We start from the raw sequence: 56,835 nt of genomic DNA on the forward strand, positions 1-56,835 counted from the left end.
GAACCAGCGCGCCAACGCCGGTCCTGATCAGAGCTGATGGAATTTCAGATCATTCCCGGGAAGGTGCGCCCACTCACGCCGCCTCGCCGAGAACCATCCACAGGTTCTGATCATTGCTCCAGGCGACGCGAGCTTTGACTACACGCGACTCCCGGACTCGGACGCCGAGTATGGCCGCGAGGAGACCGTGGACGAGAAAGGCTTCTACATCGTCCCGTCCGAGCTGTTCCAGAACGTGCGGGAGCGTGCTCTGCACGACGCGAACCTGAACGAGACGCTCGCTCGCGTGTTCAAGAACATTGAGGGCTCCGCGCTTGGCACGGATGCCGAGGATGACCTTAAGGGCCTGTTCGACGACCTAGACGTGAATAGCTCCAAGCTCGGCCCTACGGTCGCGAAGCGCAACGAAAAGCTCGTCAAGCTGCTCGACGCTATCGGCGATCTGCCGCTGGGAAACTTCGAGGACAACTCGATCGACCTGTTCGGCGACGCCTACGAGTACCTCATGCAGATGTACGCGTCGAGCGCTGGGAAGTCCGGTGGTGAGTACTACACGCCGCAAGAGGTCTCCGAACTGCTCGCCCGCATCACTGTGGTCGGTAAGACCCAAGTGAACAAAGTGTACGACCCGGCCGTCGGCTCGGGGTCGCTGCTGCTGAAGTTCGCTAAGGTGCTCGGCAAGGAGAACGTGCGCCAAGGCTTCTACGGTCAGGAGATTAACCTGACGACGTACAACCTCGCCAGGATCAACATGTTCCTCCACGACGTGAACTACGAGAAGTTCAACCTTGCGCATGGCGATACACTCATTGACCCTGCGCACTGGGACGACGAGCCGTTCGAGGCGATCGTCTCCAACCCGCCGTACTCGATTCGGTGGGATGGAGACGCGAACCCGCTGCTGATCAACGATCCTAGGTTCGCGCCGGCTGGCGTGCTCGCGCCGAAGTCGAAGGCTGACCTCGCGTTCACGATGCACATGCTCTCGTGGCTCGCCGTCAACGGCACCGCGGCGATCGTCGAGTTTCCCGGGGTGCTATACCGCGGGGGAGCAGAGCAGAAGATCCGGAAATACCTCATCGACAACAACTACGTTGATGCCGTCATCCAGCTCCCACCGGATCTGTTCTTCGGCACCACGATCGCGACCTGCATTATCGTGCTCAAGAAATCCAAGAATGACAACGCGGTGCTCTTCATTGACGCCTCTGCCGAGTTCAAGCGCAGTGGCAACAAGAACAAGCTAAAGGAGACCAATCAGAAGCACATCCTCGATACCTTCACGCTGCGTGAAGGTATCGACCACGTTGCTAAGCTGGTGCCGAACGAAGACATTGCGGCGAACGGTTACAACATCGCTGTGTCCTCTTACATTGAGCAGGAGGACACCCGAGAGGTCATCAATATTGCGGAGCTGAACGCGGAGATCGCGCGGATCGTCGATCGTCAGGCTGAGCTGCGAGTGTCGATCGACGAGATCGTTGCTGATCTGGAAGGGAGTAGAGATGCGTCTCTCTGAGCTTCTCAACAACGCTCCAGACACCACCAGTGCGCAAGTTGAGAACTTTCTTGGATATCGGAAGATAGCTTGGGGCAAGCGGAAGCCGATAAGCGTCGGTAGGGTTGTCAGGAATCACTACTGTTTGTCGTGCGGAGACACCAGGAGCTTCGTTTCGGGCGAGGCTCTCTCATGTCTGATCTCTGCTGAGTCGGTATTAAGCATCGATGTTGCACTTCGTTGCTCCGGATGTGAATCAGGTACTGAAGCCTGGTTCCTAGTGGGATGTGGGGACGATCTGTACTCGCAGGCCCCTGAGGTCAACTTACAGCGATTTACGGAGAATCGGCGCGATGTCGCAGCCAACCAAGGCTTGCGAGTTGAACAAATCGATGACCTGTTCGAGCGGGCGCAGATTGCGTTTGACGACAGCCTTGGGGCAGGTGCCATGGTCTACTTGCGGAAGATATTCGAGGCCGTGACATCACAAGCAGCGGATGCGGTCGGGCTCTCGACGCGACGCAGTAACGGCAAGAGAAGGGACTTCCGCTCGTTACTCGCGGAAGTTGACGCCACAAGCCACATCATCCCCTCAGAATTTTCAGAAGACGGTTACACGCTGTTCAGCGAACTCAGTGAGGTCATACACGGAGATTCCGACGAGTTGCGGGCGCTTGAGAAATACGATCCTTGCCGCAGGCTCATTCTTGGAATTGTGAATAATGTCCGTAACCGCGAAGAGCTCGCCGAAGCTATCACGTCTCTCGGATGGCCCTCAAAGGTAGGGCAACCAACTGAAGGGAGAGCGTCATGAGTCGCATCGACGAGTTGATTGCGGAAATGTCTCCGAATAACGTTCTTCACGTCGCGCTCTCGGAAGTCGCGAGTTACTCAACCACGCGGGTCGATGCCTCTGAGCTCGACGAGACTTCGTTCGTGGGTGTGGACAACCTTGTCGCGGATAAGGGTGGACGAGTGGATGCTAGCTATCTGCCGAACACAGTGCGTCTGACTGGCTACGAGCCCGGAGACATCTTGCTAGGCAACATTCGCCCCTATCTCAAGAAGGTTTGGCTTGCAACAAATGCTGGCGGATGTAGTGGCGACGTGCTCGCTATACGTATTAAAAAGATTGCGCAGCAATCCTTCGCGCCCGAATTTCTCTATTACCTGCTATCTTCAGACGGATTCTTCGCGTACAACATGCAGCATGCTAAGGGCGCGAAAATGCCACGTGGCAATAAGGCTGCGATCCTGAACTATCGAATTCCCGTTCCTCCTCTCGAGGTGCAGCAGGAGATCGTGCGGGTATTGGATCAGTTCACTCAGCTGGAAGCGGAGCTGGAAGCGGAGCTGGAAGCCCGCCGCGCTCAGTACGACCACTACTTCAGGCGTTTGCTTTCGTTCGCGCCAGGCGAGGCCGAAGAATATGTGCTTGGCGATATTGGTCGTGTGGCCATGTGCAAGCGCATTTTTAAGAACGAGACAAGCGACACTGGTGAGGTTCCGTTCTTCAAGATCGGGACGTTTGGTGGTGAGCCTGATGCGTTCATTTCCCGTGGACTATTCGACAGTTATCGTGCGAAGTACTCATTCCCGAGACCCGGGGATGTTCTCATCTCGGCCGCGGGAACCATCGGTCGTGCTGTGACCTACAACGGTGAATCCGCCTACTTCCAGGACTCGAACATCGTGTGGCTCGATCACGATGAGTCGATCGTCTCGAACGCATATCTGAAGCACTGGTACCGGGTGGTCCCGTGGGCAACAGATGGGGGGACGATCAAGCGTCTCTACAACGCCAACCTGCTTCGAGCAACGATTCTTGTACCACCCCGCCCTGTGCAGGCACGCATCGTTGAGACGTTGGACAAGTTTGACGCTCTAGTGAACAACATCAGCGTCGGTCTTCCTGCCGAGCTTGCCGCGCGTCGTAAGCAGTTCGAGTATTACCGCGACCGGCTGCTGACTTTCGAGGAGGTCACAACATGAGTGACGCGACTCCACGGAAGTTTGATCCGATCGTGGTTTCCTCCGAGAGCACGGTCGTTGCTGAGTACATCCCAGACACCGCGACGGCGGCGTCGTATCAATCGGAGGCGGAGCTTGAGCGTGAGCTGATCCGGCTGTTGCAATCGCAGGCGTACGAGTTCCTGCCGATTTCGAGCGAAGCGCAACTCGTCGCAAACCTCCGCACCCAGCTTGAAGCCCTGAATTCTTTGATGTTTTCCGATTCTGAGTGGGAGCAGTTCTTCTCGGAGCGAATCGCCGGCGCGAACGACGGCATCATAGAGAAGACCGTGCGGATCCAGGAGGATCATGTTCAGCTTTTGAAGCGTGATGACGGTTCGGTGAAGAACATCGTGCTGATCGACAAGCGGAACATTCACAACAACCGCCTGCATGTGATCAACCAGTACGAGGTCGGCCGAGGCGACGGCGGCTCCGCCCGCTCAAACCGGTACGACGTGACGGTGCTGGTGAACGGTCTGCCGATGGTGCACATCGAGCTCAAGCGTCGAGGGGTGGACATCCGCGAGGCGTTCAACCAGATCGACCGGTACCAGCGCGACAGCTTCTGGGCAGGCACCGGTCTCTTCGAGTATGTGCAGCTGTTCGTGATCTCGAACGGCACGCTGACAAAGTACTACTCGAACACGACGCGCCGGCAGCACCTGAGCGAAACCTCGGGCGCGAAACGGGTTCGGAAGACTAGTAACTCGTTCGAGTTCACCTCGTGGTGGGCTGACGCGCAGAACAAGCCGATCGCCAACCTGACGGCGTTCGCGAAGACGTTCTTCGCCAAGCACTCGCTGCTGAACGTGCTGACGAAGTATTGCGTGCTCACAGCCGACCGAATGCTGCTGGTGATGCGCCCGTACCAGATCGTCGCGACGGAGCGGATCCTGCAGAGGATCGATGTCTCGATCAACTACAAAACTCTCGGCAGCGTCGCCGCGGGTGGGTATGTGTGGCACACGACCGGGTCGGGCAAGACGTTGACATCGTTCAAGGCCGCTCAGCTCGCGTCGAAGCTGCCGAGCGTAGACAAAGTCCTCTTCGTCGTAGACCGCAAAGACCTCGATTATCAGACGATGCGCGAGTACGACCGGTTCGAGAAGGGCGCTGCCAACTCCAACACCTCGACGGCAGTGTTGAAGAAGCAGCTCGAAGATCCAGGTGCGCGGATCATTATCACGACGATCCAGAAACTCTCCACATTCATCGGGGCGAACAAGGGTCACGGGATCTACGACGGCCACGTGGTGATCGTCTTTGACGAGTGTCATCGTTCGCAGTTCGGCGACATGCACGCTTCGATCACGAAGGCGTTCAAGCGGTTCAACCTCTTCGGCTTCACTGGCACACCAATCTTCGCGGCGAACTCCGGAAGTGGCGGGAATCCGCAGCTGAGAACTACCGAACAGGCCTTCGGGGAGAAGATGCATACGTACACGATCGTGGACGCGATCACCGATAAGAACGTCCTGCCTTTCCGTATCGACTACGTCAATACCGTCAAGGTCGGCAACGTGGTCGACATGCAGGTTTCCGCGATCGATACTGAGAAGGCGCTGGTCTCTCCTGAGCGGATCAGTCAGGTCGTGGGCTACACGCTCGATCATTTCGACCAGAAGACGAAGCGTGTCGAGCATTACACGCTCGGTGAGCGGCGCGTGCGGGGATTCAACGCACTGTTCGCGACCGCATCGATCGAGGCGGCCCGTATCTACTACAACCACTTTCAGATTGAGCAGGAAGATCTGCCGTCTGACAAACGGTTGAAGGTTGGCTTGATCTATTCGTACGGTGCGAACGATGCCATGCAGGATGGCGCGCTCGATGAGGAAGAGTTCGACCCCGGCGCGCTGAGCGTTGATGCGCGATCGTTCCTGGAAGATGCGATCCAGGACTACAACGACATGTTCGGGACCTCGTTCGACACGTCAGCCGACCGATTCCAGAACTACTACAAGGACCTCTCCCTCAGGCTCAAGCAGCGAGAGATCGATCTGGTCATCGTCGTGAACATGTTCCTGACTGGGTTTGACGCGACCACACTGAACACCCTATTCGTTGATAAGAATCTGCGCGCGCACGGGCTGATCCAGGCGTACTCCCGTACCAACCGGATTCTGAACTCGGTGAAGACATATGGCAACATTGTCAGCTTCCGTGATCTCGAAGAGGAGACCAACGACGCGATAGCCCTTTTCGGGAACAAGGACGCGCGGGGCGTCGTCCTGCTGAAGCCGTACGGCGAGTACTACGACGATTACGCCGATAAAGTCTCGGAGTTGCTGACCACGTTCTCCCTTGGTCAGCCGATCCTCGGTGAGTCCGCGCAGAAGGATTTCATCAAGCTATTTGGCGCGATCCTGCGCCTGCAGAACATCCTGACCTCGTTCGATGAGTTCACCGGTCACGAGATCCTGACGGATCGCCAAGGGCAGGACTACCGCAGCGTGTACCTCGACCTCTATGCGGACTTCCGCAAGGATAAGAACGCTGACAAGGAGCAGATCAACGACGACGTCGTCTTCGAGATTGAACTGATCAGGCAGGTCGAGATCAACGTCGACTACATCCTGATGCTCGTCCAGAAGTATCGCGACGAACATGGCGACGGCGATGACAAAGAGGTCCGTGCAGAGATCGCTCGCGCCGTCGATGCCAGCCCGACGCTGCGCAACAAAAAGGATCTCATTGAGGACTTCGTTGACGCTCTCTCCGTCGACGGCGAGCTAGACGAGGAGTGGCGGAACTTCATCGCATCCAAGCGCGAAGCTGAGCTCGAGGCGCTCATCGTCGAGGAAAACCTCCGGCCCGACGCCACCCGGGTGTTCGTCGAGAAGGCGTTCCATGACGGGCAGGTCCGGGCCGGAGGGACGGCGATAACGAAGGTGCTGCCGCCGGTCTCTCGGTTTTCTGCTGGCGGGGGCCGTAGTGAGAAGAAGCGACGAGTGATCGAGAAGCTCGGTGCGTTCTTCGAGCGGTTCTTCGGCCTTGGCGTAGGGCCAGGGGAGTAGCCTGCCATATGGTTGCTGAAAGCACGGACGTTTTGCCTAAGGTGATTCTGTGCGGGCACTGGTGCTGAAGGAAGCCCATTCGGCCCCGTCCATCGTTTCTGGCCCGCCCGCCTCTCGACATCGACAGCGATCCGACCGAGGGCCGCTTTCCATGGAACGGAGTCGTCAATCACCGCCGCACTCCTTCTGCAGCGTCCTTCGTCTCGTTACGCATCAGCACGGTCGTACCTTGGCGTATCCGTGGAAACCTCGTAGAAGGTGTATCGGGATCACGGCTTCGAGTCCTCGTCCCTAGCGTCTTCGCTCCAGTAAACGGCGGCAACCCGCCCAGTCTCGCGCAGACCTACGAAGCAATGCCACTAGAGATTGCTCCGTGCTGGAATGTGGTGGAGTTCCGCTTCAACGCCTAAGCCGGCTTCCGGTCGTCACCCCACTGGCATCTCGCTGAGCGACCGACTTGTCATAAACCGCTGCGGTCTCCCCGACAACGGATCGGTGAATTCGAGTTCCCTCGCGAGCAATTGGAGTGGGAGGGAATGATCGTCTGGGGCGTCGGGAAGTAGGTCGGGGTATCGCCGGTCGCCCAGAATCCCGGCGCCGAGAGCCGCCAAATGCACCCGCAACTGGTGCATTCGTCCGGAGCGCGGACGTAGAACCGTGTGCAGCACGGCACGTCCGGAGGCGCTCACGCCCGTCCCTCGCGCCTCGATCATGGTCTCGGAGTTGGGTTCACGGCTGTCGTCGACGACGACTCGCAACTCGCCGCGTCGAGCTTCGATGTGGTTGCGGTAAACGAGAGGGACGTCGAGCGCTGGTGGATCCCGGCCCCGCCGGGTCGGTCGCGCCGACACCGCCTCGTAGACCTTCGTGACCTGACGCTTCTCGAACAGTGACTGGTACGCGCCGCGCGTCGCGGGGCGGGCCGAGAACATCACCACTCCTGCGGTGCCGCGGTCGAGTCGATGGATCGGGGTCAGATCTGGGTTGTCGAGACGAACCCGCAGGCGGATGAGCGCCGACTCACGCAGGTATCGCCCGCTCGGAGTGGTCGGGAGAAAATGTGGCTTGTCGATGACGACGAGATCGTCGTCGCTGTGCAGGATCTCCTCGTGGAACGGCACCGGGTCCTCCGCCGGCAACTCACGGTAGTACCAGACGAACCGGTGCGCGCTGAGTTCTGTGTTCAGGCAGATCGAGTGGCCGTCGGTATCCACGAACTCGCCGTCGTCGAACCGCCGATACAGGTTCTCGGCGTCCAGATGGTCGAACTTGGCTACGACGTACTCGGCGATCGTCGCCCACGGCCCCGAGAGCGGGATGCGTAGGCGCGTCGGGCCAACCCCGTTCTTGACGGGCAGCGGTGGGGACATGGACACGCAGGTCATCATCCCATCGACTACTGGTCAGCGGTGATTCGGTGTGGCCTCGACGGGGACGTCCCCGCGGGGACGCGGAAACCGAACTCACAGCGGTGGTCGGTGTAGATCGTCTACTCGAAAATCAGTAGCGCGGAAGAGATGCGGGCCCGTATGGTTCGGCAGAGAAAGATCGCAGTCGAAAAGCACTGCGGGCCATACCTTCTGTAGCTCAATTGGTGAGAGCACCCGACTGTGACTCGGGCGACGGCGGATCGTAACCGCCCAGAGGGACCAGCTCAGATACGGTTGAGGTCGGGCCTCTAGGCGCAGAGGCCGGCGGCCCTTTGCCTGCACAGTTGTCGAACGAGCCTGAGCCGGTATTCCCTGAATCGCCGGACCGCATTCCAGTCACCCGCCATTTCCGCGTCGGCAAGTAGGTATTCGCAGTTGTCCAACTGATCCTTCAAAGACATCATCAGAATTCACCTCCGATCACCCGAGCAAGTACCTGTCCAGGATGCGGCCGACGGGACCCCGGGGACATCGGCCGTAGTACCTGTTCAGGTACCTGCTTCGGTGCGCGGTGGAGGCTACTTCTTGACCGCAGGTGCAGGTAGTGGCATGCCTCGCTCGGCCAGAACGGCTCGGAGACGATCGGGGTAGTCGGTGATGATCCCGTCGACACCGAGGTCGATCAGGGCGTGCATGGTGGCGGGATCATCGACGGTCCACGGGATGACCTTCATGCCACGCGCATGTGCGCTCGCGATCATGTCGGCTGTCGGATAGAGGGTGAAACCGGGATCCCCGACCTTTCCGCCCTGCGGAGTTCCTTGGACGGGGGAGTAGGCGGAGGCACCAAAGGTTGCTACCGCCGCGATGCCGTCGCCACCGAAATCATCGATGTCCAGACCGCCGAGCCACGGTGACGCTCCGTCCTTGCCTACCTGGAGAAAGTCGCCGTTTGTGAGCGCAACGACGGGGACACTCGGCGCGAGTTGACGGGTGAGCATGAGCGAGCCCCAGTCGAAGCTCTGAATGGTGACGCTGTCCAACAATCCGGCTGCCCGGATCGTATCGAGGACTACAGAGACGAACTGCTCACGCGGGGCGGTCTCGTGAGGCGCTCCCGCTTCCACCTTGGTCTCGATGTTGAGCTTGATTCCGGGTGCGTTGTACGACTTCACCAGGGCAAGCACTTCTTCGAGCGTCTGCATTTTCGCTCCCGGAACATTCTGCTGTTCAGGGTATCCGGCAAGGGGGAGAGTGCCGCAGTCCATGGTCTTGATCTGCTGCAGGCTCAGCGTGTTGACGAATTTGCCGACGTACGGGAACTCCGGGTCACCCGCAGTTGCGGGCTCGGTGTCGAGGCATTTCTTGTTCGAGATCTTACGATCGTGCGTGACGACAGCGATCCCGTCCTCGGTGATCTGGGTATCGAGTTCCAGTGTGCTGACGCCCATTTCGAGGGCATTCGCGAACGCGGCCAGGCTGCTTTCCGTGTACAGGCCGAGCCCGCCGCGGTGGGCTTGGACGTCGAACGTCGAAACCGGCTGGGGTGCTGAACTACCGAACGAACCGGACCAGTCGAGACTGCCGGTTGGCGATGCGCCGGCCGGGGCCGCCAGGGCGGTGAGGGGGAGTGCGACGGTCACGGCGGCACACGACAATATTCTGCTCAGTTGCATGAAAGGAACGTAGAGGCGTCGAATGGCTCCCCGGGGTTCGTTAGGTAAACTAACGGTAAAGGTCAGGCCGCGTGAATGCGCTGCCCGACGCCGCTCGCGTGGACCTTCATCCACGACGCCAGAAGCTCACACCCGGTCAGTCCGCTCTCGTCGAGAGGTTCGATCGCGTAGCTGATGTGTCTACCGCCGCGAGGGTTCTTGAGCTGAAATCGGTTCAGGTTCAACTTCGTCGGCAGGTAGCCAAGTACTTCGAGGAACGCGGTGCGAATACGTCGTAGATCGGTACGCCACTGTTTCGGACTGAAACGAGTCTTCTGCGCATTCTGGAAAGCATTGCTACGAAGTAGTTCCCAAACCTTTCCTGCCCACACGCGTGCCTGCGAGAAGGACATCCAGCGCGTCAAGTCTGCGATGTCGCGAATGTAGCTGTCGTCGCTGGCATTACAGATCATGTCCTGCGGGTGCCCGATCCACTTGACCGGAATCCACGGCTGGATCTCGGGTCCGTCGCCGGCAACTCCGTGTCCCTCACAACCTTCGATCACGCCTGCCGGTTGTTGAGGATCGGAGATCAGTCCGACTCCGATGATGTTGGCGCGGTTCAGCGTCGGAAGAGCCGAGCGGATCACGGTGCATCCCTGTGAGTATCCGATCAGCATGACCGGGCCGTCTGTCTGTGCGATTTCGGCGGTGAGGGCCTTCACACCCATCGCGGTGCTGTGCCGAAAGCTCAGGCCACCGTCGGCGACCGGACCGTACGATGCGGGATAAGCGACCCAGCGAGAATCGAATCGACTGTCGAGTTCGTCTGTGACGGCACTGAGGAGTCCGCGCACACGGGCGCCGTGGTCGCCGACGTGGGATTCGCCGGTGCCGCCAACTGCAAGAACGGTTACCTCAGCCATGTCAGCGATCATCCACGTCGATTCTGAGAGGTCTGCATCCAAACCCTGAGAAGAGACTGGCAATCCGTTGTACTGCGAAATCGTTATCGAGCGAGCACCATTTACCCATGACGACGCCGAATCGTTCATCCAGACGAAAAGTGTCCGTTGTCGGTGCGGGAAGCGTCGGCACCGCAATTGCGTATGCGTGCCTGATACGCGGATCGGCCGACGCGCTCGCCCTCTACGACACCAACAGCGCAAAGGTCCGGGCCGAAGTTCTCGATCTCAACCACGGCACCCAGTTCACACCGCCGTGCACTGTCGACGGAGGCGATGACATCTCGGTCACCGCGGGATCCGACTTGGTCGTCGTCACCGCGGGCGCCAAACAGCATCCCGGTCAGTCGCGGCTCGAACTTGCCGCGGTGAACGTCAAGATCGCGCAGACACTGACCGAACAACTGTTGGCGGTGTCACCGGACGCGGTCCTTCTCTTCGTCACCAACCCGGTCGACGTGGCGACCTACGCAGCGATCCAGGCCGCGGGACCGTCGTACCGCGGCCGAATTTTCGGATCTGGGACCGTGCTGGACACGGCCCGATTGCGATTCCTGCTGGCTACCGAACTCGGAGTCGCGGTGGAGAACGTTCATGCCTTCATCGTGGGCGAGCACGGGGATTCCGAGATTCCGCTCTGGTCGAGCGCAACCATCGGCGGATTGCCGGCAACCTCGTTCGTGGGACCGTCGGGTGGCGTCCTCGGCCCCGACCTACGCGCGAAAGTAGCGAAGTCTGTAGTCGAGAGTGCTTACGAGATCATCGAGGGTAAGGGCGCGACCAACCTCGCCATCGGATTGTCGAGCGCATTCATCGCGGAAGTCGTGTTGCGGGACGAACAACGGGTTCTGCCGGTGTCGACTTTGCAGAGCGGCGTCCACGGACTCGAGCACGTTTGCCTGTCCCTTCCCACGATGGTTGGTCGTGCTGGTGCCGGCCGAGTCCTCGAAGTGCCGCTATCGGAAAAGGAGGCTTCGGGGCTCCGATCTTCTGCCCGGACATTGCGAGAGGTGCAGGAATCTCTGGGATTGTGAATATCTGTTCTCCTTGATATCCGACATATAGGATCAACAAATGATCAGCTTCCTGATTCGCGCCGCGATCTTCCTGGGTTCTGCCGCTGTCGGGCTTCTAGTTGCGTCGTTGATTCTTTCGGGCTTCTCGGCGCCCACATCCGGATTCATCGTTGCGGTCGTGATCTTTGCGATTGCGCAGTCGGTCCTGGCGCCGTTCATCGCCACGGTGGCAAAGCGCCATGCACCGGCATTTCTCGGCGGAATCGGATTGGTGTCGACATTTGTCGCGCTGTTGGTGGCGTCGCTCTTCTCCAATCTGTCGATCTCCGGTGTCTCGACGTGGATTCTGGGAACCGTCGTCGTGTGGCTGGTAACCGCCGTTGCGACGCTGGTTCTTCCGTTGTTGTTCGTGCGTAAGAAAGTTCAGGAGAAGAAGGCACAGTGACGCGCCCGAACATCGGTATGGACTACACAGTCCTGGACTGCCCGGATCCGGCCGCATTGGCCAGCTTCTACGTCCAGGTCCTCGAGTGGAAAAGTGTTCGCGACGAGGATGATTGGCACGTGATCGAAGGACCCGGCGGGGAACGGCTCGCGTTTCAGCTCGCTCCGGATTTCGTTCCGGTGGACTGGCCGACCTCCGGTGTCGGGATCCATCTGGATCTGTTCGTGGATTCTCTCGACCCCGCCGAGGCTTGGGTGACGAACCTTGGAGCGCAGCGGGTGACCGACATTCCGGAGCATCAGACTTTCCGCGTGTACCGCGACCCGGTCGGTCACTTTTTCTGCCTGTGCCTGCGGGACTGAGTGTCGACTCGCTCCGATCTCGTCGACCGTGGATAATTCCGAACACTTGTCACGCCCGAGAATTGGAGATCGACGATGGCTTCGCAGAATTCCGACGAATTCCTGGTAGAACGTACGACGATCGTCAAGGCAGAAGCACCGGTCGTCTTCGCGTTGATCAACGATTTCCATCAGTGGACTCAGTGGTCGCCGTGGGAAGGTCTCGACCCGGCGATGCAGCGTACGTACGCGGGTCCTGACGCGGGCGTCGGGGCTTCGTACGCCTGGGCGGGAAACAAGAAGGCGGGCTCCGGTTCGATGGTGATCACCGAATCCGTCCCGAATGAACGAGTAGTTTTGGACCTGGCCTTCCTCAAGCCGTTCAAGGCGCAGAACGTCACCACGTTTCTCATCTCGCCGAATTCCGGTGAAGTTCAGGTGACGTGGAAGATGACCGGAAAGAAGAATCTGTTCTTCAAGATCTTCGGTTTCATCTTCAGCATGGACAAGCTTGCCGGAAAGGATTTCGAGAAGGGCCTGTCCCAGCTGAAAGCTGCTGCAGAAAAGAGCTGACAAGCCGGTGGTACCGTCTCCCGGTGTTACGGATGACGCCCACCGATGCCCAAACCTTCTGGATTTCGGAGAAGATCCCGAACGATCAGCTGCTGCTCTACTGTTTCGACGGGCAGAGCCAGCACATGGACGAGCTACGACGCTCGGTGGTGGAAAGAGCGTCGCTCATTCCGGATCTCAATGTTCGGATTCGTGAATCACCGTGGCACCTCGACTATCCGCTCTGGGAGCCTATGCCGGTCGACGCCTCCTTGGTGAGAGTGCATGAGCTGCCCGAAAACTCGTGGCTCTCGTGCATTCACGGAATCGAGAAACTACTCGAGAACCACGTCGACCCGCGCGAGTCCCCGTGGACGCTGCACCTGTTTCACGGCGTCACCGGCGTGCCGCGCTGCAGTGGCCCGGCGCTGATCGCAGTTCTGCAGGTCGCTCATTCTCTGGCGGACGGCAAACGCGCGTCGGCGATTGCTCGCCAACTGTTCTCGCCGCAACCGCCCGCGAAGCAGAAGACGGACGTGCGGCGTAGCGGATCAGCCGAGATTCTGGGCCGCGCCGCCCTGCGCCTTCCGGGCCAACTCGTTTCGCTGTTCCGCGACGGCCGGGCGGGGCACCGCGCGCAGTTACAGCTGCAGGCGGACACCGAATCGGGAGTTGTTGCGCCGCAGGCAGCGAGCCGTCCGAAGGTGCGCTCGAACATCCCTCCCGGACCGCACCGACTGGTGCGCATGGTCGTGCGGGACAGCGCCGATTTCCGTGGCGACGGCGTATCCGTCACAGTCGGAGCGATGACAGCCATCTCGGTAGCGATGGCGAACTACCTCACCGAGCGAGACGGCTCGGTACCGCCCGAATTGGGAGCTGAGGTGACCATCGCCAAGGCAGGTACACCCACGGCGCGCAATCACTTCCGCAATGCAGGTGTCGGGCTGTTCCCGGAAGTCGATGATCTTCGTGAGCGAGCCCAATTGATCAGGGAGTCGATGGACGAGCGTCGCGCACGTGCGTCCCATCCATCCAGCGCAGCGTCGGATCTCGCGCTGAACGCGGTTCCCGGCCCGCTGGTCCGTTGGGGCGTGCAGCAATACGATTTCACGGCAGTACCCGACGAGGTCACTGGAAACACCGTGGTGTCGAGTGTCGCGCGCGGTGACGCGGATCTGGTGCTCGGAGGCGGCGTCGTTCGGTTCACAGCGGGCTTCCCGAGTTTGTCGCCGGTCATGTCGTTGACCCACGGCGTACACGGGATCGGGGACACTGTGACGATCAGCATCACCAGCAGTCCGGCCTCGATTCCGGACATCGATGTGTACGAGCAGATGATGCACGACGCGATCGACGAGGTGCGCGAAGCGCTGTCGTGACGGCCTGATGTACTGGCTGCATGGGATTCACGCGCGCCGAACTGGAATCGTTCCGAGACGCCGAGATCGAGGATCTGATCGGGCCGGATTGCCGGCTGTTGTTCGTCGGTATCAATCCGGGACTGTGGACGGCGGCGACCGGCGCGCATTTCGCCAGACCGGGTAATCGGTTCTATCCGGCACTGCTGCGGGCAGGCATAATCGAGCATGCGATCGATCCTTCCGCGGGTATGTCGGACGCTGACACACAGCATCTGATCGATCGGGGAGTGGGCATCACCAATTTGGCGGTGCGGGCAACTGCGCGCGCCGATGAATTGACGTCGGAGGAACTCGCAACTGGCGGAGTTCGGGTCCGAAACATCGTGCGCGCAACCAATCCAAGAGTCGTTGCCTTCGCCGGGATCACCGCCTATCGAACAGCTTTCGGTGACAAGAAGGCGAAGGCCGGGCGTCAGGACCGTGATTTCGAGGGGGCAAAACTGTGGATCGTGCCCAATCCCAGTGGTCTCAACGCACACGAGACGGTGGACACCTTGGCAGCGAAATATCGTTCCGCCGCATCCGAAGCCGGAATTCTCTGAGAGAAGTCGCAGTTCCGTTCGGCCAGAACAAGGTACAAGTTAAAGTGCTTGTATGTCTGTTCTATACAACGTCTTTGTAGTGATTCACCTACTCGGCATGGCTGCCCTGGTCGGTAGCTACTTCACCGTCCTCAAGGCTCCTTCGATCACCGAGGTCATGGTGTGGGGTGCCAGGATGCAGTTCGTGTCCGGCCTGATCATCGTCGGGTTGGGCGAAGGCGCCCTGGACAAGAACTACATTCACGCGAAGATCGCTGTGAAGCTGGTGCTTTCGCTGGTCATCGTGGCGCTTGCCGAGATCACCCGGGCGAAGCAGAAGAAGGGCCAGCCCAATCCGAATCTGGTACACGTCGTCGGCGGGTTGTCGATCGTGACCGTATTCGTGGCCGCGCTCTGGACCTGACAAAGACACAAAAGAGCCCCGGCGATCGAAACTCGCCGGGGCTCTTTGCTGTTGACGTGTCTACAGACCCGGGCGCTTGCCGATCGTCAGGGTCACTTCACCGGTGTGCGCAAAGAAGTCGTTGCCCTTGTCGTCGACGACGATGAAGGCGGGGAAGTCCTCGACGTCGATCTTCCAGACGGCTTCCATTCCCAGTTCGGCGTACTCGAGGATGTCGACCTTCTTGATGCAGTCGAGCGCCAGGCGAGCGGCCGGTCCACCGATCGACCCGAGGTAGAAACCGCCGTGCGAGTTGCAGGCGTCGGTGACCTGCTTGGAGCGGTTTCCCTTGGCCAGCATGATCATCGAGCCACCGGCGGCCTGGAACTGCTCGACGTACGAGTCCATACGGCCGGCCGTGGTCGGGCCGAACGAACCGGATGCCATACCGTCGGGCGTCTTGGCGGGGCCGGCGTAGTACACCGGGTGATCCTTGAGGTACTGCGGCATCTCTTCGCCTGCGTCGAGGCGTTCCTTGATCTTGGCGTGCGCGATGTCGCGTGCCACGACGAGCGGACCGGTCAAGGAGAGACGAGTCTTCACCGGGTGCTTGGAGAGCTCGGCGAGGATCTCCGACATCGGCTTGGTCAGATCGATCTTGACCGCAGCGCCCTTGCTGGTACCCGAAATGCCATCCGTCTCTTCGTCGAGCTGAGCGTCCGTGACCTCGGGCAGGAAACGGCCCGGGTTGAATTCGAGCTGTTCCAGGAACACGCCCTCCGGGGTGATCTTGGCCTTCGCCTGTCGATCTGCCGAGCAGGACACCGCAATGGCGACGGGCAACGAAGCGCCGTGGCGGGGGAGTCGAACGACGCGGACGTCGTGGCAGAAGTACTTACCGCCGAACTGTGCGCCGATGCCGATCTTCTGCGTGAGCTCGAAGACCTTCTTCTCGAGTTCGTGATCGCGGAAGCCGCGGCCCGTGATGGCGCCTTCGGTGGGCAATTCGTCGAGGTAGTGCGCGGACGCGTACTTGGCCGTCTTCATCGCGAACTCGGCCGAGGTACCGCCGACGACGATCGCGAGGTGGTACGGCGGGCAGGCCGCGGTGCCGAGTGAGCGGATCTTCGCCTCGAGGAACTGCATCATCGAGTCGGGGTTCAGGATCGCTTTGGTTTCCTGGTACAGGTAGGACTTGTTGGCGCTTCCGCCGCCCTTGGCCATGAAGAGGAACTTGTACGAGTTCTCATGTCCGGCAGCAGTATCGGCGTACAGCTCGATCTGCGCGGGCAAGTTGTTGCCAGTGTTCTTCTCGTCCCACATCGTGATGGGGGCGTTCTGCGAGTAGCGCAGGTTCAGACGCGTGTAGGCGTCGTAGACACCGCGGGCAATGGACTTCTCGTCGTCGCCGGGGGTGAGCACATGCTGTCCACGCTTGCCCATGACGATGGCGGTTCCGGTGTCCTGGCACATCGGCAGAACGCCGGCAGCGGCGATATTGGCGTTCTTGAGCAGATCGAGCGCGACGAACTTGTCGTTGTTCGACGCTTCGGGATCGTCGAGGATGCTCGCGAGTTGCGTCAGGTGATCCGTGCGCAGGTAATGAGAGATGTCGTGCAGCGCCGTTTCAGTCAGCAAGCGCATCGCTTCCGGCTCGACCTGCAGGAAGGTGCGGCCGTCCGGTCCCTCGACTGTCGACACCCCTTCGGTGGTGAGCAATCGGTACTCGGTGGTGTCATCACCGATCGGCAACAGGTCCTCATAGAGGAAGTCGGCCATCATCTCTCCTGAACAAGGGTGCGTGCGAAGGTCGCATTCAGGTTATCGTTGGGGGTTTCCTTCTCCGAATCGGGGCGGGTGTGAGCTGGAATTATCCGGATGCCACTGGCTCGATCAAGATACTTCGACCAGTTCGGAGAGCTCGACGCCGCGAAATTCGGCAAGTATTTCGGCCTGCTCGGCCACTGCTGCGCGGGCCGATCGTGACCACGTTCCCCACGGGGTGATCGCGACCTTCAGCTTCTTTCCGGATGCTCGTGGTCGCCACAATCCGGTGATCGTGCCACCGACCACCACCGTGCCCGGTCGCCCGAGGGTCGGCCACACCGTCTTTTGGGCGGTCGGATCGGGAACCAGGGTCTCCCGATCCTTGAGCTGTACATACGGATCGAAAGGCCCGAGCAAGCGCGTACTCGAATCGGTGGGGGAGCCGAACAAGTCTTCGCGGTCCTGTTCGAGAATCCACCGCTTCTCGCCGTTCACCTCGATCTCCTCGGCATCGATTGGCCAGTGGGCTTTGACGTCCCTGACCGGAGCATCGAGAAACGACGCGACGTGAGCAGGAGTCGCGGGGCCGTAGAACCGCAGATAACCCCGGATCACGTCGAAGCGGGAATCTGCGTCTGCGCCCGTGGCGCTGAATGGGCGTCGGCGCCAACCCGGAATGCGTTCGAGCACTGGGGGAGATGTGTCCGGCTGTAGCTCGAGGCCTGCCTGGAGTGCCGCGAGCCGGAACGGCATCTCGTACAGATGAGTGGCGTTGCACGGGCGGCAGAATCTCAGATAGGGCTCGGTCACTCGGTTGGTCAACTGCGCGGACATCTCGCCCTTGACGGTTGGTTTCGAGACGATGTCCCGCATCGCAGCAGCAACTGTTTGCAGGGCAGTCAGCGTCGGGATGCCGGCGGCCTTCAGGGGCCGATTCGCGTCGTAAATGCGCTTGGCTGCATCGGCTTCGCTGAACGGCGACGTGGCGGCGGCGACGGCAGGCAGGTCGCCCCGACGGTAATAGTGGGGGGCTCCGCGCAACGTCCAGGCAAGAGCGAGCTCAGTGGCGTCGACGCGGACGCCGCGGATCCGCAGGGCCCAGGCGGCTCCGTCAGGTCCGGTGTTCTGAATCCCGAGATCGAGAATGCTGCAATCGCTGTGATCGGCGTCACCGATAACCGCTCGGTCGAGTTGATGGCGGTGCCACCGGAAATTAGCTACCTGCGTGAGTGAGGTTGCGCTAGACATGATTTCAGTTTACTGGTGGGTAACCGCAGGATTTGGGGCGGTTGATCAATGCGGCGACAGAATTGGTCAAATTCGACCGATTGGCCGGAATTTTTTCAGTAGCAGACCTTATTAGTCGAAATAATGACCCCATTGTCGGAATCCTTTGCCAACTGGTCGTTCGTATGATTACTGTTACCCACGTCACGGATACATTACAGATGTGACGCAGCTGTCACAGCACTGTCGGGTGCTTTTGGCAGCTGACCTCTGACCTCTCAAGGAGATTCACATGGGTTCAATGGAAGGAATTCTCGGCGCTGTTGTTCAGGGCCTGGGATCACTGTTCAGCGCTGACGGTCTGCTCAAGACCTTCATGGGATCGGTAGAGACCATCTCCAAGGACCCCACCCCCTAATTCAGCGCGACATTGCCACGCCCGCTCCGGGTGTAGTTACTTCAATTTCGACAAACTGCAGGAGGAAACTCATGGGATCTCTCGGTGAAGCCATCGGAAGCGTCAACAACCTCGGTCAGCGTCTCGTCGACGCACTGACCACGCTCAGCGGCGGCACGGTTACGCCCAAGTAAGCGTCGTCTGACGAGAAAGGCTCACGCACTCGGTGCGTGAGCCTTTCCGTGTCGACCGGATCGAGTATTTCCGATCACGTCGGGTTTGCCTGTTTCAGGCGGTACCGTTCGAAAGGTTCCGCTGCCGAAGAGAGTGACCCGGATGATCGAGACTCGTGCGTTACGAACGGTTTTCCGTGTCTTCGTGGCGTTGGCCACGGCAGTGTGTGGGTTCCAGCTCCTCACAGCACCAGGTCACGCTCAGTCGGCGGACAGCAGGCTGGTCGACATCTCGGTGTACTCACCGTCGATGGGGCGCGACATTCCGTTGCAGGTCTTGCGGCCGGCTGATACTTCGACGCCTGCTCCGACGCTCTACCTACTCAACGGAGTAGACGGAGGAAAAGACGACGCGACGTGGTCGGTGCGGACCGACGCACCGAAGTTCTTCGCGGACAAGCATGTCAACGTGGTCACCCCTCTCAGTGGAGCATTCAGCTATTACACCGATTGGGAGCGGCCGGACCCCGGCCTCGCGAAATCCGGCAACAACAACGGGGTCAACATGTGGACCACGTTCCTGACGGAAGAACTACCGCCAGTCATTGATTCGACGTTCGGGACGACCGGCGAGAACGCACTGGCAGGCCTGTCGATGGCAGGCACGTCGGTACTGGATCTGGCTATGGCGGCGCCCGCGCTGTACAACAGTGTCGGGTCCTTCAGCGGGTGCGCGATGACGAGTCCGGGCATCGGGCAGGACTTCGTGAAACTCGTGGTCGCCGTCGGTGGGGGTGACGCGGAAAACATGTGGGGTCCGTACGATGGTCCGGGTTGGCCGGCTCACGATCCGGTTGTCAACGCGGACAAGCTACCTCGAATCCCGATGTACATCACAACCGCAACCGGAATTCCGGGTCCGTACGACACACTTGCCGATCCGCGGATCGACAACGACGTCACAGATTTGGCGTTGCAGCTTGTTCTCGGTGGCGGAATCGAGGCGGCAACTCACTACTGCACCACCCAGCTTGCGGACAGGACGAACGCATTGGGTATGAACAACATTCGCTACAACTTCAAGCCGGCAGGAACGCATTCATGGGGATACTGGGAAGACGACTTACACGACTCGTGGCCGATGATCGCCGCGTCGCTCGGCGTGTGAGGCCCCAACGAGCAAGTCTTCGAAGCGTCGTTCTCGTAGGCGCGCTCGCCTTGATTTCAGTACTGGCGCCGCCTTCGACCGCGCTCGCCGACGAGACTCCGCAGATAACGAGTGTCACCGAACTGTCTTCGCGCTTGGTGCTTCTCGACGTCGCGAGTCCCGCCATGGGGCGCACCATGGCGGTGAAAGTGCTGCTTCCTGCCGACCGCTCGGAACCGCGCGGGACGCTGTATCTCCTGGACGGCAATTCCGGGCAGATCGAAGAGAACAACTGGTTGGCCCCGGCTAACGGCGATATCGTCCCGTTCTTTGCCGACAAGAATGTGAACGTCGTACTCCCCATCGGTGGAACCGGCACCATGTACACCGATTGGCAGGAAGACCACCCGAAATTCGGTCGTCTGAAGTGGGAGACATTCCTGACGAAAGAGCTTCCCCCACTGATCGACACGAGGTTCGCCACCAACGGGCACAACGCAATCGGCGGGATCTCGATGGGTGCAGAAGCCGCGCTGATCCTGGCCCAACGCTCGGCCGGGTTGTACGACGCGGTCGCGGGCTACAGCGGCTGCTACACAACCGTCGGAGGATTCGGCAAGGCGTTGACCGATCTTGTGGTGATCAACGGAAATGCCCGTTCGGAGCAGATGTGGGGTCCGGCCGGCAGTGAGGCTTGGCAAGAGCACGACATTTTCGCCAATGCCGACAAGCTGCGCGGCACCAAGGTGTATCTCGCCTCGGGATCGGGACTACCAGGTCCGCACGAAACTCTCGATACTCCTGCCCTGGGCCGGGTATTGGTCGTCGGCGGGGTCATGGAACTGGGATCGAACCTGTGCACCGACCAGATCACTCAGGTGTTGCGTGATCGCGGAGTCGATGTCACCCGCAGCGCTCAACCGGTGGGGACGCACGGTTGGCCGTACTGGCGCGACGAACTCGTTCGCTCCTGGCCGATGCTTGACTCTGCGTTGTCGGCTTGAGTAATTCCTTGCGATGAGTTTCCGGTTCGGGCCGGGTCTATAACCCTGTACACCTGTTTCGTAACCTCTCCGACAAGGACAGAACATGCCTTCCATCACTCCCTGTTTGTGGTTCGACAACCAAGCAGAAGAAGCAGCCAACTTCTACATCTCGGTGTTCGGTTCCGGGCAGATCCTGGGAATCGAAAGATACGTCGAGGGATCGCCTTCCGGAATGCCGGCGGGATCGGTGATGACCGTCAGCTTCGAGCTCGACGGTCAGCGATTCACCGGATTGAACGGCGGACCGATGTTCACGTTCTCGGAAGCAGTGTCTTTCGAGATTCCGTGCGTCGATCAGGCTGAGGTCGATCATTACTGGTCCAGGCTGACCGAGGGTGGGGAAGAGGGCCCGTGCGGATGGGCCAAGGACAAGTTCGGATTGTCCTGGCAGGTAGTCCCGAATCGCCTTCTCGAACTGATGAAGGATCCGGATCGGGCCAAGGCGCAACGCGCCACGGACGCGATGATGAAGATGAAGAAGATCGATATCGCGGAGCTCGAACGGGCCGCAGACGCGTCCTGAACACGATCTGGCCGATGGGCGACAGCCTTCGTTAGCTGATGCTAGCCTTCCCTAATTCTCGCTGGAGCGTTGGAGGAGTGCTGGTAACCATGCGAATCAAAGTCTCTCGAATGAAGGTTGCAGTCACCGCCTTGGCCGCCTCGCTCGCCGTCGCCGGACTTGCCGGCTGCAGCAGCGACAGCGCTGACGCACCCGCGGAGGCGGGAGCAACCGTCTCGACCATGTTCGGCGACGTCGAGGTCCCGGCCAACCCGCAGCGCGTCGTCGCGCTCGGTTGGTCGGACGCCGAGACGGCACTTGCCCTCGGAACACAGCCGGTCGGTGTCGCGGACTGGATGGCGTTCGGTGGCAAGGGCGTCGGACCCTGGATTGCGGACGAGTTCACCACGGACCCGAAGATCCTCGGAACGATGGACTTGAGCGTCGAAGACGTCATCGCGCTCGAACCGGACCTCATTCTGTGGACGCGAAGCGACAACACGCAGGCCACCTACGACAAGCTCAGTGCCATCGCGCCGACGGTCGGGCCGCCTCCAGGTCTCGCCACGGCCTACGGGACGACGGTCGAGCAGCAGACCGAACTCGTCGCGAAGGCTCTCGGCAAGGAAGCAGAAGGAAAGGCGCTACTGTCCGGCCTCAACGCCAAGTTCGACGCTGCAATTGCCGCCAATCCGAGCTTTGCGGGTAAGACAGCGGCCGTCGGCGCCTACAGTTCCGATGGTTACGGCGCGTACGTACCCGGCGACGCACGCGCAGACTTCATGACCCGCCTCGGCTTCACGATCCCGACGGCGATCACCGAAAAAGCCACCGGAAACTTCTACATCCCGGTCGCCAACGAGAACCTGAACCTGTTCGACGCGGATCTCACGGTGCTGTTTCCGATCTTCCTCGACAGCAGTGCGTTTGCGAACGATCCGCTACTGCGCGCAATCCCGTCGGCTCAGGAGGGACATCTGTTGATCCTCGATGACCCGGCACTCGTCAATGCGTTCTCGAGTGGCTCGGTACCGGGGTTGACCTACGCAATCGACAACGCCGTTCCGAAGTTTGCGAGCACGCTCGGCGCCTGATCAGAGCTGTTTCGGGACCTGCCCGTCACTGTGAGCGTGTTCGCAAACAGTGGCGGGCAGTTCTCGTGCGCCGGTACACTGGACAAAGTGAACTTTCAGCTAACGAGCGGCGGCCCAGTGGAGATCGAAGCGACCGCTCCTCGTTTTCCGCGGATGCATGCATACGTGGATATCGCTGTTGTGATCGTGGTGCTGGTGGGAACCAATCTGATCGCGCATTTCACCACCGCCTGGGCAAGCATCGCGACGGTACCCATCTCTGCTCTCGTCCTGTTGGCGCTCACCAAGCGCCGGGGAATGGGTTGGGCGGAATTGGGGCTGTCCCCTCGCGATCTCCGACGGGGTTCGAAGTACGCCCTTGCCGCCGTCGGCCTGGTCCTGACCGTTGTCGCCGTCGGCGCGTTGCTTCCGCTCACACGCCCCTTCTTCATGGCGGATCGCTACGCCACAATTTCCGGCGCGATCGTCGCGTCGATGATCGTGATCCCGCTGCAGACCGTCATTCCCGAAGAGTTGGCTTTCCGTGGCGTCCTGCACGGCACGTTGAACCGGGTCAGTGGATTCCGCGGCGTCGCCGCTGCCGGTTCTCTGATGTTCGGACTGTGGCACATCGCGTCTTCGATGGGTTTGACCAGTGGTAACGAAGGGCTGTCCGGCTTTCTCGGTACCGGAGTCGTCGGCCAGGTCGCCGGCATCCTCGGAGCTGTTCTCGCCACCGCTGCGGCCGGTCTCGTATTCACCTGGCTTCGTCATCGCAGCGGCAGCCTCATTGCGCCGATTGCTCTGCATTGGTCGTTGAACGGTGCAGGTGCGCTGGCTGCGGCTCTTGTTTGGCATGCAACTCTTGCTTGATCCCAATATCTGACAAAAAGGACAGCATTCGCCGCGCGGCGCCGGGTAGTTTTGTGCTTTGCTCAGTAAGTGACGCACCTTCATCGAGGCCATGTCTTCCACATCTCCGGTCGTCCGACGGTAGAGGATGCGGCGCAGTCGCTCGTCTCGATCCCCGACGGCGTCTTGGCGATCGACGATGCCGGAACGATCGTCTACTGCGGAGAATTCGAATCGCTCCCCGGAGACCTCGCGGGCGGCGAAATTCACGACCACCGACCGGGTTTCCTGCTGCCCGGATTCGTCGATGCACACATTCATTTCCCGCAGACCTACGCCGGCGACGCCTACGGCGGCGGCCAACTCCTCGAGTGGCTCGACCTGTGCGTCTTTCCCTCCGAATCGAGATTCGCTGATCCGGAATTCGCCCAGCACGCTGCCGAGGCCTTCTGCGCTCGCCGAATCGCCACGGGAACCACGGCCGCGATGGTGTTCGGATCGGCCTTCCCGCACGCGCAGGACGCCCTGTTCTCGGAAACTCTGGAACGCGGCCTTCGAGTGGTCAGCGGACGCGGGATTCAGACCACCGGCCCGGCCTCCGCCGCTGCACTGATCACCTCAGAAGAGGACGCGATCAGACTCACCCGCGAGGAGATCGACAAGTGGCACGCGGCCGACACCGGCGACGTGAACACTGCGCTCATTCACGTCGCAGTGGTTCCCCGCTTCTCTCTCGCGGTGACAACACGGACGCTGAAGGACTTGGGGGAGTTGTACGACTCCGTCCGTGACCGGGGCGTCTACTTCCACAGTCATCTCAACGAGAACAATCGGCCCGGAACCGGCGAGGTGGCGACCACACTCGCCGAGTACGAGGTCGAGACCTATCTCGACACGTACGACGGCAAGTTCCTCCCCGGCTCACAGGTCGGCGGAAAGAGCTTCCTGGGTCCACGCGCGATACTCGCGCACTCGGTGCACTGCCAGGACTCCGAACTCGCACGAATGGCCGAGACCGGAACCTCGATCGCACATTGCCCTACTTCCCAGCAGTTTCTCGGCTCCGGCACCATGCCGTGGAAACGAACCGTTGCGTCAGGGGTCAACATCGCGATCGGATCGGACTTCGGTGGCGGCGACGAGTGCCTGCTCACCCGAGTCCTCGGCGACGCCTTCAAGGTTCACATCTCCGAAGCCGGCGACGACGGAGTGTCGATGCACCCTGCCGAACTGCTGTTCACCGGAACACTCGCCGGTGCTCGCGCGCTGGACATGGAGAACCGGATCGGCAACTTCGACGAGGGCAAAGAGGCCGACTTCCTGGTGATCGATCCGTCCGGGTGGCCGCCGCTCGCCGGGCTCGTCAACTACGGAACGCGTTCGGATGATCCGATACTCGCCCGCGACCAGACGCTCTTCGGGCTCCTGATGGCGATGCGCGAGCCCGCGATTGCGCACGTGTACGTGCAAGGGCGCCGGATATCGGGCTGACGTGTCCGCAACTGCCATCACCGGGTACCACCGAACGAGTTCGGGATTCCGGGCGTGGGTCGAGCGTGCGGCCGAGACCGCCGGTCGATTCGACGGCTACCTGAGCTGTGGCATCAGTGATCAACCGGAACCGGTGTCGCACGGCGTGTCCGTCACGTTCGACAGTGCCGACGATCTTCATCGTTGGCTGGAGTCGACTGATCGCCGCGATCTCGAAAGATCAGCTGCTGCAACGGGAATTCTGGCGCAGACGAGTGATCTCGTTCTGATCGACGGCGTGCTGCCGCCGCCCGGTATCGGTGTGTACGACCACGCCGTCGTCGTGGGTAAGGAGAACGAGTTTCTGCGAACGCAACGACACCTCATCGATCTCAGTTCGCGATTCTCCGGCTACGAGTCGGTGATGTTGTTGCGGTCGGTCACCGACTCCACCCAGTGGAAGTCCGTCCTTCGGTTTCGGACAGAGCAGCAGTTGGCGGTGTGGATGGCGTCGCCCGAGAGGGCCGCAGCACTACCGAAACTGCGGGCCGAGTTGGCCGAGGACTTCACCGAGACCACGCGGTCGACACCGTTCGGCACCATTCTGCGTACGGAGAACGGGCAGACTCGCGCGACGCCGAATTGGAAGACGGCGATGATCATCCTGCTCGTCCTCTATCCGACGGTGATGACGCTGTCGAGGTTTCTCGGGCCGTTGCTCGACGGGATCGGAGCGCCGCCGTGGCTGTCGATGTGGTTGAGCCAGATAGTCAGCGTCGGCGCCATGACGTGGTTCCTGATGCCGACGGTCACGAGATGGTTCCGTCATTGGCTGGACCCGGTCGACGGCGCCGTTCCCCGCACCAACTGGCGCGGCGTCGCGGCGGTAATTGCGGTGTACGTCGTGACTCTGACGCTCTTCGCCTCCGTGAAGTGGCTGCAGTTCTGGGACTACTTCGACTGAATCCGGCCTCGGCGGAAGTAGGTGAGCGGTCCGAAGAAGTTGACGAAGATGATCGCCGCCCACTTCTTCTTGCTGCCGTTGACCGTATTGGCAGGGCGTCGCGCCAGGTCTGTCCACGCGGCGATCGCCAACAGGGACTGAATCGTTGCGAGCACGGCGACGACGCGGCGTTGCGCGGGTGACAGCTCACTCCAGGACTTCTTCTTTGTGAGGTTCATGAACTCCACTGTGCCCTCGAACGTCCAATCGGTGTCGAGAGCCGGTTGTTATCGGTGCCGGGAGTTCCTCAAATCAGTGTGAATAGCGTCACCATGATGACCGATAGGTACGGTCCCGCGGGCCGTCGGGCCGGTCGTTTTCGGCGTAAAGATCTCGCTAACTCGAACTGTGGCTGAATGTTTGCGCCCGCACTAAGCTCGCGTGGCTACATTGCCGCGGGGGATTTGGCCAATCTGCTGGTACGCCCTCTAGCGGGAGCAACGCCCTCTCTGTTAAGTAAGGCTTGCCAATCTTGTGGTCCGCCTACAGGTTTGATGCTGCGAGATAGCTGTTATCGGGAACGATGTTCGGAATACGTCAATAAATCGTCCTTAGGTGACAGTTTGATCACTGCCGGTGGGTGTTACCTGTGTGTATGTCCGCGCCCCGAAGGGGTCGAAATGTAACGTCCCGGACACATTTGGTGTCGCGGAAGTAACGGAAGGCCTCTACTCTTATCGCCAGCAGCCACTCACGTGGCGGCAATCCTCTGGACCGTATCTTCGACAGGAGCACATCGCATGAGCAGCGCAGAATTCTCGGATGCCTTCACCTTCCTCAACGACTTCTTCAGCAACGCGTCTGATCTCTTCAGCGCTCTGAGCTTCTTCACCTCGCTCAGCTGATAGCTTCCGGCCGCTAGGCCGACTCAGTGGCCCCCGAAGGCGATGCCTTCGGGGGCCACTGTTGTCTGTCAGGCGTCCAATTTGGTGACAATGTGAGCATTGTTGACCAAGTGCATGGCGGGGTTGATGTGACTGTGGTGGAATGCGAGCGAAAGAAGATAGCTTGCCTGCCCGCCACTTCGAGCGGGACACGCCGATGATCGGAGCTTTGTGCACGTCTCGCGAAGAAACCTCTTCAAGTACGCAGCGGCTGGATCGGCGGCTGCCGGACTCGCTGCATTGAGCGGTACGACGTCGGTGGCCAATGCCGGTTCGCTCGGGACCCTGCTCGATTACGCCGCCGGTGTGCCGTCCGCTCAGGCAATCAAGGCCGCCGGGTATGCGGGCGCCATTCGATACGTCTCGGATAGGCGCCCGGGCGCCGATTGGATGGTCGGCAAGCCCGTACTGGCGCGGGAAACCGACGCGTTGACCGCGGCCGGACTTCAAGTCGTTTCTTGCTATCAATTCGGCAAGGGCGGAACGGCGGACTGGCGCGGGGCCCGCGAAGCGGGCAAGCGTCATGCTGCCCGTGGCCTCGAACTACATGCGGCGGCTGGTGGGCCGTCCGGTCGCCCGATCTACGCGTCGATCGACGACAACCCGACCAGTACTGAAATCACTACGCTGATCACGCCGTACCTCGAGGGGTGGGCCTCGGTTGTCGGCAACGGAGCGCTCGGCGTCTACGGAAACACTCGCGTGATCGACGCAATGATCAGTGCCGGCGTCGGAACCTGGTTCTGGCAGCACAACTGGGGCTCACCCGCAGGGTATGTGCACCCGCGGGCAAACCTGCATCAGTTCGAGATCGACAAGCGCAAGGTCGACGGCGTCGGCGTGGATCTGAACTCGATCCTCACTCGGGACTACGGGCAGTGGTCGTTGGCCGGTGCGGTCGGTCCGGCCCAGCCGGTCGGATCCTCGTTGCCGACAGGATCTATCGCACCATAGCGCCGAATTTGGCGAGCCAGGCCTTGGCGTCATCGGGGAGGGTGCCCGCCGCTTCCGCGGCGAGGCACCATGCTTTTGCCATCGACAGGAAGTTCATCGGGTTGTAGGCGTCTTCTTCGCGAGACCACAGTCCGTTGCCGGCGTAATGCAGGATCGTGATGTTGGCGGCTCCGTGCTTGGATCCGTCACCCGGATCCTCCATCGGGTTGTCGATCTCGCACACGATCCATCCGCGCTGCTGGTCGACCACGAACCAGTTGGCCGGGAATTCGGTCATGCGGTGCCCCGGGAACTCCGTCATCGTGCGAGTGACCCACTTGCGTACGGCCTCTCGGCCATTGAGGGTGCCGAAAGCGTGTTCCACGTAGACGACGTCCTCGGTGAACATGTCCGCGAAGGCGTTCCAATCGCCGGAACGAGTGCACTCGACAACGGTGTTCTGGTAACCCGCGAAGGCGTCTTCGAGTTCGGTGCGTGTCCAGGTCATGAAAGGCTCCTCGGGTAGTCGTCGCCTCAAATTAGAACACGTTGCAGAATTGATTGTCGGCGATTCGATGCAGGAGGGTTCTGCGGTACCGTCGTTGGCGGGTCGGGGACCCGTTATGCGAGAGGGCACCACGTGGATATCATCATCAATTTCATCTACACACTTCTGTCGAAGTTGCAGACGGGCAGCATCGAAGGCTCTTCGGAGAAGTGAGTCCTCCGCCGGGTTGATTCCCCTACGAGACTTTCTGTTTGGGAATCAACCCGGCGAACACCATCGTCACGACGGCGGCGGCGATGGAGATCAGGAACGTGGCACGAAACGCCTCGAACGAGGGGATCACTGCGGTGCCGACGGTGATGGTCATTCCGGCCAGAACGACGCTCACGATCGCGGCAGACGTCGACGTGCCGATCGATCGCATCAGTGAGTTCAGTCCGTTCGCGGCTGCAGATTCCGTGATGGGGACTGCGCCCATGATCAAGGCCGGCATGGCCGAGTACGAGAGCCCGACGCCCGCTCCGATGAACATTCCGGCCACAGCGACCTGCCAGACGCTCGACACCGTGAAATATGCGAAGGCGTAACCCAATCCGATGACGAGGGCGCCGAGCATCAACGTGATTCGCGGGCCGCGCCACGCCGAAATTCGAGCGGAGACGGGCGAGAGCGCCATCATGACGAGTCCGCCGGGGGCCAGTGCGAGTCCCGCTGCAACCATGGACAGTCCGAGTCCGTAACCGGTGGACGTCGGTGCCATGAGCAGTTGGGGGAGCGTCAGGGAATTGCCGTACATGGCAAAACCGACGGCGATCGACGCGAAGTTGGTGAAGAGAACTTGCGGCCGGGCCGATACGCGGAGGTCCACCAGCGGTGCGTTGCGTCGAAGTTCCCACCATCCCCACACCAGGAAGCTGAGCGCGGAAACCGCAAGGAGCCCCAGGGTTTTCGCGTCGCCCCATCCCCAGGTTCCGCCCTTGGTGATGGGGAGTAACAGGGTGATCAGACCAACGGTGAGGCCGAGCGCACCGACGAAGTCGAAACGTCCCGGGCGTCGTACGGTCGATTCGGGAATGACGAACGCAACCAGTGCGATGCAGATCAGCCCGAACGCTGCCGATGTGACGAAGAGGAAGTGCCAGTTGGCATTCTGGGCGATCACCGCGGCGATCGGCAGTCCGATCGCACCGCCGACGCCGAGGGTGGCGCTCATGACCGCCATCGCGCCGGCCACTTTCTTCGGTGGAAGAACGTCACGAATGATGGCTATGCCCAATGGAATTGCCCCGACCGATGCTCCTTGAAGTGCACGGCCGACAACGAGCACGATCAGTGATGGTGCGATCGCGCAGATGGCCGAGCCCAGAACGACCATCGCGAGACTGACCAGCAGCATTCGTTTCTTGCCGAACATGTCGCCGAGGCGCCCGCTGATCGGCGTGATCACCGCGGCGGCGAGGAGTGTTGCGGTGACCGCCCACGAGGTGTCGGCGGGAGTGGAGTTCAACAGGTGCGGCAATTGCGGAATGATGGGGACTACCAGCGTCTGCATCAAGGCGACGACGATTCCGCACAGTCCTAGAACGGTGAGCACTGGACCCGAGGATGCGTAGTTCGTGTCGGGGATTTTCTCGTCGACATTGGACGACCCTGCGTGAACGGACATGCGGCTCCCGCCATGGCGTGTTCTGATTGGTGCGTTCGCCCCAGTGTGCACGCTACACATCGTGTGTAGTCTGCACAATATGAGGATGGACCGGGACCCTGATCTGGTGAATATCGAGTACGAGTTGACTCTGCTCTCGCGTTACCACGCGCTCGCACAACGGGCCGAACTTCATCTGGACCGGTCGGCGTATCTACTGCTCGGTCGACTGGAATTGCAACATCCCATGAGCCTCAAGGAGCTCTCCTGCGCTTTCTCGCTCGACATCTCCACCATCAACCGGCAGATCGGCGCGCTGAGGCGTCAGGGCTTGGTGGAGCGAGTGGAGGATCCGGACGGAGGGCTCGCGCGAAAGGTCCGGCCGACGGCGCAGGGGCTGTCGAAACTTCGTGCTGATCGCGAACATTCGACAGCCGGTGTCGAAAAGGTCCTCCGCGAGTGGACGCCGGAGCAGCGTCTCGCGCTCGGTGACCTACTGCGGCAATTCAATACCTCGGTCGAAGCGCTGGAAGGCCGCGAATGGCCGCGACCGAATCAGGTCTGAGAGTGCGAGACGGATCGTAGTGAGCGGTCCGGATCGCTCGAATCCGATTCCGGCGCAATGACAACAAGTTTCGGGTGTTCTTCGGGGGCTGCATGATTTCCACGCCAGGAGAGCAGTGACCAACGTGAGAGACCGGACAGCGCGGACCCGAGACTGGCGAACGAGCCCGAACTCAGGACCGACGCCGTAGACCCGATGCTTCCGATCGAAAGAAAAGAGCCGACGCTACCGATCGACAGGATCGAGTACGCCGATCCGATCGAGAGAATGGACCCCTCGGATCGGATGGACAGTATCGATCGCGTCGACTTGTGTGACCGTATCGACTGGTCTGGGCCGGATTTCTTCTCTGGACGACCGTGCGTGATGTCCACTCGTAGATGTCCCATCTATCGGGTCTATCACGGTGATCGGAGATGCAAAAGGGACCCACCGAAATTCGGTGGGTCCCTTTCACAAGACTTCGATCAAGCTACCGCGAACATGCCCACGGTCGGAAGGAAGCTGCAGGTGATGCGATCTGCGCCTTCCGGCTGGGTGGTCAGCGAACCGCTGATCACCGAGAGAACGCGTCCGGGGCCGGTATCGGCGATAGCCGACAGAGTGGCTGGGCCGTCCGGGTTGATGCGTGCGGCGTTGGTCAAGTTCTGGGTGGCGCTGCGCTGGTTGTCGATGTTGACCCAGGTGACGGTCATCGGCACCGGCTGGTCGTCGACGGCGGGAGCCGTACCGAGAGCGGTGAAGACGAATCCGGCCTGACCGGCAGCGGGACCGGGAGGAGGCAGGTGAGCCGGGCCGGGAACGGCAAGTGCGGTTCCGACCGAATCGGCGGTGGCCGAGATGCAGCCCTTGCCAAGCGTCGGGTAGAGGAACTGCGCGATGACGGGGGCGTTCTCGTCCGGGATCGCCGGTCCGCCGCCGCCGCTGCCGTCGAGGAAGGTGATGACCTTCTCGAGGGTGGCCTTGATCTCGGGCGGAATGCCGGGGGAGTTCAGGATCGCGCGAGCCTGGTCGAGCAACGCTTGCTGCGGTCCGCCTGCAACATCGGCCGGACCTGCGGCGGCGCCGATGATGGCGGGCGCAAACGATGCGAGGAACTCGATCGGCACACTTTCGGGTGCGGGCGGTGCTGCCGGATCGGCCATTGCCTGTGCCGGCAATGCCAGTCCTGCTACTGCGGCAATAGCGACGGCGGTGAACGCCTTTCGCATACCTCGGGTTCGAAGCACTGTTTCCCCATCCTTAGTCATACCGCGCGGGCGCCTAGGCGAGCTCCGCGTTTGACGGCTCGAGGGGTCACTCTATGTACAGAGCCCCCGGGTTGTACAGCTGTTCAGTTGCTGAGCAGCTACGCACCGGGGGGAGTCTATGGCATGACCGGCCTCGATCGTGATTTACGGCGACCATACCTGTGACTGAAGTGATCTATGTGAAAGTTGATGCAACTGTTACGTCAGATTGCGAGGTTTGTTCACTCGAAGATCAGTCGAAACGGACCGAATCGTCGACGAGTACGTCAATTCGACGGGCAAGGTCGAAGTCCAGTTCCGTGAGACCGCCCGCCGAGTGTGTCGAAAGCGTGTACGTGACCTTTCGCCAGCGAACGTCGATGTCGGGATGATGATCCGCGGCCTCGGCGACTGCCGCGATGCGTTGAAGAAGCGCGATGGCGTCCGGGAATGTCGCGGAGTCGACCGTGCGAGTGATCGACCCTGGCGACAGTTGCCAGGCGGGCAGTTCGTCGAGAGCGTTTTGGATCGCGGAGTCGGACAACAAAGTGGCCATACTCCATCATGGTGCGATGAGTGATGCACCTGCAAGGGATCGGGAAGTTGTCGCCGGTGCGATCTTCCGCGAGGGAAGGCTGCTCCTCGCGCAGCGGACGAGTCCGCCGGCTTTGGCCGGTCGTTGGGAGCTGCCGGGCGGGAAGGTCGAAGAATTCGAATCGCCACAGAACGCGTTGGCGCGGGAGTTGCTCGAGGAACTGGCGGTCGAGGTGAGATGCGGCGCCAGAATCGGCGTCGACGTGCCACTGTCGCCTGGGTTGGTCCTGCGGGCCTACCGGGCGGAGTTGGTGTCGGGAGAACCGGTCGCGCTCGACCATGCTCAATTGACATGGGTCGACGCCGAAGAACTGTTGTCGATGGATCTGGTGGACAACGATCGAGCCTGGATCCCCGAGTTACTCGCGGAATTGAGCGCGCTTACGCCGCACGAGCCTTCTTGAGACCCGCTTTCAGTTCCTTCTTGGATGCGCCCTCGTTCTCGAGCTTCTTCATCCGCATGATGACGACGGGACACTTGATGCACCGCGTCTTCTTGCGGCAGCACTTCTTCTTCGGCTTGAGCTGCGAGACCTTGCTTGCCTTGACTTTTCCCATGTGACGCTGCGGCTTTCCTGTTTCACTACGGCGGAGAGCCCGCTCTTGGAACGAGGTTAGCGTACCCTTAAATGACCTGTTTCTCCAGGTCGTAATCCTACGCGCATCGGCGTGGTGCAGATCACTATTCGCTGGTGGGGGCGGTGATAGAGGCCGCACAATGCAGGAGTATCAGCCCGGAGCGAGTAGTATTTACTAGGCCGCGGTGCCTTCTCAGGCGATTCGTGCCCTGATTCGGATCACACACTCGTGCAGCGGCCACCAGAAGAGCCGTGCGACTTGACTTTCGCGTGGCCGAATCAACTCAGCCAGGAGAGCCATCGCGTGACCATCACCAGCTTCCGTAACGTTGCCATCGTCGCACACGTCGACCACGGCAAGACCACCCTCGTCGACGCCATGCTTCGTCAGTCCGGCGCGTTCGAGGAGCGCGCCGAGCTGGTCGATCGCGTTATGGACTCCGGCGACCTCGAACGCGAGAAGGGCATCACCATTCTCGCGAAGAACACCGCAGTACATAAGGTCAACGAAGACGGTTCCATCACCGTCATCAACGTCATCGACACCCCCGGCCACGCCGACTTCGGTGGCGAGGTCGAGCGCGGCCTGTCCATGGTCGACGGCGTCGTCCTGCTCGTCGATGCTTCCGAGGGACCCCTGCCGCAGACGCGTTTCGTGCTGCGCAAGGCACTCGCCGCTTCGCTGCCCGTCATCCTGGTCGTCAACAAGACGGACCGCCCCGACGCCCGCATCGAAGAGGTTGTCACCGAGGCTCAGGACCTGCTCCTCGACCTCGCATCGGACCTTTCCGACGAGGCCGCCGAAGCCGCTGAGCTCGCACTCGAACTTCCCGTCCTCTACGCGTCCGGTCGCGAAGGCAAGGCATCGACCGTGCAGCCCGAGAACGGCAAGGCTCCCGACGCCGAGGACCTCACCGCGCTCTTCCAGGTGCTGATGGAGTACGTCCCCGCGCCGAAGGGCTCGGTCGACGCACCGCTGCAGGCTCACGTCACCAACCTCGACGCATCCGCATTCCTCGGTCGCCTCGCACTCGTTCGCATCCACAACGGCGAGCTGCGCAAGGGCCAGACCGTGTCCTGGTGCCGCGAGGTCGACGGCGAGCCCGTCGTCACGAAGACCAAGATCACCGAACTCCTCACGACCATCGGTGTCGAGCGCGTTCCCGGTGAGGTCGCCGTCGCCGGCGACATCTGCGCCGTCGCAGGATTCCCGGACATCATGATCGGCGACACCCTCGCCGATCTGGAGAACCCGGTCGCACTGCCCCGCATCACCGTCGACCAGCCGGCAATCTCGGTCACGATCGGCACCAACACGTCACCGCTCGTCGGTCGCGTCAAGGGTCACAAGCTGACTGCACGCATGGTCAAGTCCCGCCTGGACCAGGAGCTCGTCGGTAACGTCTCGCTCAAGGTCCTCGACATCGGTCGCCCCGATGCGTGGGAGGTCCAGGGTCGTGGAGAGCTCGCGCTCGCCATCCTCGTCGAGCAGATGCGTCGTGAAGGCTTCGAACTCACCGTCGGTAAGCCGCAGGTTGTCACGCAGCTCGTCGACGGCAAGGTTCACGAGCCTTTCGAAGAGCTGACCATCGACAGCCCCGAGGAGTACCTCGGCGCCATCACGCAGCTCCTGGCCAACCGCAAGGGCAAGATGGTCCAGATGTCGAACCACGGCGCAGGCTGGGTTCGCATGGAGTTCATCGTTCCTTCGCGTGGCCTCATCGGCTTCCGCACGGACTTCCTCACGGAAACCCGCGGAACCGGTATCGCCAACGCCGTGTTCGACGGATACGGCCCGTGGGCCGGTGAGATCCGTGCGCGCCACACCGGCTCGCTCGTCTCGGACCGCTCCGGCACGGTGACGCCGTTCGCCATGATCCAGTTGGCCGACCGCGGAACCTTCTTCGTCGAGCCCGGCGCAGACACCTACGAGGGACACGTCGTCGGTATCAACCCGCGTCAGGAAGACCTCGACATCAACGTCACCCGCGAGAAGAAGCTGACCAACATGCGTCAGTCGTCCGCAGACGTGATGGAGACCCTCGCAAAGCCGATCAAGCTCGAACTCGAAGCAGCGATGGAGTTCTGCTCCAGCGACGAGTGCGTCGAGGTCACCCCGGAGGACGTTCGCGTCCGCAAGGTGCACCTCAACGCAACCGAGCGCGCTCGCGAGCGTTCACGTAGCAAGGCACGCGACAAGGCTGCTCTGTAGTCTTTCGTCGGTTACAACCTGACAGGCGGATGTGCCTTTCAGCCGAGTTTTCGGCGGAAAGGTACATTCGCCTTCATGGTTTCCAGGCGAAAGATCTGCCAGGGAATCGAGTTGCAAAGGGGCGACGCGGCCCCGTACGGAAGGAATTGTCTGTGGCCTCAGGACGTCGCTACCTGGCGTTGGCAGTGGCAGTGACGGCGTTGTCACTGACTGCATGTACAGCCGATCCGCCGCCTCCGGTCGAGAGCACCGAAACCGTCAAGCCCACACCGACTCCGGTCGTTCCGGCGATGAAGCAGGTCACTGTGGCAATCGACGAGGTGGGAGGCGGATTCAACCCGCACCTGCTCGCGGATCAGTCGCCGGTCAACTCCGCAGTCGGCAACCTCGTACTGCCCAGTGCGTTTCGCCCGATCAATTCGCCCACACAACCTGGCGCGACGGAGTGGGCGATCGACGATTCTTTCCTCGTTTCCGCTGAAGTGACGTCGGAGGCCCCGTTCACGATTCGCTACCAACTGCGCAACGAAGCCCAATGGTCGGACGGCGCTCCCATTGCGGCAGAAGACTTTCGCTACCTGTGGCAGCAGATGATCTCGGTTCCCGGTGTGGTCAATCCCGCGGGCTATCAGATGATCGACGACGTGAACTCGTCCGGCGGCGGCAAGACGGTCAACGTCGTGATGCGTGCGCCGTATCCGGCATGGCGAGAGTTGTTCACCGATATTCTTCCGTCCCACCTGATCAAGGACACTCCCGGCGGTTTCAGCACCGGCCTGAGTGAGGGGATTCCGGTGTCGGGAGCCCACTTTCACGTGCGCTCGGTCGACCGCGGCCGGGACGAAATCGTGCTCGAACGCAACGACCGATTCTGGGGCAAGCCTTCAGACCCGGATCAGATAGTTCTGCGACGCGGAGGAACGGCTGCGCAGTTGGCGGATGCGCTGCGTACCGACGATGCCCAAGTGGCGCAGGTTCATTCGGGTAGTGCCACGGATATTCAGCTGTCTGCAATCCCGGGTGTCAGGACGGCATTCTCCTACGTTCCGCGCACTCTCGACATCAACGTGAACGGGCGAAGCAAGAACTTCGCGGATGTTCGGGTGCGTAAAGGTGTTCTGGGACTGCTCGATCCGGACCTGCTCGCCGTGGTGGCGGCAGGGAGTGAATCGGCGTCGGCCCCGGTGAAAGCTCAGATCCTCGCTCCGTCGGATCCGGGATATGCGCCCACCGCGCCGCCGAAACCGACCAGGGAGCAGGCGCTGGGCGAGCTGACCGCAGCCGGCTACCTGACGGCACCGCCCACCGGAATCGTCACGGGCACTGGAACGGTCGGATCGATCGTCCGTGACGGCGCCCAGTTGACACTGCTGATCGGCGCTCCCGAAAACGACGACATCGCGATCGCCGTGGCAAACACCGCTGCCGACGAATTGCGTGACGTGGGAATCCTGGCGACCGTCGAATCGGTGGCGCCGGAGGAACTCTACGGCGAGGACCTGACGACAGGACGCGTCGACATGATCGTCGGTTGGAACCGGGCAGGCGCCGACACGGCCACTTCGCTGGCCTCGCGGTTCAGTTGCCCGAGCGCACCTTCCACTCCGGCAACAAGTTCGGCAGTGCCCGCACCGACGCCGTCGCAGACACCGGAGCCCATCCGAACGACAAGCGTCGAGGCTCCGAGCAACCTGTCCGGGCTGTGTGATCCGGCGTTGCAAGGTCGGATCGACGAAGCGCTCAGTGGCATCGGGGATCTGGGGTCGTTGATCGCCGATGCGGAACCCAGGCTGTGGGATCTTGCGGCGGTTTTGCCGATCGTGCAGAGCCGAGCGCTGGTCGCGGTCGGGACCGGAGTCGAGGGCGTGGTCCTCGACGGGCCGGTGCAGGTGGGGATATTCGGAAACGCTACGGACTGGGTGAGGGTGGAAAAGTGACCGCGTCGGCGAAGCGACTTCTGTTGGTACACGCACATCCGGACGACGAAACGATCACCACCGGTGGCACCATCGCGCGATACGCGTCCGAAGGCGTCGAGGTCACAGTCCTCACCTGCACGTTGGGGGAGGAAGGCGAAGTGATCGGTGATGCGTGGGCCGGGCTCGTGGCTTCCGAGGCCGATCAACTCGGTGGCTACCGGATCGCGGAACTGAGCGCTGCTTTGTCGGCTTTGGGCAGTGCCGCTCCTCGCTTCGTCGCCGGTGCCGGTCGGTATCGCGACTCCGGAATGATCGGCACACCTTCGGCCGCCAATCCCCGTGCTTTTGTCAATGCTCGACTCGACGAAGCAGTCGGCGCGGTGGTCGCCGTCATTCGTGAGATTCGGCCGCACGTCGTGATCACGTACGACCCCAACGGCGGCTACGGGCACCCGGATCACATCCAGGCGCACGCGATCACGACAGCGGCGGTCGAAGCTGCAGGAACGACCGCGTATCCCGAGACCGGCGAGCCGTGGTCGACTCCGAAGTTCTACTGGACCGTGACCGAGCGCAGCGGACTCGAACGCGGCATCGCGGCGATTTCCGAGTTCCCGGAGAACTGGCGTCTGCCCGAGCCCGGGGAATTGCCGAGCGTCGAGGACACAGACGTGACGACGGCAATCGACGTTCGAGGCGTCATCGATGCGAAGGCGAGGGCATTGAGCGCCCACGCCACTCAGGTGACGGTAGCCCCGAGTCGAGCCGAGTTCGCATTGTCGAACAACGTGGTCCAACCGATCCTGACGGTCGAGCATTTCGTATTGGCCGCCGGCGCGCTCGGTCCGGTGGGTGAGGACGGCCGCGAGCGCGATCTGTTCGGCGGGCTGCACAGCTGACCTGGGCGTCGGCTCACAGGCATTGCGATCGACGCCGTAGTGGTGTGTGATGCGTGTCACCGGATGGGTGGTCCTTTCGGTAACAGCAAAGCCTGGGGGCTGAAGAAATGTACAACTGGGACCTGCAGAACCAGATCGTCGCCTTCGTCGATTCGTTGCGTCCGATGGCTGGTTATTACCACGACTTGTATTACGGGTCGCTCTACGCATTCGCAGATCAGCAGAGTCATTTGCTGACTCTGCTCGGGTTCCCGCCGGTTCCCTGATCAGCTTCGTGCTTTTCGGGCGCGAGCCGGGGTGCTTGTCGGGAGGGACCCCGCGCTCGCGCGATGACGACCGATAGACCACTATCAAAACCATGACGAGCGTCGAGAACAACACGGACGCCTCGACAGGAACGTCGCTGTCGTGGCTCGACCCTGTCATCCTCGGCGTCCTGATTTTCGACGGATTCTTGTGCGCGGTGTTGTCCGTCCTGTTCTTGCCGACTCATCTCGGTACGACGGCATTTCCCATCAGCATTCTCGTAGCCGCGACCGCGAACCTCGTATTGGTGATCGCCGCCCGCACGGTTACGACGCCGGGTAGGGCCGCATTGCCGCTCGCCGGTTGGATCGTCGGGTTCTTGGTGTGCATGGTGGGCGGCCCCGGCGGCGACGTACTCGTGCTTTCGTCCCCTCTGACCTTCCTGCTGCTGGTCGGTGCGATCGCTCCGGCCGCCGTTTTCCTCTTCAAAGTGGCGATCAACAGACTCGCCACCCTCAGCTCGCAATAGTTCTCGGCGCGCGCGTAGGAAACTGACCCGTGCATAAGGGACACTCAGCCTGTGGCTGAACATGATTTGGCGGGTGCGACTATCGCCTTGACCGCAGAACGGCGTGTCGAAGAATTTGCGACGCTCCTCGAACGTCGAGGCGCGGAGATCGTGCGGACACCGGTGATCCATGTGCTGCCGTTGGTGGACGATCGAGACCTGAGGACTCAGACGTCCGCTTTGATTGCCGATCCTCCGGAATTGGTCGTGATCAGTACCGGGATCGGCTTCAGGGGTTGGCTCGACGCCGTCGCCTCGTGGGGTTTGACCGAGGAGTTCCTCGGGGCTCTCGCCCACACGCGCATCATCGCCCGCGGCCCCAAGGCGACGGGTGCCATCCGAGGCGCCGGACTGCGCGAGGAATGGTCGCCTTCGGGTGAGTCGTCCGAGGAAGTTCTGGCACATCTCGGAAGCGAGGGAGTGGCAGGCTTGCGCATCGCAGTCCAGTTGCACGGCACCATCACCGAATGGGAGCCGTTGACGGACCTGAGCGCCTCCCTCGCCGACATCGGCGCGGTTGTCACTCCGGTATCGGTCTATCGGTGGATCCGGCCGCCGGATCAGTCGCCGGTCCGCGCGTTGGTCGCTGCAGTTCGTTCCGGTGCGATCGACGCGCTGACCTTCACCAGTGCCCCCGCGGTCTCCTCGATGCTCAGCACGGCAAAAGAAATGGGCGAGCTGGAGCGGTTCGTCGCAGCTATGCGCGGACCGGTACCGACCTACTGCGTCGGACCGGTGACGGCCGCCCCGCTGGAACTCCTCGGTGTTCCGACCATCCAGCCGGAGCGATCGCGTCTCGGTTCGCTGGCGCGGCTCATCATCGACGACCTGCCCACACGTCGCCACCGCCCGGAGTGACGGCTTCGATCAATGCCCACGCGTTCTCGGCGGGGAGATCGATCACCTCGTAGCTTCCGGTGCCGGCGGGCGTCGCGGCGACGACGGTTGCCACTCCCGCGCGTCGTTGGAAGAACGTCTCGCGCACCGTCCATCCGATGACACCTTCGGATTCGAGACTGTGACGCTGGCGATCGAGCGAGCCGTTTCGGGTGATCAACCATCCGGGTAGTACTGCGTGGCCGAGGCCGTTGTATCGGTCGAAGGCGAGGGCGGTGCCACCGATGGCGAGTACGGCGACCCCGAACCACGCGTAGATCGGTACATCGAGTCCAGAAGCCGCGCACGCCACACAGACCAGGAACGCCACCGCGGCGAGGAACAGTGCTCGGGTGTACCGGCGACGCCGCGCGGCCGGGCCGTGCGGGATCAGCGGGGCGGACGCCTGGCGTGAGTCACCGATCACGGTGGCCATCACTCGCTCGGCTTCCCTGCGCGGTCCCTGCGGGAGCAGTAGCGAAGATTCCTTCTTCTCGGCGCTGACCCCGGTCATGATGGCGTCGAGCCGCGCGCCGCGGGCCAATCGCAGCAGGAGCGGTTCCTTGAGCGTCGTGCCGCGGAGGCGGGCGCGGTCGAGTGTGGTTTGCCGAGTCTTCAACAGGCCGTGACTGACATGCAGGATGCGGCCGTTGTCGGTGAGTTTCATGTTGCCGAACGCGATCAGGTACTGGACGCAGGCGAGTGCACTCGACAGCACCAGCAGCACGACGAGTGCGATGACGACCATCAGTGCGATGCCGAGGCTCTCGAGTGAGTCGAAGCTGTCGCTCACTGCCGAGGATTTCGCGACGGCAGTGCCGATGCCGTATTGGAACGAGATGCCGATGATGGCTGCGATGATGGCGATTCCGGTGAACGAAAAGGGGGCGTAGCGAACCCAACTCGGTTCCCAGTGACCGATTTCGGTGTCGACCGGTTCGGTGATGCTTTCGACCGGCGTGCCCGGGGTTTCCAGTCGCCGTGCTTGCTGGGCGCCGGCCAACAGTGCGGCGCGTAGGTCCGGAACCAGGGCGGTCGACAGGGCGTTGAGCTCGAACTTGTTCGAATCGTGGCCGCTCCCGGCGCGCTGGCCGGTACCGATGCGCACGATCGACAGTCCGAGCAACCGGTGCATGACCCCGGCCTCGACGTCGACGGATCGGATGCGGCTACGCGGGACGGAGAGCAGCTTTTTCTGGAAGACCCCGGTGCGCAGTTGAACGTGGACGGGTCCGATTCGGTACGTGGTGGTGAAATACCGCAACAAACCGAAGATGACGAGCAGAGTGACGACGCCGAGTCCCCACCAGTGGTTTCCGGATTGGCTGCCGAGAACTACGGAGACGAGTAGGACCGGGAGCAGTTTGACGACTTCGTTGACGGGGTGGACCAGAAGCATGCGTCGGTCGAGGCGGAGCCAGGGCTGTTCCTCTTCCGCGGCCTCGGCAGCTGCCGTTTCCGCCTCTACCGGGATCTCGATCGCGGTCGGGTCGCCCAACTGTTTCTCGTTCACGTCGCGTCTCCCACGTTGGTACCCGCGATCTCCGTCAGTTGAGCCACCGTGCGGTCGGCGACTTCCTGGTCGAGTGCGGAGATCTTCACGGCCCCGGCCGACGACGCTGTCGTGACCGTGACGGTTGCCAGACCCAACATGCGGTCGATCGGTCCGCGCTCGGTGTCCACGGTCTGCACGCGCGAGATCGGTGCGATGCGTCGCTCCTGGGTGAACCAGCCGGTGCGGGTGTATACCGCGGTGTCACTGATCTCCCATCGGTGGACGCGATACCGCCACGCCGGGACCATCAGAATGTAGGTGGCAGCGAAGAGCACGGTGACTGCGAATACGGTGCCGACCACCCAGGACGGGATTCCGGGTATCAAGACGGCACAGACGATTTCGGCGACGATGACGGGTACCCAGAACAGTGAGGCAGTGATTGCCCACAGCCTCGGGGCTTTGGTGCTGGGTCGCCATAACGGGTCGGCCATGGTCAGCGGTTGCGGCGCAGTCATGGGCACTACTTTGGTCGAGTGAGGGGCGATCTGTCGACATCGGCCCTATCGTGGAGTGTGGCGACCGCGAAGGGAGCACGTGATGACCGAACAAGATGCGACATTCGACCCGGAGGCTCCGGAATCAGATGCGCTCGAACAATCGACACCCGTAGATCCGAACGCCCCTGAAGAACCCGATCTGACCGACATTCCGCTCGACGCGCCAGTGGCTGACGTGGTGGATCAACGAGTCGAGGTTGCGGTCGACGACGACTACCGGCCGTCGTGATCGAGGCGGTGTCGGGGCGGTGAGGCCGCCTACTTCTGGCACCGGGTGGCACTAGTCGTCCCACATGGCGCATGATCGCTAGGTGAACCGAACTGGTGATGACTCCGGCAAACCCACCATGCTTCCGATGCCAGGTATTTCCGCGTCCGCCTCGTCCAGTCCGTCGCCCGGCCCGTCAGCGTCGGCGATGCGGCGAGTTCTCCGTCGTGCACGCGACGGAGCGACCCTGAACGTCGACGAGGCGGCAACGCTGCTGCAGGCACGGGGAACCGATCTGACCGATCTGTGTTCTTCAGCGGCCAAGGTTCGCGATGCCGGGCTGCTGGCAGCGGGTCGGCCGAACACCGTGACGTATTCGCGGAAGGTTTTCATTCCGCTGACCCGTCTGTGCCAGGACAAGTGCCACTACTGCACATTCGTCACGGTGCCCGGGAAACTGCGTGCCGCTGGGCACGGCATGTTCCTGGAGCCGGACGAGGTTTTGGACATTGCCAGGGCAGGCGCCGAATTGGGCTGCAAGGAAGCGTTGTTCACGCTGGGTGATCGCCCCGAGGCTCGCTGGCCGGAAGCAAAGCAGTGGCTGGACGAACGCGGCTACGACTCCACCCTCGACTACGTGCGGGCGATGTCGATCCGGGTACTCGAGGAGACCGGACTGCTCCCACACCTCAATCCCGGTGTGATGAGCTGGCAGGAACTCTCGCGGCTCAAGCCCGTTGCGCCGTCGATGGGCATGATGCTCGAGACGACCGCAACCCGCCTGTTCACCGACAAGGGCGAATGCCACTACGGCAGCCCGGACAAGGACCCGGCGGTTCGGCTACGCACCCTGACCGACGCAGGCCGACTGAACATCCCCTTCACCACCGGAATTCTTGTGGGCATCGGGGAGAACTTCCTCGAGCGTGCCGAGTCGATCATGGCGATACGCAAGTCGCAGAAGGCGTTCGGCCACATCCAGGAAGTGATCATTCAGAACTTCCTGGCCAAGCCTGATACCGCGATGCGCAATACGCCTGATGCGGGACTCGACGAGTTTCTCGCGGCCATCGCCGTCGCACGCCTGCTGCTCGGGCCGACGATGCGGATTCAGAGTCCGCCGAATCTCGTCTCGAACAGCGAGTGCCTCGCGCTGCTCGGCGCAGGCGTGGACGACTGGGGCGGGGTATCACCGTTGACCCCCGATCACGTCAACCCCGAGCGTCCCTGGCCGAATCTCGAGACCTTGGCCGAGATCAGCGCCGAGGGCGGCTTCACGCTGACCGAACGCACTGCGGCTCAGCCGGCATATGTCCTGGCCGGGGCTCCGTGGATCGATCCGCGTATTGCGGGTCACGTGCAGGCGCTGGCGGATCCCAAGACCGGTCTCGCCTTGCCCGACACCAAGCCGGTGGGTCGGCCGTGGCAGGAACCGGACGAGTCGTGGGAATCGAGCGGACGCGTCGATCTCAATACCGAGATCGACACGGACGGGCGCAACACCGAGACCCGCAGTGACCTGGGCAGTGCGTTCGGCGATTGGGAGACCGTGCGCGAACAGGTTCTCGAGCTCAGTGCTCCGATTCGCGTCGACACCGATCTGCTGGCTGCGCTCCGCAGTGCCGAACGCGACCCGGCCGGATGTTCCGACGACGAGTACCTGGCCCTCGCCACGGCGGAGGGCCCGGGCCTGGAAGCCGTTGTGGCACTGGCGGATGCGCTGCGCAAGGATGCCGTCGGCGAGGACGTCACCTACGTGGTGAACCGGAACATCAACTTCACCAACATCTGCTACACGGGCTGCCGATTCTGTGCGTTCGCGCAGCGCAAGGGTGACGCCGACGCGTTCACGCTGTCGGCAGAGCAGGTCGCCGACCGTGCGTGGGAAGCGCACGTCGCCGGCGCAACCGAGGTGTGCATGCAGGGCGGTATCGATCCGGAACTTCCCGTCACCGGTTACGCCGACCTGGTCCGGGCCGTCAAGAAGCGCGTGCCGTCGATGCACGTCCACGCGTTCTCTCCGATGGAGATCGTGAACGGTGCATCGCGCAGTGGTGAGAGCATCAGGGATTGGCTGACGGCCCTTCGTGAGGCGGGCCTGGACACCATTCCCGGTACGGCAGCGGAGATCCTCGACGACGAGGTGCGCTGGATCCTCACCAAGGGCAAACTGCCGACGGCGGAATGGATCGAAGTGGTCACCACGGCCCACGAGGTGGGGCTGCGGTCGAGTTCGACGATGATGTACGGGCATGTCGATCAGCCGCACCATTGGGTCGGGCACCTGAACGTTCTTCGCGGAATCCAGGACCGTACAGGCGGATTCACGGAGTTCGTGCTGCTGCCGTTCGTTCACCAGAGCGCGCCCCTGTACCTGGCGGGCGCTTCACGGCCAGGGCCGACTAATCGGGACAACCGCGCTGCGCACGCGTTGGCACGCATCATGCTGCACGGCCGCATACCCAACATCCAGACCAGCTGGGTCAAACTTGGTATCACCGGAACGCAGATGATGCTCAACGGCGGCGCCAACGACCTCGGCGGAACGCTGATGGAGGAGACGATCTCGCGGATGGCCGGCTCCGAACACGGTTCCGAGAAGACCGTCGCAGAACTGCGCGCCATCGCCGAGGGAATCGGACGCCCGGCACGCGAACGAACCACCACACATGCACGACGCGAAGGAGCGATTGCCTGATGGCTGACGTACTGGGGGACCGCAAGGTCGTCGAGGTTCTCGATCGAGCGGTGTGGGGGATCAACCCGGTTCTCGACCTCGCCTACAGCGATCCGCTCGGTATCAAACGTCGGACGTTCGAGCCGACCGATCCCGAGCGAAACGCTGCTGCGATGGTGTTGGACGCGGCCGCTTGGGTCCTCGACGTCGTCAAGTTCCCCGGGACGGCGGCGTGGTCGGTGATGACCGACGAGCAGCGCTCGAAGTGGTGGACGACCCGGTTGGGTGCACTCAACACCGTCGCCGTCGCGTTTCCCGGCATCTTCGGCGTCCTCCTCAATCGGTTGCCGATCCAGGACCTGCTGGCCTTCGCGAATCAGGCCGTTGTGCTCGTTGCGGTTGCCCGTGAACACGGAGTGACCGAACGGGATCAGCAGGTGGACCTCCTGGCGTCGGTGCTGTGCCGGCGTGAGACGAAGTCTCGAGAGCTTCTCACCGGAGAAGACTTCGCCGAGAAATCAGCCGGCGGCGCCGACGAGACCTGGCGCCCGTTCGCGCTCATCGGAACGTTGTGGCGCACGTCCAAGACTTTTCGTGCCATCACGGACGAGTTGCACAAGCGGCCGTCGCGGACAAAACCGTACGAGATCATCGGCAAGATTCCGGTGGTCGGCGTCGTGGCGGATTACCTCGGTGAGCGGGGCGCACTGGTACGCGCGGCCGCTCTGGGGGAGAAGTGGATCGCGATTCGGTCGAGGAACTTCACCGCAGTAGGCTGAAATGTGTTACCCCCGCCTGCTCAGAGTCGGTCGGCAGGGGGATAATAGGCTGTTCCCGCGGTACGTGAGAGTCGTATCGGATTTTCGGCCCCTTGCAACTGCGTGTTGCGGCGGCGATGCACGACAGGAAGGCAGGGAGATCGGCAGTGACCTACACGATTGCTGAACCGTGTGTAGATGTGATGGACAAGGCGTGCATCGAAGAATGCCCTGTCGACTGCATCTACGAGGGTGGACGCATGCTTTACATCCACCCCGACGAGTGTGTCGACTGCGGCGCGTGTGAGCCTGTCTGTCCCGTCGAAGCCATCTTCTACGAAGACGACGTCCCGGACCAGTGGAACGCGTACATCAGCACCAACGTCGATTTCTTCGACGATCTCGGCTCACCGGGTGGAGCGGCCAAGCTCGGCAAGGTCGACTACGACACGCCGTTCATCAAGGCGCTGCCTCCCATGGGTGAGGAATAGAGATCTTGTCTCGTACTCCGGTGGCCGCTGGGCTTCCTGATTTTCCGTGGGATTCGCTCGCCGATGTCACGGCGAAGGCGCACTCTCATCCCGACGGCATCGTGAACCTGTCCGTGGGGACGCCGGTGGATCCGGTGGACCCGGTGATTCAGGAGGCTCTGGCCTCTGTTGCCGAGGTGCCCGGATACCCGACGACTCATGGCACGCTCGCGCTTCGCGAGGCCGTGGCGGAGTCACTGGATCGCCGCTACAACATTCCCGACGTCGATCCGGCAGCGGTGCTGCCGGCCATCGGTACCAAGGAAATGATCGCGTGGCTGCCGAAATTGCTCGGTCTCGGAGCCGGCGATCTGGTGGTCATTCCGGAGTTGGCGTACCCGACGTACGAGGTCGCAGCGAAACTGGCAGGTGCTCGTGTCCTGCGCGCCGACGGCTTGAACAAGCTCGGTCCCGAGTCGGCGGCGATGATCTTCGTGAACTCGCCCTCGAATCCCACCGGCAAGGTGCTCGGCCTCGAGCACTTGCAGAAGGTCGTGGCCTGGGCGCGCGAGCGCGGCGCCATCGTCGTCTCCGACGAGTGCTACCTCGGATTGACGTGGGAAGCCGATGCGCTCTCCATTCTCGATCCTCGTGTCAACGACGGTGATCTGACCGGTTTGCTTGCGGTCCACTCACTTTCGAAGACGTCCAATCTCGCGAGCTATCGCGCCGGGTTCGTCACCGGTGATCCGGCTCTCGTGTCGGAACTGCTCGAGGTGCGCAAGCATGCGGGCATGATCCTGCCGCTACCGATCCAGGCGGCGATGACCGCAGCCTTGGGCGACGACCAACACGAGAACATCCAGCGCGAGCGGTACCGCGAGCGTCGTAGTGTGTTGATCGAAGCTGTTCGAGGCGCCGGATTCACCGTCGACAATTCCGAGGCAGGTCTGTACCTCTGGGCGACGCGCGGCGAGGAATGTCGAGCGACGGTCAGTTGGTTCGCCGATCGTGGGATCCTCGTTGCCCCCGGTGAGTTCTACGGACCGAGCGGGAGCAAGCACGTGCGGATCGCGCTCACTGCAACAGACGAACGAATCGCCGCGGCAGCAAAGCGCCTCTCCGCCTGAATCGTGTGCTTTCCCAGGTGTCAGGTTCCCTGATGTCGGTATCGGTCCGATGTAAGGTCGCGCTGTGACCACCTCAGGGACCGGCGGCTTGGACGCGGTACTGATTTTTGCTGTCGTTGCTGCCTCGGTTGCACTGATGCTCGTGTGGTTGAAAAGTCGTCGAGTTTTCGGAGAATTCCCACTCTCGGCGGCTCTCCTCTGGCTGATGGTTGCAGTGCCTTCCATCTTGCAGGCGGCGATGCCGGGACTGCTCGAGATGTTTCGTCGTGATCCCGCGTTGATTCGTGACGGGCAATGGTGGCGCATTCTGACCTCCGTGCTCGTTCAGGACGGAGGGGCCGCAGGAACTGTCACCAATCTCGCGACGCTGGCCGTGGTTGCACCGCTTGCGTTTCGGCTCTGGGGCGCCGCACGTGGCTGGGCTCTCTTCCTGCTCGGTCAACTGTTGTTCGGTTTGCTCACCACCGCAGTCTTCCCGTCGACCGGCGCAGGCAACTCCGGTGCCACGCTTGCTCTGGCAGCGGCGGCCGCGGGGATCGGCGTTCTGGTGCGCCCGCGAATGCCTGAGATTGTTCTGACGGTCGTGATTGTCGTCGGCGGCGCAACATTGGTGACGGTCGACGACGCACACGGATTCGCGGTGCTTTCCGGGGCGCTCTTGGGGGCTGCGCTGGTGACGCTGTTCCCTCCGCACTCGATGGACGCGCGTCGGGCAGGAGAAAGTTTGCGACCATCCGCGCTGTGAGATGCTGTCGTGGTGCTGCTGAGATCCTTGAACCCCCTTGCTGTTGCCCGCGGTGAAGACCTCGACGAGGCCGTGACGATCGGTGACACGGTTCTCTCGCGGAGTGCCATTCTCGGTGCCGCGACCTCGGTCGCGGAGCGAGTGGCGCAGGCCGATCGGGTTGCCGTATTGGCAACTCCCACAGCAAAAACGATTCTCGCCGTCGTCGGGGCGTTGATTGCCGGCGTCACCGTTGTGCCGGTCCCGCCGGACTCGGGGAAGGCTGAGCGAGAGCACATTCTGCGTGACTCCGGTGCCCAGGCGTGGCTCGGCGAAACGGACGACCACTGCGAAGGCCTGCCCGTGGTTCCCGTCCGATTGCACGCTCGCTCGTGGCACAGCTATCCCGAACCGGCACCGCAGTCCACAGCATTCGTCCTGTACACGTCCGGAACTACCGGCCCACCGAAGGGCGTTCTGCTCAGTCGCTCGGCTATCGCAGCCGGGCTCGACGCGCTCGCCGAGGCCTGGGACTGGACGTGGCGAGACACCCTCGTACACGGGCTTCCGCTCTTCCACGTGCACGGACTGATTCTCGGAATCCTCGGCCCCCTCCGGATCGGCAGCCGGGTGATCCACACCGTCAAGCCGACGCCGGAAAACTACGCAAGGGCCAAGGGCTCCCTCTACTTCGGTGTCCCCACCGTCTGGTCGCGTATCGCCGAAGACGAAGAAGCTGCCCGCGCGTTGTCCGGTGCCCGACTTCTGGTCTCCGGTAGTGCGCCGCTTCCCGTGCCTGTCTTCGAAAAGCTGCGAGAGCGAACAGGATTGACGCCCATCGAGCGTTACGGCATGAGTGAGACGATGCTGACCCTGAGCACGCGTTTCGACGGCGAGCGACGCCCGGGGTGGGTCGGCGTGCCGCTGCGCGGAGTCGAGACTCGTCTTCGTGACGAGAAGGGCAACAATGTGCCGCACGACGGCGAGAGTATCGGCGGCCTACAGGTACGTGGGCCGATGCTTTTCGACGGCTACTTGAACCGTCCGGACGCAACCGCCGAGTCCTGGACGGAGGACGGCTACTTCAAGACCGGTGACGTCGCCGTCATCGACGAGGGTGGGTTCCACCGAATCGTCGGCCGCGAATCCATCGACTTGATCAAATCCGGTGGATTCAGAGTCGGCGCCGGCGAGATCGAGACCGCCATCCTCGGGCACCCTTCGGTGTCCGAAGTTGCGGTGATCGGTGTCCCCGACGCCGATCTGGGGCAACGGATCATCGCCGTCGTAGTCCGTAAGCCCGGGACTCCCGAGGTCACCGAAGCCGAATTGGTCGAGTTGGTGGGGGCGGAGTTGTCGGCGCATAAGCGTCCCCGTGAGGTTCGATTTGCCGAGACTCTGCCACGTAACGCGATGGGCAAGGTTCAGAAGCGTGAGCTGCTCTAGCAGGTCAGTTTGCTGAAAAGTCGCTGCGACGCTTGAAGGTTCGTGAATTCGGCCGGCCTGTCCCGAAATGTGGGCTCGCCGGTTCTCCGACGATTCAGCGCTAGTTGGAATTTCTGTGTTCTTGGCTACACTACCGCCCGGTAGGGACAGTTCCAGTCGCGCGCATACCGTCGGTATGCCTGAGTGCGAGTGGCCTCGGAAGGGCAGATTTCATGGCGGGCGGACGGCATTCGAGTCCTGACAGCGGGCGGTCGATCGGGTTCTACGCAGTGGGTGGGTTGGTTGCCGTCGCGGTAGTCGCCACCGGGGTGGTGGTCTTCAAGGCAACACAGTCCGATTCCTGCGAGAGCGTCGACGAGTACTCGCTGGCAGCGGATCCTGCGATCGCGCCGGCAGTCACGGAGATCCTCGCAGAATCGTCGCCGGAGCAGACAGGCTGTTCACGGATCACGGTCACCTCTGCGCTGCCCGGGGACGTTGCGGGAACTTTGGGTAAGGGCGTGGACGCTCCGGACATGTGGATACCGGATTCGACAGCGTGGGTGGGCAAAGCTGCATTGACGGCCAAAGGGCCGGTCGCTGCCGCCGGCGGTTCGATCGCCACCTCGCCTGTCGTACTTGCCTCCGGCGGTGGCGAACAGTTTGCCAGTTGGCTCACGGCGCTACAGGTTCCCGATCTGGCGTTGGGCAATCCGTTGTTCACAGGGGTTGCGTCGGCGCCCATTCTCGGAGCTCTCGCGGAAACCGGGGCCACCTCCGAATCCGTTCGAGCGGCACTCGTACCCCATGCGCAAGCGGAGAGTGTTCGTACCGAAGATCAGCCGGTAGGACAGAAGATGCTCACCGAATTGGTCAGCTCCGGAAAGGTCGGTGTTTCGACCGAGCAACAGGTCGTCGAGTTCACGAAGGCCGAGTCGAAGATTTCCGCGACAGTACCGGCGACGGGAACCATGATCATGGATTACCCCCTGGTGGTCAGTGCTTCGGCACCGGACCGGCACTACGCCGCAGCCAAGAAGAGTGACGCCATCGCCGAGCTGTTGCACAGTGAATCTGCTCAGGAAGTGCTGACGCGCAGCGGGTTCCGTACTTCCGGCGGTGGAGCCGTCGAAGGTGGAGTCGGTGACGTCACGGCACTGACCGTGTCCGAACAGTCGGTGGCCGATCAGACACTGGGCGCTTGGGCTCTGATGGCCAAGCCGATCCGGACACTCGTTGCGATCGACGTGTCTGCGTCGATGGACTACCCGGCGGCAGGCGGCAAGACGCGCATGCAGTTGACCACTGCTGCTGCTCTGGCCGGCAATCAGGTCTTCCCAGACAGCGTCGCTGCCGGTCTCTGGGCGTTTTCCCAAGGTATGAACGGAACCCAGGACTTCCAGGAATTGGTGCCGATCAGGCGCTACGACACGATCGTCGACGGTGTGACTCAACGAAAGTTGATGGCAGATCAGGCGAACCGGCTCACCGAACTCAAACGTGGCGCCACAGGTTTGTACGACACGACGCTGGCCGCATTCCGTAAGGTTCAGGAATCGTACGATCCGCGAGCAGTCAACAGCGTCATCATCTTGACCGACGGCGCAAACGAAGATCCTGACAGCATCAGCCGTGAACAGTTGCTCGATGTACTTGCACGCGAGCAGGATCCGGCGCGTCCGGTCATCATCGTCACCATCGGCATCACCGATGACGCAGACGCGGCGGCGCTCGCCGATATCTCCCGCGTGACGGGCGGTTCGACGTACATCGCTCGTGACCCCTCGGAGATTTCCGAGGTGTTCGTGAACGCATTGGCTCACCGAGGAACTTAGGCCGCATCCGGACTGGTCCAGGGTGCCGGAAGTGGCGGAGCCTCAGACGAATACCGGTGCCCGGTAGGTGTCGTTGTGGTGAAGGTGTGCCGGTTACCTGGTACAGGTTCGGCAGTCCAGTCCGAGCCCTGTTTCGCGTAATTGCATGCCGCACACAACCCGGCACCGTTGGCTGCGCTGGTGAGGCCACCCCTCGAGTGATCGCGAATGTGGTCGCGGTGGCGAACCGGCGCGTCGCACCACGGAGTACGGCAGCTTCGATCACGGAGTTCGATCAATCGCGCCAACCCCTTCGGGAAGGTTCTCGCCGTGGATTCCATTGCGGTCAGTGCGCCCGTATCGGGGCGTGCGTAGAGCTTTCGGAGCGTTGCCACCGTTTCGGAGTCTTCGCTGGCCTTGGTGATCCATTCGCGTGCAATAGCGGCTGGTACAGGTCCGTACCCGTGGACGTACGCCGGGTCGGAATTTTCGCCCAACAATGACTGGTCGGAGACAACCAGATTCACGGTGACGGGTGTCGGTGTGGCGCGGCCGATTCCGGTAACTCGCTCGACCAGGAGATCAGCCATGATTTGCGCTCGGGTGCGCTTGTCCCCGCCGGCAAGTACGGAATCTGCGTCGCGCCTGAGCGTGGCGTGCACGGCGATACCTTCGGCCACGGGAAGAAATACATTGAGCCAGCACATCGTGTCGGGCGCAGGCCGTGACGTCACTCGTCTGTCTCCCACGGCTTTGCGTGCTCGTCTGGCAACACTGTCGGAGTCTATTTCGGCAGTGCGTGCGCGGATTCTTTGTGTCAGTTGGTGGTTGCCGCATCCGTCCAAGATTGCAGCGTCGCAGCAGAACTCGCGATCCAATGTAGCGCGATCCTGGGCGGTGAGACATGAAGTCTCGCGCATGAGGATCGTCGCTTGATGCTCACTGATGGAGCCGTCGACGAGTAGTCGAAGTGTGTGAGGCATCTCGTCGTTCAGTGCGCGGGCCAGGTTCAGATGCTGAGTTCCGAACCAAGCCGACTCTCGCCGTGCGAGGGCAATCTGCGCGTTGATTCCACGGCCTTGGTATGCGCGCGGCACTCCCCGTTCGCCGCGGTCGTTGCGGGTGAACGCGTCGAGATCGGCAGCCAGCAATGCCTGGGCACCAGCGCAACTGGCCTTCAACTCTTCCAAAGCGCGCAGAAGATCCACGCGTGCTGCGTTGTCGATGGATCGATCCATGCTGACGAGTGATGCTCGGAATTGTCCGATGGTCTCTTCGGATATCGCCTGTTTGGATATGGCCTGTTCAGATACTTGCGTCGTCACTTTTACCCCCCGGTAGTGTCGAACATACATTCGATACTAGCCTCGACAGCGAACGGACGCAACGCCTTTCTCCGTTGGCGTCTGAAAGTTCCGACAGTTCGGTTTTCATGGTTGACTGGTCCTCATGATCGAGCTGAGGGGATTGACCAAGGTTTACGGACCGACGAAAGCGGTGGACGATTTGTCGTTCACGGTCAAGCCGGGCATCGTGACGGGCTTCCTGGGCCCGAACGGTGCCGGTAAGTCGACGACGATGCGGATGATCCTGGGTTTGGATCAGCCGACGTCGGGTGCGGCGTTGATCGAGGGCAAGCCGTACCGCGAGCTCAAGACGCCGTTGCGGACTGTCGGTGCGTTGCTGGATGCGAAGTGGGTGCACCCCAATCGCAGTGCGCGTGCACATCTGCAGTGGATGGCTGCTTCGAACGGGATCCCGAAGTCCCGCGTCGACGAGGTGCTCGGGTTGGTCGGGTTGTCCGAGGTGGCGGGTAAGAAGGCCGGCGGGTTCTCGTTGGGTATGTCGCAGCGTCTGGGGTTGGCGGGTGCGTTGTTGGGGGATCCGAAGGTGTTGTTGTTCGACGAGCCGGTCAACGGTCTCGATCCGGAGGGCATCGTCTGGATTCGTAAGTTCATGCAGCGGTTGGCGGCCGAGGGCCGCACGGTGCTGGTGTCGAGTCACCTGCTGTCGGAGATGGCGCTCACGGCGGAGCAGTTGGTGGTGATCGGTCGGGGTCGGTTGATTTCGGATTCGACGGTCGCGGAGTTCGTGGATCGTTCGTCGGAGTCGACGGTGCGCGTGCGCAGCCCACAGCTCGATGCGTTGCGCAGTGTGTTGCTCTCGCAGGGGCTGACGGTGCGTGAAGACGGTTCCGGCGTTGCCCCGGCATTGGTGGTCGTGGATTCGACCACCGATGTGATCGGTGGTTTAGCTGGTTCGCAGGGAATCGTGTTGTACGAGTTGGCTTCTCAGCAGGGGTCGCTCGAGGATGCGTTCATGAAGTTGACCGGGGACGATGTCCAGTACCACGCATCCGGTATCGATCCGGGTGTCGGTGCACACCACGCAAATACACAGCTGGCAAATACACAGCAGGCAAACACGCAGCAGGCTATGGGAGGTGCACTGTAATGGCTGTTCTCAGTGCGGAACGTATCAAGATCACCACGACCAAGTCGCCGCTGTGGTGCACGATCATCATCATCGTGCTCGGGTTGGGACTCGCTACCGTTTTCGGACTGAGCGCCAAGTCGTCGCTCAGCGGCCCCAACGGTGCAATGATGCCGACAGTTTCGGGGGCACTCAGTGGAGTGACCGGCTTCGGTGTGTTGGTTCTGATGATCATGGCGGCCCTCGCGATCACCAGCGAATATCGTTTCGGGACCATCCGAACCACATTCCAGGCCGTTCCGAACCGCGCCTCGGTGCTCATCGCCAAAGCGGGCCTCATCGGTGGGTTCGGAGCGGTGCTGACTCTCGTGTTGTCGTTCGGCGCCTTCGCCCTCACGAAGGCCACGGCAGGTGACGCCGGAAGATTCCTGACTCTGTCCGGCGACGAGAACTGGCGGGTCGTCTACGGAACACCGATCTACGCGTTCTTCTGCGTAGTTCTAGCCGTCGGAGTCGGCGCGTTGCTCCGGCAGTCTGCAGGTGCGATCGCGCTTCTGCTGTTGTGGCCCTTGCTGATCGAGAATCTTTTCAACCTGTTCGGAAGTATCGGCGAGAAGATCATGCCGTTCCTGCCGTTCATGAACGCCAACAATTTTCTCGGTTCCGGCGGTGGCGTCGATTTCCACTGGGGACCCTGGGGCAGCCTGATCTACTTCGCCCTCTTCGTACTCGTCGTATTCGGTCTCAGCATCGTCGTCGTGAACAGGCGGGATGCATAGGCACACGGATCAGACGGGCTGATTCTGCTTACGCCAACGGGCGTTCAGGAAACCCAATGCCGCGATCACGAGGAACAACACGGTGGTCGAGATCAACTGTGCACGGGCATCGGCGTCGAAGAGCATGAGGACGACGAAGACGCCAAGCATCGCGAGTGTCGCGTAGCTCAGATACGGGAACAGCCACATCCGAACCGTCAGCTTGCCCGACGCTTCGAGTTGTTTTCGCAGTCGCAGATGCGAGACGACGATGAAGATCCAGATGACCAGCAGCGCAGCGCCGACTGCGTTGAGCAGGATGCCGAGCAGGTCGTCGGGGAGCAGCCAGTTGAGCAGGACGCTGACGAAGCCGAAGAACACCGACAGCAGAACGGCATTGGTCGGAACTCCGGTGCGCGACAGCCTCGCCATGAAGGCGGGTCCGTCGCCGCGGCGCGAAAGTGAGAACGCCATGCGAGAGGTGCCGTAGATGTTGGCGTTGAAGGCGGAAAGCAACGCCACCACTACGACGAGTTCCATGAACCCGGCAACGCCTGGAATGTTCGCCTTGTTCAGGACGGCCACAAACGGGCCGCTCTCGAGTTCGGGGTCGTTCCAGGGCAGCACCAGAACCATGATCGAGATGGCGCCGATGTAGAAGACGCTGATGCGCCACACGACGCTCCGGACAGCGACGGCGATGGAGCGTTCCGGATTCTCGGATTCGGCTGCGGCGATGGTGACGATCTCGATCCCACCGAAGGCGAATGCCACGACGAGAAGTCCTGCGGCAATGCCGGACAGCCCGTTGGGCATGAAGCCGCCCTGGCCGAACAGATTGCTCGTACCGACCGGGTCGGTATCGGGCAGGAGGCCGAACACCAGCAGGACACCGATGATCAGGAAGCCGATGATGACGGTGACTTTGATTGCGGCGAACCAGAACTCGAACTCACCGAAGTTGCTGACTTTCGCCAGGTTCACCACGGCGAAGAACACCACGAAAACCAGGGCGACAACCCATTGCGGGATCGACGGCACCCAGTCGTTCACGATCGCCGAAGCCCCGGTGATCTCGGCGCCCAGCACCATGATCAGCATGAACCAGTAGAGCCAGCCCATCACGAAGCCGGCCCACTCGCCGATCCCCAGGCGCGCGTAATGAGAGAAGGAACCGCTGGCCGGGATCGCGGCGCCCATCTCGCCGAGCATTCGCATCACGAACACCACGACGGCGCCCGCAAGGATGTAGGAGATCAGGACGGCCGGCCCGGCCTTGGCGATACCGACGCCGGTTCCGAGGAACAGGCCGGCGCCGATGGCCGAGCCCAAGCCCATCATCGTCAGATGGCGGACCTTGAGACCGTGGCCGAGAGCAGTGGTTGTTCCGTCGGAGACGTCGGTGCTACTCATCAGTCGTTAGCGTGCAAAGCAGCGTTCAGTTCGACGCCGGTGCCCTTCCACGGCACGACCTCGACGGCACCCGAGACCGAGTTACGACGGAAGAGAAGGTTCGACTTGCCGCTCAGTTCCTTGGCCTTGACGACGGTTCCGTCCGGGCCGGTGACCTTGGTGCCGGCGGTGACGTAGAGGCCCGCTTCGAGGACGCAGTCGTCGCCGAGCGAAATGCCGAGGCCGGCGTTTGCACCGAGGAGGCAGCGCTTGCCGAGGGAGATCGTTTCCTTGCCTCCACCGGAGAGGGTGCCCATGATCGAGGCGCCGCCGCCCACATCGGATCCGTCGTCGACGACGACGCCCGCCGAGATGCGACCTTCGACCATCGAGTTGCCGAGGGTGCCGGCGTTGAAGTTGACGAAGCCCTCGTGCATGACGGTCGTTCCGCTGGCGAGGTGTGCACCGAGTCGGACACGGTCCGCGTCACCGATGCGAACTCCGGACGGCACGACGTAGTCGACCATGCGGGGGAACTTGTCGACGCTGAACACGGTCACGACGCCGCGGATGCGCAGACGCGAGCGAACCTGCTCGAAACCTTCGACGGCGCACGGGCCGAAGTTGGTCCACACGACGTTGCTGAGCAGACCGAACTGGCCGTCGAGGTTGACACCGTGGGGTGCGACTAGACGGTGCGAGAGGAGATGGAGGCGCAGGTAGACGTCATGTGCGTCGACCGGCGCCTTGGAGAGATCGGCGATGGTGGTGCGCACGACGACCTGCGATACCTCGCGAGCGTCATCAGTGCCTGCCAGCAGTGCAAGATCGGAAGGAATATCTGTTCCCTCGACGTTCTCGGTACCGGTCTTGTCGAATGTTCCCAGCTCCGGTGCCGGGAACCAGGTGTCGAGGACGGTTCCGTCCGCGGTCACGTTGGCGATACCTACTGCTGTTGCTCCCTGTGCGCTCACGGGACTAGAGATTACTGGGTGGTGGGTGCACCGGCCTAGGCTGGTGCGTGTGAGCATCCTCGATCTTGCTTCGGACCCCATCGACTTGACGGCCGCCCTGGTCGACATCCCCAGCGTCTCGCACGACGAATCCGTCATCGCGCAGGCTGTCGAGGATGCGCTGCGTGAGCAGACTTCGGGCTTCGAGATCATCCGCAACGGCAATGCCGTGTTGGCGCGTACGTCGCGTGGTTTGCCCAGTCGGGTCATGCTCGCCGGACATCTGGATACGGTGCCGATCGCGGACAACGTTCCTTCGCGGCGTGACGGCGACATCCTGCACGGCTGCGGGACCGTGGACATGAAGTCGGGCGACGCGGTCTTCCTGCACCTTGCGGCCACCATCGAGAACCTGGCCCACGATCTGACCCTCGTCTTCTACGACTGCGAAGAGATCGCCGCAACGTACAACGGCCTGGGACGGATCGAACGCGAGATCCCGCAA

The 56,835-nt window shown here is 61.8% G+C and carries 55 protein-coding genes, 1 tRNA gene and 1 pseudogene (1 of these 57 only partly in view); 40 read left to right on the forward strand and 17 right to left on the reverse strand.

The window, feature by feature from the left end; genetic code table 11:
• Positions 1-85: 85 nt before the first annotated feature.
• From ASU23_RS04425 to ASU23_RS04440, 4 genes and pseudogenes are all read left to right on the forward strand, one after another.
• Positions 86-1,519: pseudogene (locus ASU23_RS04425) on the forward strand (type I restriction-modification system subunit M); the annotation flags it as partial.
• Positions 1,506-2,312, forward strand: a complete 807-nt coding sequence (locus ASU23_RS04430) for a hypothetical protein (protein ID WP_156423098.1) — start codon at positions 1,506-1,508, stop codon at positions 2,310-2,312. The pseudogene ASU23_RS04425 and the gene ASU23_RS04430, both read left to right, overlap by 14 nt.
• Positions 2,309-3,490 carry a restriction endonuclease subunit S gene (locus tag ASU23_RS04435; RefSeq protein WP_058037404.1) on the forward strand — a complete coding sequence of 394 codons (1,182 nt, stop codon included), beginning with the start codon at positions 2,309-2,311 and terminating at the stop codon, positions 3,488-3,490. Before ASU23_RS04430 ends, ASU23_RS04435 begins: the two co-directional genes overlap by 4 nt.
• On the forward strand, positions 3,487-6,528 hold the full coding sequence (locus ASU23_RS04440; protein WP_058037405.1) for a type I restriction endonuclease subunit R: 3,042 nt from the start codon (positions 3,487-3,489) through the stop codon (positions 6,526-6,528). Before ASU23_RS04435 ends, ASU23_RS04440 begins: the two co-directional genes overlap by 4 nt.
• A gap of 425 nt (positions 6,529-6,953) precedes the next feature.
• Here ASU23_RS04440 and ASU23_RS04445 read toward each other — a convergent pair whose 3' ends face one another.
• A complete protein-coding gene (locus ASU23_RS04445) occupies positions 6,954-7,916 on the reverse strand; it encodes a pseudouridine synthase (protein WP_058037406.1) in 963 nt (320 codons plus the stop codon).
• 188 nt (positions 7,917-8,104) lie between these two features.
• Here ASU23_RS04445 and ASU23_RS04450 point away from each other — a divergent pair.
• A tRNA-His gene (locus tag ASU23_RS04450) sits at positions 8,105-8,180 on the forward strand.
• Between the two features lie 296 nt (positions 8,181-8,476).
• On the opposite strand, the gene ASU23_RS04455 is transcribed toward ASU23_RS04450, so the two are convergent.
• Both ASU23_RS04455 and ASU23_RS04460 read right to left on the reverse strand, forming a co-directional pair.
• Positions 8,477-9,541 (reverse strand): glycerophosphodiester phosphodiesterase family protein, encoded by a 1,065-nt coding sequence (locus ASU23_RS04455; RefSeq protein ID WP_042921042.1) that lies wholly within the window; start codon positions 9,539-9,541, stop codon positions 8,477-8,479.
• Positions 9,542-9,636: 95 nt separating this feature from the next.
• Positions 9,637-10,479 carry a PE-PPE domain-containing protein gene (locus ASU23_RS04460; protein WP_037126338.1) on the reverse strand — a complete coding sequence of 281 codons (843 nt, stop codon included), beginning with the start codon at positions 10,477-10,479 and terminating at the stop codon, positions 9,637-9,639.
• A gap of 107 nt (positions 10,480-10,586) precedes the next feature.
• On the opposite strand from ASU23_RS04460, the gene ASU23_RS04465 reads away from it, so the two are divergent.
• From ASU23_RS04465 to ASU23_RS04495, 7 genes are all read left to right on the forward strand, one after another.
• The gene (locus ASU23_RS04465) at positions 10,587-11,552 is read left to right on the forward strand and encodes an L-lactate dehydrogenase (protein WP_058037407.1); all 966 of its coding nucleotides are present in this window, start codon (positions 10,587-10,589) and stop codon (positions 11,550-11,552) included.
• Positions 11,553-11,592: 40 nt separating this feature from the next.
• Complete coding sequence (locus ASU23_RS04470) at positions 11,593-11,979, forward strand: phage holin family protein (RefSeq protein WP_003945275.1); 387 nt, start codon at positions 11,593-11,595, stop codon at positions 11,977-11,979.
• Positions 11,976-12,341, forward strand: a complete 366-nt coding sequence (locus ASU23_RS04475; protein WP_058037408.1) for a VOC family protein — start codon at positions 11,976-11,978, stop codon at positions 12,339-12,341. The genes ASU23_RS04470 and ASU23_RS04475 overlap by 4 nt, the downstream gene beginning before the upstream one ends.
• 75 nt (positions 12,342-12,416) lie before the next feature.
• Positions 12,417-12,893, forward strand: a complete 477-nt coding sequence (locus tag ASU23_RS04480) for an SRPBCC family protein (RefSeq protein WP_058037409.1) — start codon at positions 12,417-12,419, stop codon at positions 12,891-12,893.
• A gap of 32 nt (positions 12,894-12,925) precedes the next feature.
• Positions 12,926-14,254, forward strand: a complete 1,329-nt coding sequence (locus ASU23_RS04485) for a WS/DGAT domain-containing protein (RefSeq protein ID WP_058037410.1) — start codon at positions 12,926-12,928, stop codon at positions 14,252-14,254.
• A 20-nt stretch (positions 14,255-14,274) separates the two neighbouring features.
• The gene (locus ASU23_RS04490) at positions 14,275-14,838 is read left to right on the forward strand and encodes a mismatch-specific DNA-glycosylase (RefSeq protein ID WP_058037411.1); all 564 of its coding nucleotides are present in this window, start codon (positions 14,275-14,277) and stop codon (positions 14,836-14,838) included.
• A gap of 52 nt (positions 14,839-14,890) precedes the next feature.
• Positions 14,891-15,241, forward strand: coding sequence for a hypothetical protein (locus ASU23_RS04495; RefSeq protein WP_003945214.1), 351 nt, complete (start codon positions 14,891-14,893; stop codon positions 15,239-15,241).
• 60 nt (positions 15,242-15,301) lie between these two features.
• Here ASU23_RS04495 and ASU23_RS04500 read toward each other — a convergent pair whose 3' ends face one another.
• Together ASU23_RS04500 and ASU23_RS04505 are read right to left on the reverse strand one after the other, a co-directional pair.
• A complete protein-coding gene (locus tag ASU23_RS04500) occupies positions 15,302-16,999 on the reverse strand; it encodes a fumarate hydratase (protein WP_058037446.1) in 1,698 nt (565 codons plus the stop codon).
• A gap of 114 nt (positions 17,000-17,113) precedes the next feature.
• Entirely contained in the window at positions 17,114-18,235 is a 1,122-nt protein-coding gene (locus tag ASU23_RS04505; protein ID WP_058037412.1) for a winged helix DNA-binding domain-containing protein, read from the reverse strand.
• 271 nt (positions 18,236-18,506) lie between these two features.
• Here ASU23_RS04505 and ASU23_RS35075 point away from each other — a divergent pair, with 271 nt between their 5' ends.
• From ASU23_RS35075 to ASU23_RS04540, 8 genes are all read left to right on the forward strand, one after another.
• On the forward strand, positions 18,507-18,632 hold the full coding sequence (locus tag ASU23_RS35075) for a hypothetical protein (RefSeq protein ID WP_019744544.1): 126 nt from the start codon (positions 18,507-18,509) through the stop codon (positions 18,630-18,632).
• Between the two features lie 315 nt (positions 18,633-18,947).
• Positions 18,948-19,952, forward strand: coding sequence for an alpha/beta hydrolase family protein (locus ASU23_RS04510; protein ID WP_058037413.1), 1,005 nt, complete (start codon positions 18,948-18,950; stop codon positions 19,950-19,952).
• Positions 19,953-20,002: 50 nt separating this feature from the next.
• Positions 20,003-20,935: an alpha/beta hydrolase family protein gene (locus ASU23_RS04515; RefSeq protein ID WP_253741203.1), complete on the forward strand. Its 933-nt coding sequence runs from the start codon at positions 20,003-20,005 to the stop codon at positions 20,933-20,935.
• Positions 20,936-21,020: 85 nt separating this feature from the next.
• Positions 21,021-21,500: a VOC family protein gene (locus tag ASU23_RS04520; protein ID WP_003945229.1), complete on the forward strand. Its 480-nt coding sequence runs from the start codon at positions 21,021-21,023 to the stop codon at positions 21,498-21,500.
• Positions 21,501-21,589: 89 nt separating this feature from the next.
• Positions 21,590-22,573: an iron-siderophore ABC transporter substrate-binding protein gene (locus ASU23_RS04525; protein WP_058037415.1), complete on the forward strand. Its 984-nt coding sequence runs from the start codon at positions 21,590-21,592 to the stop codon at positions 22,571-22,573.
• A gap of 153 nt (positions 22,574-22,726) precedes the next feature.
• Positions 22,727-23,425, forward strand: a complete 699-nt coding sequence (locus tag ASU23_RS04530; protein ID WP_051720844.1) for a CPBP family intramembrane glutamic endopeptidase — start codon at positions 22,727-22,729, stop codon at positions 23,423-23,425.
• A gap of 69 nt (positions 23,426-23,494) precedes the next feature.
• Entirely contained in the window at positions 23,495-24,895 is a 1,401-nt protein-coding gene (locus ASU23_RS04535; protein ID WP_003945240.1) for an amidohydrolase family protein, read from the forward strand.
• A 1-nt stretch (position 24,896) separates the two neighbouring features.
• On the forward strand, positions 24,897-25,838 hold the full coding sequence (locus ASU23_RS04540; RefSeq protein WP_042448793.1) for an antibiotic biosynthesis monooxygenase: 942 nt from the start codon (positions 24,897-24,899) through the stop codon (positions 25,836-25,838).
• On the opposite strand, the gene ASU23_RS04545 is transcribed toward ASU23_RS04540, so the two are convergent.
• A complete protein-coding gene (locus ASU23_RS04545) occupies positions 25,826-26,056 on the reverse strand; it encodes a PLD nuclease N-terminal domain-containing protein (protein ID WP_007726301.1) in 231 nt (76 codons plus the stop codon). The two genes, ASU23_RS04540 and ASU23_RS04545, sit on opposite strands and share 13 nt — an antisense overlap.
• An 876-nt stretch (positions 26,057-26,932) precedes the next feature.
• Between ASU23_RS04545 and ASU23_RS04550 the strand changes: the two genes are divergently transcribed.
• A complete protein-coding gene (locus tag ASU23_RS04550; protein ID WP_007726300.1) occupies positions 26,933-27,715 on the forward strand; it encodes a DUF1906 domain-containing protein in 783 nt (260 codons plus the stop codon).
• On the opposite strand, the gene ASU23_RS04555 is transcribed toward ASU23_RS04550, so the two are convergent.
• The gene (locus ASU23_RS04555) at positions 27,702-28,202 is read right to left on the reverse strand and encodes a nuclear transport factor 2 family protein (protein WP_054781908.1); all 501 of its coding nucleotides are present in this window, start codon (positions 28,200-28,202) and stop codon (positions 27,702-27,704) included. The genes ASU23_RS04550 and ASU23_RS04555 overlap by 14 nt on opposite strands.
• 235 nt (positions 28,203-28,437) lie before the next feature.
• Entirely contained in the window at positions 28,438-29,868 is a 1,431-nt protein-coding gene (locus ASU23_RS04560) for an MFS transporter (RefSeq protein WP_054188751.1), read from the reverse strand.
• 85 nt (positions 29,869-29,953) lie between these two features.
• Here ASU23_RS04560 and ASU23_RS04565 point away from each other — a divergent pair, with 85 nt between their 5' ends.
• Positions 29,954-30,412 (forward strand): MarR family winged helix-turn-helix transcriptional regulator, encoded by a 459-nt coding sequence (locus ASU23_RS04565; protein ID WP_003945257.1) that lies wholly within the window; start codon positions 29,954-29,956, stop codon positions 30,410-30,412.
• Here the strand turns inward: ASU23_RS04565 and ASU23_RS04570 are convergent.
• The 3 genes from ASU23_RS04570 to ASU23_RS04580 all read right to left on the reverse strand — a co-directional run bounded on the left by ASU23_RS04570 (position 30,403) and on the right by ASU23_RS04580 (position 32,197).
• Complete coding sequence (locus tag ASU23_RS04570; protein WP_042448789.1) at positions 30,403-30,801, reverse strand: hypothetical protein; 399 nt, start codon at positions 30,799-30,801, stop codon at positions 30,403-30,405. The two genes, ASU23_RS04565 and ASU23_RS04570, sit on opposite strands and share 10 nt — an antisense overlap.
• A 78-nt stretch (positions 30,802-30,879) precedes the next feature.
• Positions 30,880-31,623 (reverse strand): hypothetical protein, encoded by a 744-nt coding sequence (locus ASU23_RS04575; protein WP_003945233.1) that lies wholly within the window; start codon positions 31,621-31,623, stop codon positions 30,880-30,882.
• Positions 31,624-31,894: 271 nt separating this feature from the next.
• The gene (locus tag ASU23_RS04580) at positions 31,895-32,197 is read right to left on the reverse strand and encodes a 4a-hydroxytetrahydrobiopterin dehydratase (protein ID WP_003945236.1); all 303 of its coding nucleotides are present in this window, start codon (positions 32,195-32,197) and stop codon (positions 31,895-31,897) included.
• Between the two features lie 16 nt (positions 32,198-32,213).
• Between ASU23_RS04580 and ASU23_RS04585 the strand changes: the two genes are divergently transcribed.
• Positions 32,214-32,639, forward strand: a complete 426-nt coding sequence (locus ASU23_RS04585; RefSeq protein WP_007726279.1) for a (deoxy)nucleoside triphosphate pyrophosphohydrolase — start codon at positions 32,214-32,216, stop codon at positions 32,637-32,639.
• Here the strand turns inward: ASU23_RS04585 and ASU23_RS34195 are convergent.
• Positions 32,617-32,793 carry a hypothetical protein gene (locus tag ASU23_RS34195; protein ID WP_003945207.1) on the reverse strand — a complete coding sequence of 59 codons (177 nt, stop codon included), beginning with the start codon at positions 32,791-32,793 and terminating at the stop codon, positions 32,617-32,619. The genes ASU23_RS04585 and ASU23_RS34195 overlap by 23 nt on opposite strands.
• A 324-nt stretch (positions 32,794-33,117) precedes the next feature.
• Here ASU23_RS34195 and typA point away from each other — a divergent pair, with 324 nt between their 5' ends.
• The 6 genes from typA (at position 33,118) to ASU23_RS04610 (ending at position 39,515) form a co-directional block, all read left to right on the forward strand.
• The gene (gene typA, locus ASU23_RS04590; RefSeq protein WP_007726276.1) at positions 33,118-35,025 is read left to right on the forward strand and encodes a translational GTPase TypA; all 1,908 of its coding nucleotides are present in this window, start codon (positions 33,118-33,120) and stop codon (positions 35,023-35,025) included.
• A 152-nt stretch (positions 35,026-35,177) separates the two neighbouring features.
• Entirely contained in the window at positions 35,178-36,962 is a 1,785-nt protein-coding gene (locus ASU23_RS04595) for an ABC transporter family substrate-binding protein (protein WP_058037416.1), read from the forward strand.
• Positions 36,959-37,843: an N-acetyl-1-D-myo-inositol-2-amino-2-deoxy-alpha-D-glucopyranoside deacetylase gene (gene mshB / locus ASU23_RS04600; RefSeq protein WP_058037417.1), complete on the forward strand. Its 885-nt coding sequence runs from the start codon at positions 36,959-36,961 to the stop codon at positions 37,841-37,843. The genes ASU23_RS04595 and mshB overlap by 4 nt, the downstream gene beginning before the upstream one ends.
• 107 nt (positions 37,844-37,950) lie before the next feature.
• On the forward strand, positions 37,951-38,109 hold the full coding sequence (locus tag ASU23_RS34200; protein ID WP_003945210.1) for a hypothetical protein: 159 nt from the start codon (positions 37,951-37,953) through the stop codon (positions 38,107-38,109).
• A gap of 92 nt (positions 38,110-38,201) precedes the next feature.
• The gene (locus tag ASU23_RS04605; protein WP_054782417.1) at positions 38,202-38,618 is read left to right on the forward strand and encodes a hypothetical protein; all 417 of its coding nucleotides are present in this window, start codon (positions 38,202-38,204) and stop codon (positions 38,616-38,618) included.
• Between the two features lie 51 nt (positions 38,619-38,669).
• Positions 38,670-39,515, forward strand: a complete 846-nt coding sequence (locus tag ASU23_RS04610) for a uroporphyrinogen-III synthase (RefSeq protein WP_003945251.1) — start codon at positions 38,670-38,672, stop codon at positions 39,513-39,515.
• Here ASU23_RS04610 and ASU23_RS04615 read toward each other — a convergent pair.
• Both ASU23_RS04615 and ASU23_RS04620 read right to left on the reverse strand, forming a co-directional pair.
• Positions 39,475-41,046, reverse strand: a complete 1,572-nt coding sequence (locus tag ASU23_RS04615; RefSeq protein WP_081305368.1) for a PH domain-containing protein — start codon at positions 41,044-41,046, stop codon at positions 39,475-39,477. The two genes, ASU23_RS04610 and ASU23_RS04615, sit on opposite strands and share 41 nt — an antisense overlap.
• Complete coding sequence (locus ASU23_RS04620) at positions 41,043-41,546, reverse strand: PH domain-containing protein (protein ID WP_007726268.1); 504 nt, start codon at positions 41,544-41,546, stop codon at positions 41,043-41,045. The genes ASU23_RS04615 and ASU23_RS04620 overlap by 4 nt, the downstream gene beginning before the upstream one ends.
• Positions 41,547-41,628: 82 nt before the next feature.
• Here ASU23_RS04620 and ASU23_RS04625 point away from each other — a divergent pair, with 82 nt between their 5' ends.
• The 8 genes from ASU23_RS04625 (at position 41,629) to ASU23_RS04660 (ending at position 50,815) form a co-directional block, all read left to right on the forward strand.
• A complete protein-coding gene (locus tag ASU23_RS04625; protein ID WP_003945217.1) occupies positions 41,629-41,817 on the forward strand; it encodes a hypothetical protein in 189 nt (62 codons plus the stop codon).
• A 118-nt stretch (positions 41,818-41,935) separates the two neighbouring features.
• Positions 41,936-44,494 carry a bifunctional FO biosynthesis protein CofGH gene (locus ASU23_RS04630; protein WP_003945208.1) on the forward strand — a complete coding sequence of 853 codons (2,559 nt, stop codon included), beginning with the start codon at positions 41,936-41,938 and terminating at the stop codon, positions 44,492-44,494.
• On the forward strand, positions 44,494-45,252 hold the full coding sequence (locus tag ASU23_RS04635) for a hypothetical protein (RefSeq protein ID WP_030536220.1): 759 nt from the start codon (positions 44,494-44,496) through the stop codon (positions 45,250-45,252). The genes ASU23_RS04630 and ASU23_RS04635 overlap by 1 nt, the downstream gene beginning before the upstream one ends.
• Positions 45,253-45,398: 146 nt before the next feature.
• Positions 45,399-45,722 carry a ferredoxin gene (gene fdxA / locus ASU23_RS04640; RefSeq protein ID WP_003945248.1) on the forward strand — a complete coding sequence of 108 codons (324 nt, stop codon included), beginning with the start codon at positions 45,399-45,401 and terminating at the stop codon, positions 45,720-45,722.
• Positions 45,723-45,727: 5 nt separating this feature from the next.
• Positions 45,728-46,831: a succinyldiaminopimelate transaminase gene (gene dapC / locus ASU23_RS04645; RefSeq protein WP_039972669.1), complete on the forward strand. Its 1,104-nt coding sequence runs from the start codon at positions 45,728-45,730 to the stop codon at positions 46,829-46,831.
• 64 nt (positions 46,832-46,895) lie between these two features.
• Entirely contained in the window at positions 46,896-47,576 is a 681-nt protein-coding gene (locus ASU23_RS04650; RefSeq protein ID WP_007726255.1) for a hypothetical protein, read from the forward strand.
• Positions 47,577-47,588: 12 nt separating this feature from the next.
• Positions 47,589-49,001, forward strand: coding sequence for an acyl-CoA synthetase (locus tag ASU23_RS04655; protein WP_058037448.1), 1,413 nt, complete (start codon positions 47,589-47,591; stop codon positions 48,999-49,001).
• A 212-nt stretch (positions 49,002-49,213) separates the two neighbouring features.
• The gene (locus ASU23_RS04660; protein WP_007726253.1) at positions 49,214-50,815 is read left to right on the forward strand and encodes a substrate-binding and VWA domain-containing protein; all 1,602 of its coding nucleotides are present in this window, start codon (positions 49,214-49,216) and stop codon (positions 50,813-50,815) included.
• Here the strand turns inward: ASU23_RS04660 and ASU23_RS04665 are convergent.
• Complete coding sequence (locus tag ASU23_RS04665) at positions 50,812-52,119, reverse strand: HNH endonuclease signature motif containing protein (RefSeq protein ID WP_058037418.1); 1,308 nt, start codon at positions 52,117-52,119, stop codon at positions 50,812-50,814. The two genes, ASU23_RS04660 and ASU23_RS04665, sit on opposite strands and share 4 nt — an antisense overlap.
• Positions 52,120-52,243: 124 nt before the next feature.
• Between ASU23_RS04665 and ASU23_RS04670 the strand changes: the two genes are divergently transcribed.
• Together ASU23_RS04670 and ASU23_RS04675 are read left to right on the forward strand one after the other, a co-directional pair.
• Positions 52,244-53,248 carry an ABC transporter ATP-binding protein gene (locus ASU23_RS04670; RefSeq protein ID WP_058037419.1) on the forward strand — a complete coding sequence of 335 codons (1,005 nt, stop codon included), beginning with the start codon at positions 52,244-52,246 and terminating at the stop codon, positions 53,246-53,248.
• Positions 53,248-54,006 carry an ABC transporter permease gene (locus tag ASU23_RS04675; RefSeq protein WP_058037420.1) on the forward strand — a complete coding sequence of 253 codons (759 nt, stop codon included), beginning with the start codon at positions 53,248-53,250 and terminating at the stop codon, positions 54,004-54,006. The genes ASU23_RS04670 and ASU23_RS04675 overlap by 1 nt, the downstream gene beginning before the upstream one ends.
• 9 nt (positions 54,007-54,015) lie before the next feature.
• On the opposite strand, the gene ASU23_RS04680 is transcribed toward ASU23_RS04675, so the two are convergent.
• Together ASU23_RS04680 and dapD are read right to left on the reverse strand one after the other, a co-directional pair.
• Entirely contained in the window at positions 54,016-55,398 is a 1,383-nt protein-coding gene (locus tag ASU23_RS04680) for an amino acid permease (protein ID WP_058037421.1), read from the reverse strand.
• Positions 55,398-56,351, reverse strand: coding sequence for a 2,3,4,5-tetrahydropyridine-2,6-dicarboxylate N-succinyltransferase (dapD, locus tag ASU23_RS04685; RefSeq protein ID WP_019749368.1), 954 nt, complete (start codon positions 56,349-56,351; stop codon positions 55,398-55,400). Before dapD ends, ASU23_RS04680 begins: the two co-directional genes overlap by 1 nt.
• A 49-nt stretch (positions 56,352-56,400) precedes the next feature.
• Here dapD and dapE point away from each other — a divergent pair, with 49 nt between their 5' ends.
• On the forward strand, positions 56,401-56,835 hold the start of the coding sequence (gene dapE, locus ASU23_RS04690; protein WP_172827020.1) for a succinyl-diaminopimelate desuccinylase. It continues 636 nt past the right edge of the window; only the first 435 of its 1,071 coding nucleotides appear in the window; the start codon lies at positions 56,401-56,403; its stop codon lies beyond the right edge, outside the window.

This window comes from Rhodococcus sp. KB6, assembly GCF_001445685.1.
Lineage (GTDB): Bacteria > Actinomycetota > Actinomycetes > Mycobacteriales > Mycobacteriaceae > Rhodococcus_F > Rhodococcus_F qingshengii.

Bases quoted from the DNA above. Each gene is read 5' to 3' on its own strand.
- ASU23_RS04430 (WP_156423098.1), top strand. From the start codon at position 1,506: ATGCGTCTCTCTGAGCTTCTCAACAACGCTCCAGACACCACCAGTGCG.
- ASU23_RS04435 (WP_058037404.1), top strand. From the start codon at position 2,309: ATGAGTCGCATCGACGAGTTGATTGCGGAAATGTCTCCGAATAACGTT.
- ASU23_RS04440 (WP_058037405.1), top strand. From the start codon at position 3,487: ATGAGTGACGCGACTCCACGGAAGTTTGATCCGATCGTGGTTTCCTCC.
- ASU23_RS04445 (WP_058037406.1), bottom strand. From the start codon at position 7,916: ATGATGACCTGCGTGTCCATGTCCCCACCGCTGCCCGTCAAGAACGGG.
- ASU23_RS04460 (WP_037126338.1), bottom strand. From the start codon at position 10,479: ATGGCTGAGGTAACCGTTCTTGCAGTTGGCGGCACCGGCGAATCCCAC.
- ASU23_RS04465 (WP_058037407.1), top strand. From the start codon at position 10,587: ATGACGACGCCGAATCGTTCATCCAGACGAAAAGTGTCCGTTGTCGGT.
- ASU23_RS04470 (WP_003945275.1), top strand. From the start codon at position 11,593: ATGATCAGCTTCCTGATTCGCGCCGCGATCTTCCTGGGTTCTGCCGCT.
- ASU23_RS04480 (WP_058037409.1), top strand. From the start codon at position 12,417: ATGGCTTCGCAGAATTCCGACGAATTCCTGGTAGAACGTACGACGATC.
- ASU23_RS04485 (WP_058037410.1), top strand. From the start codon at position 12,926: ATGACGCCCACCGATGCCCAAACCTTCTGGATTTCGGAGAAGATCCCG.
- ASU23_RS04490 (WP_058037411.1), top strand. From the start codon at position 14,275: ATGGGATTCACGCGCGCCGAACTGGAATCGTTCCGAGACGCCGAGATC.
- ASU23_RS04495 (WP_003945214.1), top strand. From the start codon at position 14,891: ATGTCTGTTCTATACAACGTCTTTGTAGTGATTCACCTACTCGGCATG.
- ASU23_RS04500 (WP_058037446.1), bottom strand. From the start codon at position 16,999: ATGGCCGACTTCCTCTATGAGGACCTGTTGCCGATCGGTGATGACACC.
- ASU23_RS04505 (WP_058037412.1), bottom strand. From the start codon at position 18,235: ATGTCTAGCGCAACCTCACTCACGCAGGTAGCTAATTTCCGGTGGCAC.
- ASU23_RS35075 (WP_019744544.1), top strand. From the start codon at position 18,507: ATGGGTTCAATGGAAGGAATTCTCGGCGCTGTTGTTCAGGGCCTGGGA.
- ASU23_RS04510 (WP_058037413.1), top strand. From the start codon at position 18,948: ATGATCGAGACTCGTGCGTTACGAACGGTTTTCCGTGTCTTCGTGGCG.
- ASU23_RS04520 (WP_003945229.1), top strand. From the start codon at position 21,021: ATGCCTTCCATCACTCCCTGTTTGTGGTTCGACAACCAAGCAGAAGAA.
- ASU23_RS04525 (WP_058037415.1), top strand. From the start codon at position 21,590: ATGCGAATCAAAGTCTCTCGAATGAAGGTTGCAGTCACCGCCTTGGCC.
- ASU23_RS04530 (WP_051720844.1), top strand. From the start codon at position 22,727: ATGCATGCATACGTGGATATCGCTGTTGTGATCGTGGTGCTGGTGGGA.
- ASU23_RS04545 (WP_007726301.1), bottom strand. From the start codon at position 26,056: ATGAACCTCACAAAGAAGAAGTCCTGGAGTGAGCTGTCACCCGCGCAA.
- ASU23_RS04555 (WP_054781908.1), bottom strand. From the start codon at position 28,202: ATGACCTGGACACGCACCGAACTCGAAGACGCCTTCGCGGGTTACCAG.
- ASU23_RS04560 (WP_054188751.1), bottom strand. From the start codon at position 29,868: ATGTCCGTTCACGCAGGGTCGTCCAATGTCGACGAGAAAATCCCCGAC.
- ASU23_RS04565 (WP_003945257.1), top strand. From the start codon at position 29,954: ATGGACCGGGACCCTGATCTGGTGAATATCGAGTACGAGTTGACTCTG.
- ASU23_RS04570 (WP_042448789.1), bottom strand. From the start codon at position 30,801: ATGGGACATCTACGAGTGGACATCACGCACGGTCGTCCAGAGAAGAAA.
- ASU23_RS04575 (WP_003945233.1), bottom strand. From the start codon at position 31,623: ATGCGAAAGGCGTTCACCGCCGTCGCTATTGCCGCAGTAGCAGGACTG.
- ASU23_RS04580 (WP_003945236.1), bottom strand. From the start codon at position 32,197: ATGGCCACTTTGTTGTCCGACTCCGCGATCCAAAACGCTCTCGACGAA.
- ASU23_RS04585 (WP_007726279.1), top strand. From the start codon at position 32,214: ATGAGTGATGCACCTGCAAGGGATCGGGAAGTTGTCGCCGGTGCGATC.
- ASU23_RS34195 (WP_003945207.1), bottom strand. From the start codon at position 32,793: ATGGGAAAAGTCAAGGCAAGCAAGGTCTCGCAGCTCAAGCCGAAGAAG.
- ASU23_RS34200 (WP_003945210.1), top strand. From the start codon at position 37,951: ATGTACAACTGGGACCTGCAGAACCAGATCGTCGCCTTCGTCGATTCG.
- ASU23_RS04605 (WP_054782417.1), top strand. From the start codon at position 38,202: ATGACGAGCGTCGAGAACAACACGGACGCCTCGACAGGAACGTCGCTG.
- ASU23_RS04620 (WP_007726268.1), bottom strand. From the start codon at position 41,546: ATGACTGCGCCGCAACCGCTGACCATGGCCGACCCGTTATGGCGACCC.
- ASU23_RS04625 (WP_003945217.1), top strand. From the start codon at position 41,629: ATGACCGAACAAGATGCGACATTCGACCCGGAGGCTCCGGAATCAGAT.
- ASU23_RS04630 (WP_003945208.1), top strand. From the start codon at position 41,936: ATGCTTCCGATGCCAGGTATTTCCGCGTCCGCCTCGTCCAGTCCGTCG.
- ASU23_RS04635 (WP_030536220.1), top strand. From the start codon at position 44,494: ATGGCTGACGTACTGGGGGACCGCAAGGTCGTCGAGGTTCTCGATCGA.
- ASU23_RS04660 (WP_007726253.1), top strand. From the start codon at position 49,214: ATGGCGGGCGGACGGCATTCGAGTCCTGACAGCGGGCGGTCGATCGGG.
- ASU23_RS04670 (WP_058037419.1), top strand. From the start codon at position 52,244: ATGATCGAGCTGAGGGGATTGACCAAGGTTTACGGACCGACGAAAGCG.
- ASU23_RS04675 (WP_058037420.1), top strand. From the start codon at position 53,248: ATGGCTGTTCTCAGTGCGGAACGTATCAAGATCACCACGACCAAGTCG.
- ASU23_RS04680 (WP_058037421.1), bottom strand. From the start codon at position 55,398: ATGAGTAGCACCGACGTCTCCGACGGAACAACCACTGCTCTCGGCCAC.